At 42.5% G+C, this 57,671-nt stretch carries 57 protein-coding genes, 3 tRNA genes and 2 other annotated features (1 of these 62 running past the window's edge); of the genes, 4 read left to right on the forward strand and 56 right to left on the reverse strand.

All coding sequences use genetic code 11. The features are described 5' to 3' along the window. The 47 genes from JNG37_RS00005 to JNG37_RS00235 form a co-directional block, all read right to left on the reverse strand. A partial coding sequence (locus JNG37_RS00005; protein WP_202848227.1) for a discoidin domain-containing protein occupies nucleotides 1-6,116 on the reverse strand: 6,116 nt, incomplete at its 3' end. Nucleotides 6,117-6,357: 241 nt separating this feature from the next. Beyond that, nucleotides 6,358-6,723 carry a 50S ribosomal protein L7/L12 gene (rplL, locus tag JNG37_RS00010; protein WP_002936483.1) on the reverse strand — a complete coding sequence of 122 codons (366 nt, stop codon included), beginning with the start codon at nucleotides 6,721-6,723 and terminating at the stop codon, nucleotides 6,358-6,360. Between the two features lie 69 nt (nucleotides 6,724-6,792). Further along, a complete protein-coding gene (gene rplJ, locus JNG37_RS00015; RefSeq protein ID WP_158454841.1) occupies nucleotides 6,793-7,290 on the reverse strand; it encodes a 50S ribosomal protein L10 in 498 nt (165 codons plus the stop codon). Nucleotides 7,291-7,317: 27 nt separating this feature from the next. Further along, nucleotides 7,318-7,452 (reverse strand) — a sequence feature (ribosomal protein L10 leader region). Nucleotides 7,453-7,534: 82 nt separating this feature from the next. Next, nucleotides 7,535-8,122 carry a ribosome biogenesis GTP-binding protein YihA/YsxC gene (gene yihA / locus JNG37_RS00020; protein WP_158454839.1) on the reverse strand — a complete coding sequence of 196 codons (588 nt, stop codon included), beginning with the start codon at nucleotides 8,120-8,122 and terminating at the stop codon, nucleotides 7,535-7,537. A 46-nt stretch (nucleotides 8,123-8,168) separates the two neighbouring features. After that, a complete protein-coding gene (clpX, locus tag JNG37_RS00025) occupies nucleotides 8,169-9,389 on the reverse strand; it encodes an ATP-dependent Clp protease ATP-binding subunit ClpX (RefSeq protein WP_158454837.1) in 1,221 nt (406 codons plus the stop codon). A 196-nt stretch (nucleotides 9,390-9,585) separates the two neighbouring features. Further along, the gene (locus JNG37_RS00030; RefSeq protein ID WP_158454833.1) at nucleotides 9,586-10,098 is read right to left on the reverse strand and encodes a dihydrofolate reductase; all 513 of its coding nucleotides are present in this window, start codon (nucleotides 10,096-10,098) and stop codon (nucleotides 9,586-9,588) included. A gap of 306 nt (nucleotides 10,099-10,404) precedes the next feature. After that, nucleotides 10,405-11,244, reverse strand: coding sequence for a thymidylate synthase (locus JNG37_RS00035; protein WP_158454831.1), 840 nt, complete (start codon nucleotides 11,242-11,244; stop codon nucleotides 10,405-10,407). A gap of 52 nt (nucleotides 11,245-11,296) precedes the next feature. Next, nucleotides 11,297-11,599, reverse strand: coding sequence for a hypothetical protein (locus JNG37_RS00040; RefSeq protein WP_158454829.1), 303 nt, complete (start codon nucleotides 11,597-11,599; stop codon nucleotides 11,297-11,299). A gap of 12 nt (nucleotides 11,600-11,611) precedes the next feature. After that, nucleotides 11,612-11,890 (reverse strand): hypothetical protein, encoded by a 279-nt coding sequence (locus tag JNG37_RS00045; RefSeq protein WP_158454827.1) that lies wholly within the window; start codon nucleotides 11,888-11,890, stop codon nucleotides 11,612-11,614. Nucleotides 11,891-12,008: 118 nt separating this feature from the next. Then, nucleotides 12,009-12,968 (reverse strand): ROK family glucokinase, encoded by a 960-nt coding sequence (locus tag JNG37_RS00050; protein WP_158454825.1) that lies wholly within the window; start codon nucleotides 12,966-12,968, stop codon nucleotides 12,009-12,011. A 95-nt stretch (nucleotides 12,969-13,063) separates the two neighbouring features. Further along, a complete protein-coding gene (locus JNG37_RS00055; RefSeq protein ID WP_158454822.1) occupies nucleotides 13,064-13,399 on the reverse strand; it encodes a hypothetical protein in 336 nt (111 codons plus the stop codon). Continuing rightward, nucleotides 13,400-15,268, reverse strand: a complete 1,869-nt coding sequence (locus JNG37_RS00060; protein WP_158454820.1) for an ABC-F family ATP-binding cassette domain-containing protein — start codon at nucleotides 15,266-15,268, stop codon at nucleotides 13,400-13,402. Continuing rightward, complete coding sequence (locus JNG37_RS00065) at nucleotides 15,261-16,472, reverse strand: CCA tRNA nucleotidyltransferase (RefSeq protein WP_158454818.1); 1,212 nt, start codon at nucleotides 16,470-16,472, stop codon at nucleotides 15,261-15,263. The genes JNG37_RS00060 and JNG37_RS00065 overlap by 8 nt, the downstream gene beginning before the upstream one ends. Next, entirely contained in the window at nucleotides 16,469-17,236 is a 768-nt protein-coding gene (gene dapB / locus JNG37_RS00070) for a 4-hydroxy-tetrahydrodipicolinate reductase (RefSeq protein ID WP_158454816.1), read from the reverse strand. The genes JNG37_RS00065 and dapB overlap by 4 nt, the downstream gene beginning before the upstream one ends. Nucleotides 17,237-17,244: 8 nt before the next feature. Beyond that, complete coding sequence (locus JNG37_RS00075; RefSeq protein WP_158454814.1) at nucleotides 17,245-18,096, reverse strand: DegV family protein; 852 nt, start codon at nucleotides 18,094-18,096, stop codon at nucleotides 17,245-17,247. Nucleotides 18,097-18,099: 3 nt separating this feature from the next. Further along, nucleotides 18,100-18,474, reverse strand: coding sequence for a DUF1149 family protein (locus JNG37_RS00080; protein WP_158454812.1), 375 nt, complete (start codon nucleotides 18,472-18,474; stop codon nucleotides 18,100-18,102). Between the two features lie 94 nt (nucleotides 18,475-18,568). After that, nucleotides 18,569-20,524 carry a PTS fructose transporter subunit IIABC gene (locus tag JNG37_RS00085; RefSeq protein WP_158454810.1) on the reverse strand — a complete coding sequence of 652 codons (1,956 nt, stop codon included), beginning with the start codon at nucleotides 20,522-20,524 and terminating at the stop codon, nucleotides 18,569-18,571. Next, complete coding sequence (gene pfkB, locus JNG37_RS00090) at nucleotides 20,521-21,432, reverse strand: 1-phosphofructokinase (RefSeq protein WP_158454808.1); 912 nt, start codon at nucleotides 21,430-21,432, stop codon at nucleotides 20,521-20,523. Before pfkB ends, JNG37_RS00085 begins: the two co-directional genes overlap by 4 nt. Next, entirely contained in the window at nucleotides 21,429-22,181 is a 753-nt protein-coding gene (locus JNG37_RS00095; RefSeq protein WP_261979777.1) for a DeoR/GlpR family DNA-binding transcription regulator, read from the reverse strand. Before JNG37_RS00095 ends, pfkB begins: the two co-directional genes overlap by 4 nt. A gap of 100 nt (nucleotides 22,182-22,281) precedes the next feature. Then, the gene (locus tag JNG37_RS00100) at nucleotides 22,282-23,337 is read right to left on the reverse strand and encodes a pyridoxal phosphate-dependent aminotransferase (RefSeq protein WP_158454804.1); all 1,056 of its coding nucleotides are present in this window, start codon (nucleotides 23,335-23,337) and stop codon (nucleotides 22,282-22,284) included. 27 nt (nucleotides 23,338-23,364) lie between these two features. Next, nucleotides 23,365-24,090, reverse strand: a complete 726-nt coding sequence (gene trmD / locus JNG37_RS00105; protein WP_158454802.1) for a tRNA (guanosine(37)-N1)-methyltransferase TrmD — start codon at nucleotides 24,088-24,090, stop codon at nucleotides 23,365-23,367. Beyond that, the gene (rimM, locus tag JNG37_RS00110; RefSeq protein ID WP_158454800.1) at nucleotides 24,080-24,598 is read right to left on the reverse strand and encodes a ribosome maturation factor RimM; all 519 of its coding nucleotides are present in this window, start codon (nucleotides 24,596-24,598) and stop codon (nucleotides 24,080-24,082) included. The genes trmD and rimM overlap by 11 nt, the downstream gene beginning before the upstream one ends. A 250-nt stretch (nucleotides 24,599-24,848) precedes the next feature. Further along, on the reverse strand, nucleotides 24,849-26,618 hold the full coding sequence (locus JNG37_RS00115) for an ABC transporter ATP-binding protein (RefSeq protein ID WP_158454798.1): 1,770 nt from the start codon (nucleotides 26,616-26,618) through the stop codon (nucleotides 24,849-24,851). 9 nt (nucleotides 26,619-26,627) lie between these two features. Then, nucleotides 26,628-28,370, reverse strand: a complete 1,743-nt coding sequence (locus JNG37_RS00120) for an ABC transporter ATP-binding protein (RefSeq protein ID WP_158455334.1) — start codon at nucleotides 28,368-28,370, stop codon at nucleotides 26,628-26,630. Nucleotides 28,371-28,446: 76 nt separating this feature from the next. Then, nucleotides 28,447-28,686 carry a KH domain-containing protein gene (locus tag JNG37_RS00125; protein ID WP_158454796.1) on the reverse strand — a complete coding sequence of 80 codons (240 nt, stop codon included), beginning with the start codon at nucleotides 28,684-28,686 and terminating at the stop codon, nucleotides 28,447-28,449. A gap of 21 nt (nucleotides 28,687-28,707) precedes the next feature. Beyond that, a complete protein-coding gene (rpsP, locus tag JNG37_RS00130; protein ID WP_158454794.1) occupies nucleotides 28,708-28,980 on the reverse strand; it encodes a 30S ribosomal protein S16 in 273 nt (90 codons plus the stop codon). A gap of 125 nt (nucleotides 28,981-29,105) precedes the next feature. Then, nucleotides 29,106-29,399 carry a DUF4298 domain-containing protein gene (locus JNG37_RS00135; RefSeq protein ID WP_158454792.1) on the reverse strand — a complete coding sequence of 98 codons (294 nt, stop codon included), beginning with the start codon at nucleotides 29,397-29,399 and terminating at the stop codon, nucleotides 29,106-29,108. A gap of 8 nt (nucleotides 29,400-29,407) precedes the next feature. Then, on the reverse strand, nucleotides 29,408-30,055 hold the full coding sequence (gene pcp / locus JNG37_RS00140) for a pyroglutamyl-peptidase I (protein WP_158454790.1): 648 nt from the start codon (nucleotides 30,053-30,055) through the stop codon (nucleotides 29,408-29,410). Next, nucleotides 30,052-30,813, reverse strand: coding sequence for a class I SAM-dependent methyltransferase (locus tag JNG37_RS00145; protein ID WP_158454788.1), 762 nt, complete (start codon nucleotides 30,811-30,813; stop codon nucleotides 30,052-30,054). Before JNG37_RS00145 ends, pcp begins: the two co-directional genes overlap by 4 nt. Before the next feature lie 70 nt (nucleotides 30,814-30,883). Then, entirely contained in the window at nucleotides 30,884-31,198 is a 315-nt protein-coding gene (locus JNG37_RS00150) for a DUF2628 domain-containing protein (protein ID WP_158454786.1), read from the reverse strand. 10 nt (nucleotides 31,199-31,208) lie between these two features. Further along, nucleotides 31,209-34,388 (reverse strand): carbamoyl-phosphate synthase large subunit, encoded by a 3,180-nt coding sequence (gene carB, locus JNG37_RS00155; RefSeq protein ID WP_158454784.1) that lies wholly within the window; start codon nucleotides 34,386-34,388, stop codon nucleotides 31,209-31,211. A 348-nt stretch (nucleotides 34,389-34,736) separates the two neighbouring features. After that, the gene (locus JNG37_RS00160) at nucleotides 34,737-35,816 is read right to left on the reverse strand and encodes a carbamoyl phosphate synthase small subunit (protein ID WP_158454782.1); all 1,080 of its coding nucleotides are present in this window, start codon (nucleotides 35,814-35,816) and stop codon (nucleotides 34,737-34,739) included. Between the two features lie 48 nt (nucleotides 35,817-35,864). Further along, entirely contained in the window at nucleotides 35,865-36,791 is a 927-nt protein-coding gene (locus JNG37_RS00165; RefSeq protein ID WP_158454780.1) for an aspartate carbamoyltransferase catalytic subunit, read from the reverse strand. A gap of 28 nt (nucleotides 36,792-36,819) precedes the next feature. Further along, nucleotides 36,820-37,341, reverse strand: a complete 522-nt coding sequence (gene pyrR / locus JNG37_RS00170) for a bifunctional pyr operon transcriptional regulator/uracil phosphoribosyltransferase PyrR (RefSeq protein WP_158454778.1) — start codon at nucleotides 37,339-37,341, stop codon at nucleotides 36,820-36,822. Between the two features lie 193 nt (nucleotides 37,342-37,534). Next, nucleotides 37,535-38,179, reverse strand: a complete 645-nt coding sequence (locus JNG37_RS00175; protein WP_158454776.1) for a Pr6Pr family membrane protein — start codon at nucleotides 38,177-38,179, stop codon at nucleotides 37,535-37,537. A 48-nt stretch (nucleotides 38,180-38,227) separates the two neighbouring features. Next, nucleotides 38,228-38,566, reverse strand: a complete 339-nt coding sequence (locus tag JNG37_RS00180; RefSeq protein WP_012775074.1) for a zinc ribbon domain-containing protein YjdM — start codon at nucleotides 38,564-38,566, stop codon at nucleotides 38,228-38,230. Between the two features lie 75 nt (nucleotides 38,567-38,641). Next, entirely contained in the window at nucleotides 38,642-39,538 is an 897-nt protein-coding gene (locus JNG37_RS00185; RefSeq protein ID WP_158454774.1) for an RluA family pseudouridine synthase, read from the reverse strand. Continuing rightward, nucleotides 39,522-40,007 carry a signal peptidase II gene (lspA, locus tag JNG37_RS00190; RefSeq protein WP_238336202.1) on the reverse strand — a complete coding sequence of 162 codons (486 nt, stop codon included), beginning with the start codon at nucleotides 40,005-40,007 and terminating at the stop codon, nucleotides 39,522-39,524. The genes JNG37_RS00185 and lspA overlap by 17 nt, the downstream gene beginning before the upstream one ends. Continuing rightward, complete coding sequence (locus tag JNG37_RS00195; RefSeq protein WP_158454772.1) at nucleotides 39,982-40,893, reverse strand: LysR family transcriptional regulator; 912 nt, start codon at nucleotides 40,891-40,893, stop codon at nucleotides 39,982-39,984. The genes lspA and JNG37_RS00195 overlap by 26 nt, the downstream gene beginning before the upstream one ends. Before the next feature lie 28 nt (nucleotides 40,894-40,921). Then, nucleotides 40,922-42,502: a hypothetical protein gene (locus JNG37_RS00200; RefSeq protein ID WP_158454770.1), complete on the reverse strand. Its 1,581-nt coding sequence runs from the start codon at nucleotides 42,500-42,502 to the stop codon at nucleotides 40,922-40,924. A gap of 216 nt (nucleotides 42,503-42,718) precedes the next feature. Beyond that, nucleotides 42,719-43,174 (reverse strand): GNAT family N-acetyltransferase, encoded by a 456-nt coding sequence (locus JNG37_RS00205; protein WP_158454768.1) that lies wholly within the window; start codon nucleotides 43,172-43,174, stop codon nucleotides 42,719-42,721. A 336-nt stretch (nucleotides 43,175-43,510) separates the two neighbouring features. Continuing rightward, entirely contained in the window at nucleotides 43,511-43,804 is a 294-nt protein-coding gene (rpmA, locus tag JNG37_RS00210) for a 50S ribosomal protein L27 (RefSeq protein WP_009909754.1), read from the reverse strand. 45 nt (nucleotides 43,805-43,849) lie between these two features. Next, a complete protein-coding gene (gene rplU / locus JNG37_RS00215; protein ID WP_002941330.1) occupies nucleotides 43,850-44,164 on the reverse strand; it encodes a 50S ribosomal protein L21 in 315 nt (104 codons plus the stop codon). A 35-nt stretch (nucleotides 44,165-44,199) separates the two neighbouring features. Further along, nucleotides 44,200-44,288: a sequence feature (ribosomal protein L21 leader region), on the reverse strand. Between the two features lie 69 nt (nucleotides 44,289-44,357). Then, on the reverse strand, nucleotides 44,358-45,683 hold the full coding sequence (gene brnQ / locus JNG37_RS00220) for a branched-chain amino acid transport system II carrier protein (RefSeq protein WP_158454766.1): 1,326 nt from the start codon (nucleotides 45,681-45,683) through the stop codon (nucleotides 44,358-44,360). A 91-nt stretch (nucleotides 45,684-45,774) separates the two neighbouring features. Beyond that, a complete protein-coding gene (gene thiI / locus JNG37_RS00225; protein WP_158454764.1) occupies nucleotides 45,775-46,992 on the reverse strand; it encodes a tRNA uracil 4-sulfurtransferase ThiI in 1,218 nt (405 codons plus the stop codon). A 50-nt stretch (nucleotides 46,993-47,042) separates the two neighbouring features. Beyond that, nucleotides 47,043-47,465, reverse strand: a complete 423-nt coding sequence (locus tag JNG37_RS00230) for a hypothetical protein (protein ID WP_105115998.1) — start codon at nucleotides 47,463-47,465, stop codon at nucleotides 47,043-47,045. Nucleotides 47,466-47,470: 5 nt separating this feature from the next. After that, on the reverse strand, nucleotides 47,471-48,613 hold the full coding sequence (locus JNG37_RS00235; protein WP_158454762.1) for a cysteine desulfurase family protein: 1,143 nt from the start codon (nucleotides 48,611-48,613) through the stop codon (nucleotides 47,471-47,473). Between the two features lie 113 nt (nucleotides 48,614-48,726). Here JNG37_RS00235 and JNG37_RS00240 point away from each other — a divergent pair, with 113 nt between their 5' ends. Next, the gene (locus JNG37_RS00240; RefSeq protein ID WP_158454760.1) at nucleotides 48,727-49,176 is read left to right on the forward strand and encodes a DUF6556 family protein; all 450 of its coding nucleotides are present in this window, start codon (nucleotides 48,727-48,729) and stop codon (nucleotides 49,174-49,176) included. 57 nt (nucleotides 49,177-49,233) lie between these two features. Next, complete coding sequence (locus JNG37_RS00245; protein ID WP_158454758.1) at nucleotides 49,234-49,617, forward strand: hypothetical protein; 384 nt, start codon at nucleotides 49,234-49,236, stop codon at nucleotides 49,615-49,617. A gap of 19 nt (nucleotides 49,618-49,636) precedes the next feature. On the opposite strand, the gene JNG37_RS00250 is transcribed toward JNG37_RS00245, so the two are convergent. From JNG37_RS00250 to JNG37_RS00290, 9 genes are all read right to left on the reverse strand, one after another. After that, nucleotides 49,637-50,665, reverse strand: coding sequence for a threonine aldolase family protein (locus JNG37_RS00250; RefSeq protein ID WP_158454756.1), 1,029 nt, complete (start codon nucleotides 50,663-50,665; stop codon nucleotides 49,637-49,639). A gap of 65 nt (nucleotides 50,666-50,730) precedes the next feature. After that, nucleotides 50,731-50,802 (reverse strand) — tRNA-Arg (locus tag JNG37_RS00255). A gap of 37 nt (nucleotides 50,803-50,839) precedes the next feature. Beyond that, complete coding sequence (gene rpsA, locus JNG37_RS00260; protein WP_158454754.1) at nucleotides 50,840-52,045, reverse strand: 30S ribosomal protein S1; 1,206 nt, start codon at nucleotides 52,043-52,045, stop codon at nucleotides 50,840-50,842. Nucleotides 52,046-52,170: 125 nt separating this feature from the next. Continuing rightward, a tRNA-Gln gene (locus JNG37_RS00265) sits at nucleotides 52,171-52,242 on the reverse strand. Nucleotides 52,243-52,623: 381 nt separating this feature from the next. Further along, nucleotides 52,624-52,704: transfer RNA gene (locus tag JNG37_RS00270), tRNA-Tyr, on the reverse strand. Between the two features lie 51 nt (nucleotides 52,705-52,755). After that, a complete protein-coding gene (locus JNG37_RS00275) occupies nucleotides 52,756-52,989 on the reverse strand; it encodes a DUF2969 domain-containing protein (RefSeq protein WP_158454752.1) in 234 nt (77 codons plus the stop codon). A gap of 92 nt (nucleotides 52,990-53,081) precedes the next feature. Beyond that, a complete protein-coding gene (locus tag JNG37_RS00280) occupies nucleotides 53,082-54,464 on the reverse strand; it encodes a sugar transferase (RefSeq protein ID WP_158454750.1) in 1,383 nt (460 codons plus the stop codon). Nucleotides 54,465-54,558: 94 nt separating this feature from the next. Then, the gene (locus tag JNG37_RS00285; RefSeq protein ID WP_158454748.1) at nucleotides 54,559-55,341 is read right to left on the reverse strand and encodes a glycosyltransferase family A protein; all 783 of its coding nucleotides are present in this window, start codon (nucleotides 55,339-55,341) and stop codon (nucleotides 54,559-54,561) included. A gap of 9 nt (nucleotides 55,342-55,350) precedes the next feature. After that, nucleotides 55,351-56,121 carry a glycosyltransferase family 2 protein gene (locus JNG37_RS00290; protein WP_158454746.1) on the reverse strand — a complete coding sequence of 257 codons (771 nt, stop codon included), beginning with the start codon at nucleotides 56,119-56,121 and terminating at the stop codon, nucleotides 55,351-55,353. An 84-nt stretch (nucleotides 56,122-56,205) separates the two neighbouring features. Here JNG37_RS00290 and JNG37_RS00295 point away from each other — a divergent pair, with 84 nt between their 5' ends. Further along, nucleotides 56,206-57,105 carry a glycosyltransferase family 2 protein gene (locus JNG37_RS00295; RefSeq protein ID WP_158454744.1) on the forward strand — a complete coding sequence of 300 codons (900 nt, stop codon included), beginning with the start codon at nucleotides 56,206-56,208 and terminating at the stop codon, nucleotides 57,103-57,105. 104 nt (nucleotides 57,106-57,209) lie between these two features. Beyond that, nucleotides 57,210-57,671: the beginning of a lipopolysaccharide biosynthesis protein gene (locus JNG37_RS10025; protein ID WP_158454742.1), read on the forward strand. Its footprint extends 1,023 nt past the window's final position; the window shows 462 of its 1,485 coding nt (coding positions 1-462); the start codon lies at nucleotides 57,210-57,212; its stop codon lies beyond the right edge, outside the window.

The raw sequence follows: 57,671 nt of genomic DNA on the forward strand, positions 1-57,671 counted from the left end.
GTTTGTTTTTCAGTCAGATTTTCCAAGGCTTCTGTTTGAGCCAGGAGGGCAGCTAAGGCGCTAGTGTTCAAGGCAACAGGCTTCTCACCTGGATTTGGTACCTCTGTTGCACCACCTGTATCTGGTGCATCAGTTGATTCACTTGAACCTGGAGTCTCGGTTGCGCCACCTGTGCCTGGTGCGTCTGTTGTACCACCTGTATCTTGGCTAGCTGCTTCAAGTTCAGATAGGATGCCTCGAATTTCAGCAGTCGCTTGGTCGATTTCTTCTTGGGAATCTAAAGCCAACAATTCTGATTTTTGTCCAAGGATTTCTGACAAAGGAGCAAAGGATGCAGGCGTATAATTTTCAGCTGAAAGCGCGGCACCACTGGCAAGGACATTTTTCAGATAGGTAAAGTCTAATGGAACTTCTGCAGTAGGAACCGTCATGATAGATGGTACCAATTCAGCTACAGCTACAACTGTATTGACACTTCCCGTATTCCAATGGGCAGTCTCGCTAGCATAGAAGCGCAAGGCTTTCATTGAAGTTGGGGCAAAGGTAATTTCTTGACCAGTCAAAACAGCTGCATCCAAGTTCTTGGTATTATCTTCATTCCCATTGGTCAAAGCAAGACGCTGCCAACTTGTGCCATCGCTTGTATATTCTAAGTAGGCTTTCTTAGCATTACCAACAGCATTTGCTACTTGACGACCGTAGTATGTCACCTTATCAACGGTTTGCGCTTGATCGAAGGTCAATTCCAGATATTGCGGCGTGCGTGTATTTGGATTGCTTGGATTCGATGCCCAGTAGGTTGACAAACTACCATCCGTTGCTGAACCAGCAACGGCATTTTCACCAGCATCATGTGAAGTAGCAGTTTTATTGGTCAAAGCAGAGCGCAAATCACGATCAAATGGAACTGGTGTCAATTCCGTCGCAATTGCTACTGCCGTTTCAAAATCACGTGCCTTATTTTCTAAAATCATGCGATGGATAGTACCGTCAAAACCTTCAGTACCAATTCGAACGGCTGCATAATCCAGCTCTTCATTGATTTTCGCCTTGTCATAAGCTGTCGCATGAAGTACACCATTCACATAGATGCGAAGGCTACCGTTGGTTTGTCGGACAGCTGTAATCGTCACATCCTTGCCAGTTTCTACCAATTGATCTGGTCTGCCCTTGTCGTCTTCTTTCAGGGTTACAAATGGAGCAGATTTGACTTCCAAACCTTTGACATTGAAGACTGCTCGACCTGTTTCATCAACTGAAAGGGTCCAGTTATCTTCTTGGCTAGCCAATACTTGATTCAAACGGTTCAAATTCGCTTTGACCGTAACTGAAAACTCACCCCGACCCTTGATACCGTCATTTTCAATCGATGTCCCAAGAGATGGGCTACTGCTATTCAAAACCCGACCACCATCATAAGCACGAAGTTGGATCTGTCCAGTTGAAATATTGGCAGTTGCAGCAGCATCTTTAACGCCGGTATAGGATACTGTTACAGATTCACGATCTGATAGATTGCTTGGTAAGGTTAGAAGAACTGTTCTATAGTCGGCCTGAAGTTGAGCTTCAACTGCTTGTCCATTCACTTGGAAGCTAGCATTGTCAATAAACACACGCTCATCAAACTGTACTCGAACAGTATTTTGAGCATCTACATTTGCCTTGTAAACTTTAGCGGATTCTGTGTCTGCTGTCTTAGAAAACTCGAAGATAACCGTTTCATAACCATTGAGCGTAATTTCAAATTCTTGACCATAGTTCATCAATTCCGTTGAATTGTGGCGGCTATCACCGAGAACAATCTTACGGTGCATATTGCTCGTACCTTCTAGTACACCAACCAGACGGTCCAAGGTCACACGATAGGTTTGAGTGGTTGGGATTGGGTTACGGATTGACAAAATCCCTTTTTCTTCATCCCAAGCAGAATAACCATATACTTGACCATGCCCTGGTTTTCCACCGTGGAAACGTGCATTCTTCAAGGTTTCAAAGTTTGACTCAATCCAGTTGACAGCTTCACCGTTCACCTGCCACTTCTCTTCATCCATCATGTTGTATGAATAATAGAATTCCCAGAAACCAGTTCCACGAGTGCCTAACATATAAAGGTATGTTCTCAAATCATCTGTAGAGAAGCGAATTGGCTGACGGAAGGCGCCATTTGGACTTTCACGTTTAGCTGTATGGGCTGTGTTCCCATAAACTGGATCGTGATTATAGATATTGGCAAATGGCAACTGCCACTTCCGCAGATTTACAACCTCTTCATAGCGGTCATCACGATAGGTAATGGCTTCATTTGCATCATTACCGAAATCAAGGTTGGCATATTCCCCTCGTTTAGTATGGTCCTGATAGTCAACGTCCGCAGCGTTTTGCATCCAGATGGAGTTCACCCATTGCAAGAACCATGGTGATGGTGGAATATATGAGGTCAAGTTAATCCACATCTGATCTGGATCTGTGGCGTGTTCGCGAATCGACTCATACAGACTGATCCAACGCTCATGGGCTTCGGTCATAGAGTACATATTTCTAAAGCCGCCACCGATGTAGTTTTCAGGATCCGTATCCGAACGTGGGCTCAAGAGCAAACCATCTAGTTTCCAGTAGTTGATGTCAAATTTTTCCTCGTAACCAGTGAAGACACCACGCATCCCTTCAACATAACGGTTGTCACCAATATAGACAACGCCACCATGTTTGGAAGCCAAATTTTGTCTTACCAAGTTGTCTGCAAGGGTACCTGGTTGAGAATAACCACCCTGCGGACCAACCCAGAGACCAAAGTTTGAACCAAAACGTTGTGCTTGCTTGCTAGAATCATACAGCTTGTTCGGGAATTTTTGGTTAAAGTCCCAAAGAGTCGCCATATCCTGCCAACCATCATCCACTACAAAGGAATGGAGCGGAGCAACCCCACCATTTGTAAAGCCGCGTTCAATTTCATTGAAGGACTCTTGAATATTCTTGGCATTGATGTTGAGCATATGGTCAAACCAAGAATTGTACTGGGTACGGTAATACGTTTTTTGACCAACTTTTTCAATGTACTTATAGAAATCCTGTTGCAATACTTGATAATCATCGGAACGAGCCACACCGATGATCGTATTCCAAGTCCGATAGTAGCCATCCTCTGATTTAGCTTGCTGATCTAGTGATTTTCCAGAATAATACCGTGAAAAGACAACATTATCATCACTAATTGAGTTCCATGCTAGAGGGAAGTTTGCACCTGTATAGAAGGATTTGAGGTAAACGGGCTGTCCTAATCCAGCATAGAAACTATTGTAACCCGCCATCTCAGCAATATTGGCTTGAGGAGGAAGTTTCCAAACTTTTTCCTCTCCCTGAAGTTTATAAGACTGGAGGTCAATACTTGCAATCGGGTGATGCGCTTCTTGCCCATCGACTGGTTTTAGTTCTAAATATTTTTGAAGGAAGTGAGCATCATTGTGCAACTCAATGACATAACGAACTTGATACTCAGTTCCTTGGTAAGTAAAGTTATTAAACTCTACGATGGTTTTTTGAACACCATCAGCTGTTGATCGTGTGATGCCATTAACTTTGACGGTTAAGTTAGCAGTCGATACTTGAGCCTGAGCTTCGTGTCTTGTCAACAACTCTTGGTGCTTAGCACGAATACCAGCCCAATGCGATGTAATCTCAGCTGCAGTCTTATCTGATACATCAAACTCAGCTGCAGAAGCAAATCGTTGACCATTTTGCGAACTGATAGCTTCAAATCGAATGGCTTTTGCCTGAATAGCAGTCTCTAACTCGATAATCTGTGGTGTCTTGCTTGTAAAGGTCGCAAAGCTACCTTCTTTAGCCAGTTGGTAAGAACCATTCTCTTCAGTCTTATAATAGAGTTTATAGCCACTAACATCCCCATTTGTACCATTCTGGCGTGGCACATAGACGAAGGATTTAACTGTTTTCGCCTCAGCAAAGCCAAGATCCACTTGGTATGGGAAGGCATTGGTTGGACCAGTTCCGCCTGATCCGTTGTAGTTAGAATGCCAGATGGTATCCAATTTACCATCTAAGGCAAGTTTGGCAGGACCTTCATCAGTAGCTGTAGCTGCTTTTGCATGTGAATTCGTTGTTACGGTCCAACTATCACGATCATCTGACAAGGCGATGTATTCTGGCAAAGCTGGCGCAGCAAAGGTAATGTTAAATTCTTTGGACTCCGCCGCAAAGGTCAAGCGTTCATTATTGTTGATCTTATTTTCTAAGAACTCTGTTCGAAGACGGCCATTTTCAACCTTCAAGCTTTGTTTGATGAAGTTGTTTTCGATGACAATATCTTGATTTTCAGCAACGGCTATGTCAGCTGAACTTTCTGGCTGAGCTTGTGCTGGTGCTTCTGTATTGTCAGGAGCCGCTTCACTTGACTCAGAAGTCAATTCACCACTATTGATTAGCTCCAACAATTCTCTCAATTGTTGCTCTGCAACTGTCAAAGCTGCTTCATCACCGCCATCCTGTGCTGCTTGCGCTGCTGTAATGTATTGGAGAGCCAATTCTACAATTTCATCGTTTCCAGCTGTCTCTACCGCAAGTTCAACTTCTGCAATCAAGGCTTCTAAACCAGTTGCTTCACTTGTAGGTTCAGCTGTAGGTTGATTGCCTGTTTCTTCAGTATTTTCAGCTGTTGGTTGATTGCTTACAGGTGTCTCCTCATTGCTTGGTTGGGATGCAACTGGCGCTTCAACCGGTTGCTCAACTGTAGCTTCAGTAACCGTTACTTTAAAGGCTACTGGACGGAACTCACCAGCTGTTACCATCTTATTGCGATTGGCCGTGTTCCAATGCTCCGATTCAATAGCTTGAAGACGGACATACTGCCCTTCAATTGGTTGAATATGAATGACCTTTGTCTGAGTACCATGAACTAGACTGACGCTATGATCAGCCTCAACAGTACCATAGCCATTGTCAACAGAGACAGGTACAATTGGCGTCCAGGTTTGATTGTCAGAACTCACTTCTAATCGCAGACGACGGACATTTCCTGTCACCTGTTCATTTGGATGTTGACGTGGAGTGTATTCAATCCATGAAATCAAACCAGATTCGGCAAGCTTCGCAACCAAATATTGAGGATTGCTTGCGGTATTGTAATCACTTGCATTAGCTTCATTTGACTGCCAGTAGGTATTGGGATTGCTGTCAAAGGCTTTTCCAACAACATCCTGACCATTTTGGGAGGTTGCACTACTATTTTCCTTGTCAATGACAATCCGTACAACACTTACTTGGGCAGATTCTGAGCTTTTCTCAACCTTCAGAGCAACTGGACGAAACTCAGCTGCTGTCACCATCTTATTGCGATTGGCTTCCTGCCAATGTTCCGTTGTCAAGGCCTGCAAGCGAACATATTGACCAAGAACAGGAGTGATATTGATCAAGCTAGTTTGTGTACCATGTGTAATGGTCACAGAGTGATCCTCGCCAACTGTACCAGCATCATTTTCAACTGAAACAGGAATGATGGGCTCCCAGTTCTGATTGTCCGAGCTGACAAAAAGTTTCAACTTTTTGATATTGCCCGTTACATCGTTGGCAACATACTGACGCGGTGTATATTCCACCCAAGAAATCAAACCAGGCTCTGTTAATTTTGCCACCAAATACTGTGGATTAGCTTCTGTATTGACTTGATTTGGATTGTTTTCCGCTGATTGCCAATAGGTCGCTGGATTGCTGTCAAAGGCTTTGTTGACAGTATCTTGACCATTCTGAGAAGTTGCCGTGCTGTTGGCTTGATCAATCTGAACAAGCGACACAGAAACAGCAGTATGCTCTTGGTCTTGGTCACTGGCAACTACTTCTGCTACCGGTGTTTCGGACAATTCTTCGCCATTCACAGGATTGGTTTCTGTAGGTTGGCTTTCTGTTGCTTGATCCGATTCGGCCTGCCCTACCCCTTCTTCAGCAGATCGACTAGTTGTTTCTAGCTCTGCTGTATTGGCATGAACCTGCTGTACATTGGTCCCAAATAGTAAGCAACCGATAACAACCGAAGCCGCACCGACACTAAAACGACGAATCGAATAACGATAGCGTTTATCGAACAAATCTTTCGAATGTTTACTCATCAAAGAGGTTCCTTTCCGTATAAATCATGATTAATAAATTGCATGCGCCTTAGCTTTACCATACCCTCCTCTATATGTTTTTCTTTATGTAAGCGCTATACTTTTATTATAAACCAGAGAAAACAAAATAACAATATACTAACATTACTTATTTGAAAAAATTTTCAAGACTGTCCGAAAATTTCAAAAGAAAAAACCTACCACATTAAGTGATAGGTTTTCATTTTGCTTGGAAACTCGATTATTTAAGAGTAACTGAAGCGCCTGCTTCTTCCAATTTAGCTTTGATTTCTTCAGCTTCTGCAGTTGCAACGCCTTCTTTAACCATAGCTGGTGCGCCGTCAACAAGTTCTTTAGCTTCTTTAAGACCAAGACCAGTGATTTCGCGAACAACTTTGATAACGCCAACTTTTTTGTCGCCAGCAGATGTCAATTCAACGTCGAATGAATCTTTAGCTTCTTCAGCAGCACCACCAGCTGCAGCAACAGCTACAGGAGCAGCTGCAGTTACACCAAATTCTTCTTCGATAGCTTTTACAAGGTCGTTAAGCTCAAGGATTGTAGCTTCTTTAATTTCAGCAATAATGTTTTCAATGTTCAATGCCATTGTAATTTCCTCCAAATTTTTTATAAATAAATAATGTTTGTTTGTAGCCTCAGGCTACGGATCGACGCATTAAGCTGCGTCTTCTTTTTCTGCAACTGCTTTGACAGCGTATGCAACGTTGCGTACAGGTGCTTGAAGTACAGAAAGGAGCATAGAAAGCATTCCTTCGCGGTTTGGCAATGTAGCAAGGGCTTCAATTTCTGCTTTAGTAGAAACTTTACCTTCTACTGCACCACCTTTGATTTCAAGAGCATCTGCAGTTTTAGCAAAATCGTAGATAACTTTTGCTGGTGCTACTGCATCTTCGTTTGAGAATGCAACAGCTGATGGTCCTACGAACAATTCAACAAGTCCTTCAAGACCAGCTTTTTCAGCAGCACGGCGCAAGATTGAGTTCTTGATAACTTTGTACTCAATGTTTTCGCCACGCAAGTTACGACGAAGAACAGTATCTTGTTCAACAGTCAAACCACGCGCATCAACTACAACGATAGATGTAGCTGCTTTCATTTGCTCAGCAACAGCGTCCACTAATTCCGCTTTCTTAGCAATAATAGCTTCACTCATTTAGTTTACCTCCGTTTTTATTTTGGGCTAGGCACAAAAAAATCGCACCTAAACCTAGACACGAAAGTACAAATACGTTTATCTCAATAATCGTTTTGTGCCTCGGTAGGATGTTTATGAGTCTAGCTCCCCTACTGTCTTAGGTCAGTTTTTTCAAACCTTATTCATCTTATCATATCTTCTTCGCTATTGCAAGGATTTTCTTCAAAAAAAATAAAAGAATTTCTAAATTGATTAGAAATTCTTATAAATGATCTAAAATAGCCTCCCAAGCCGCATCATAACCATGTCGGGTTTCAGATGAAAAGACAATAAAGCGGTCCGACTTTTCAAAGTCCAGTTTCCGCTTAATGGCAGCTTCATGCTTATTCCATTTTCCTCGTGGGATTTTATCTGCTTTTGTAGCGACAATAATCACGGGAATCTCATAATATTTGAGAAATTCATACATTTGTACATCGTCTGCTGACGGATCATGGCGCATATCAACCAAGCTCACAACTGCACGCAAGTTTTCTCGACTGGTCAGATATTCCTCAATCATTTTGCCCCATTTTGCACGCTCTGTTTTTGAAACCTTGGCATAGCCATAGCCTGGGACATCGACAAAGCGGAGTTTATCATCAATATTATAAAAGTTTAGTTGCTGGGTCTTACCAGGCTTACTTGATGTCCGGGCTAGATTTTTTCGCCCCAGTAAGGTATTGATGAATGAAGATTTTCCAACATTGGATCGACCTGCCAAAGCAATTTCTGGCATATCATCTTGTGGGTATTGAGCTTTTGAGACTGCGCTGAGCAAGATCTCAGCCTTATGGGTATTGATTTCCATAGGATTCCTTTCTGAAAGAAAGTCAGTTGGAAACCAACTGACTGAATTATGCAGTTTCTAAGAGTGGCTTGTCTGTCCCGTCAACTGCTTCTTTGGTAATACGTACACGCTTGACTTCTGCTTGACTTGGTACTTCAAACATGACATCCAGCATAGTTTCTTCAATAATTGAGCGAAGACCACGCGCACCAGTTTTTCGTTCGATGGCTTTTTCGGCAATCGCTTGAAGTGCGTCTTGGTCAAATTCCAATTCCACATCATCGTAAGAAAGAAGGGTCTGATATTGTTTCACAAGGGCATTTTTAGGTTCTGTCAAAATGCGCACCAAATCTTCAGTGGTCAACTGATCGAGAGCAGCAAAGACAGGTAAGCGACCGATCAATTCTGGAATAATGCCGAATTTTTGAATATCGTCTGAGATAATGTGCTGCATGTAGGATTCTTTCTCATCGATTGCACGATTGTTTTGACCGAATCCGATAATTTTTTCACCTAAACGCTGCTTCACAATCTCTTCAATCCCATCGAAGGCACCGCCGACAATAAACAGAATGTTCTTAGTGTCAACATGAATCATTTCTTGGTTTGGATGCTTACGGCCGCCTTGTGGTGGTACACTAGCAACTGTCCCCTCGATGATTTTCAATAATGCCTGCTGAACACCTTCACCTGAGACATCACGAGTAATAGAAACATTCTCACCTTTTTTAGCAATCTTATCGATTTCATCGACATAGATAATGCCTCGCTCAGCTCTGTCAATGTTGAAATCCGCGGCTTGAAGTAATTTTAAGAGGATGTTTTCCACGTCTTCACCAACATATCCTGCTTCTGTTAAGGCTGTTGCATCCGCAATGGCAAAGGGAACATTTAAACTTTTGGCCAAGGTTTGAGCCAAGAAGGTTTTCCCTGATCCAGTTGGACCAATCATCAAAATATTGGATTTTTGTAAGTCCACATCATCTTCATCTCGGCTATCTTGGAAATTGATGCGTTTGTAATGGTTGTAGACCGCTACTGCCAAGGCACGTTTAGCACGATCTTGACCAATTACATAGTGATTCAAGATATTCAATAACTCTTGTGGTTTTGGTGTATCTGCCAAGTCAGTTAGCACTTCTTCTGCTAGTTCTTCTCGGATGATCTCTTGTGCTAATTCCACACACTCGTTACAGATAAATACATTGTTACCTGCGATAATTTTCTTTACTTCTTCTTGATTCTTCCCACAGAAAGAACAATGGATAAATTCTGTTTGTACAGCCATGATTACCTCAACATTTCATATTTCTCTTAAAACAAAAAGCCATAAAAGGCATGAATGCTGTTGACTAGATTTGTAAAAGCATTCAGCATAAATAAGGCTGCAAGCCCATACCGTCTTTTCTGCATGGCTTGCAAGGAACAGAGTACACATATTCCACACAAAAAGGCTGTAAAAAGCCCAAATAAACTCTTCTGCATTAACTCACTCTTCTCTCAAATACTCGAATTGTAAAGTCCACTGTATTGGCAGCGTCTTTTTCACGAAAAAGCGACTCTTTCTCCTCAAAAGCTGACCAATCAAAGTCTTTTGGAAAATAAACATCGCCTTCAAATTGCCCATGAATATCGGTCATTATGACCTGGTCTAAAAATGGTTCAAATGCAGAAAAAATTTGACTACCTCCAATCACATAGAGGTTTCGATCCTGCTGTTTGTACCAATCTAAAATTTCATCTACTGAGTGGAAAATCGTCACCCTATCATGTTCAAATTGATAGTCTTCATCTCTCGTCAAGACTAGGGACTGACGATTCGGAAGCGCCCGCTGACCCATACCATCAAACGTTAATCGTCCCATAACCATAGCATGTCCAGATGTTACTGCCTTAAAATGTTCAAAGTCTGCTGGCAAAGACCAAGGCAAACGCCCCTCTTTCCCAATCAAGCCCTTCTCATCCTGAGCCCAAATAGCTGAAATTTTCTTTATCATAGCCTCTCACTTTCTCGTTCTACCATTCTATCAAATTTCCAACAAAAATGCACTTGCCAAGTAGGGACAAGCGCAAAGTTTTAGTAAAATCTAAACAAGTATATCCGAAAATAATTTCTAGCAGGCACCATTACTCACGAAACAAATGTAGTGGAAATTGGAAAGAAGGGATATTGAAAGCCTCCTCATCTTAAATCACCAAGTCAAATTTAAATTGCTCAAACTGTCTGGGTGAGTGAAACAGTCTGGGAATAGACTGTTGAAGGTTGGAAATAGAAAGAACGAAGTTCTTCACTGCTAATCCAGTTAAATCGCCAAGTCAAATTTAAGTTGCGGTTTAACTGGATTGTAGTTCACCAACTCAAAATCTTCTGCCTTAATATCAAAAAAGTTTGTTCCGTCTGGGACATTGAGTACCAAACGAGGCTCTACGTCAGATGGTGTACGACGGAGCAATTCTTCAGCTTGTTCAAACTGATTGTCATAGATGTGAAGATTGTTGATGAAATAGAAAAACTTCCCAACCTTCCAGCCAAAATGTTTAGCAATCATCATCTGAAGGGCTACATACTGCATAGCGTTGATATGATGGGCTACCAACATATCATTTGACCGCTGAGTTAAAGTTGCATCCAGATAAATCTCCCTATCCACTCGCCGAACGTCAAACATGGTCTGAAAGGCACATGGCAAAAGACCTGCAGATTGGTCAAAGGCTTCATAATCCCACAAAGAAATCACATTGCGGCGATTCCATGGATTTTCCTCCAATTGCTTGAGGATTTTTGAAATGATGTCATGCTTTTTCACGATAGCCCCATAGCGTTCGCCAATGGTTCCAGTTCCCTCAACTTCCCAGTCATTCCAATACTGGACACCGTATTTTTCCTGTAAAACCGACAAATCATTTGTCTGGTCTTGGTAAATCCAGAGAATTTCTTTGATGGCGGATTTGATTGGAATCGGTCTTAATGTAGTAATAGGGAACTCACCCTTGGCCAAGTCATACTCTGCAAAGGCGCCTGTAACGTACTTGGAATTAGCGACATTTCCATCCTTGTAACGGGGGCGAGCATTTTCCGAAAAAACGCCCTCTTCCATAATCCTACGAATGTTTTCTTTAAAAATACTATCTGCTTTTGTCATGGTTTCAGTATAGCAAATTCTAGTAAAAAACTCCAGTTTTGAACTGGAGTTGTCATTTATAGAGCAAGGGGTAGAGGTTGAGCTGAAAGAGACCAGAAAGGGCAGTTACTAGGCTGAATATGATAAAATACAAGGCAACTAAGACGATACTCAACAATATCTGACGAACATTCTTCGTATAAATAGCCGTTGGTAAGCTAGCCAGACCAAAAAAGGGAATGATGAAAAAAGCTAGTTTGAAATTCACATTTACAATATCAAACCATTGACCTACTGGTAAAAATATCAAGACGATGAGAAAAGCTGCAAGGCTATACAAGACTAAATTTAGCCGTTTTAATAGTGTCGCATTCATGAGAAACTCCTTCTAGGGACCGAAGAGAAAATAGCCCAATCCAAAGAACAAAGGGAAAGAAATAATCAATAGAATACTGGTAATGCCCGTCCAAAGTTTTTTATAGTAAAGCGACAAGATGAGAATCAATGCCCCAAGCAAGGGCAAAATCATCATGGTGGATACGGAGCCCCAACTCGATGGGAAAAACCAGTCACGAATCCAGTTATCAAGGAAAAAGGCAGATAACAAAATCAACAGACCTAGTATTGTCAGATAATCCGTTACTTTTGACATATTTACTTTTTTCATGAGCTAACACTCCTTTCTCTATCTAGTTTAAAGCATCAAACTTCATTTTTCAATATATTTATATTGTAATACTGTGACAACGGAATTAAAAAAGCAGGGTTCTCCCTGCTTTTAACAATTATTTCAAGACGAGTGATGCTGCGCCCAATACACCTGCATCATTACCACGTGTTGCCAAGACAATTTGTGTGCTTTCCTTGATTTGTGGGAAGCTATTTTCAGCAAAGACCTTGCGAACACCATCCAATAAGAAGTCACCTGCTGCTGATACACCGCCCCCAAGAACGATGTAGGCAGGATTGAGGACTGCTGCAATGTTTGCACAAGCAACACCTAGGTATTCTGAGAAGTGACGGTAGACAATCAAAGCCAAATCATCGCCTTCTTTTGCCAAATCAAAGACATCCTTAGCCGTTACATCTTGACCATCGTCAATCATTTGTTTCAGTTTTGCATCGCCAGCGTATTGATCAGCATAACGACGGCTGAGGTTGACAATACCTGTCGCAGAAGCAACTGTTTCTAGACAACCTTTCTTACCACAAGTACAAGCAAATGGCTCATCAAAGTCAACTGTGATATGGCCCAATTCACCACCAGCACCTTTGACCCCACGAATCAAGTTTCCAGCAGCGATGACACCACCGCCGACACCTGTACCAAGCGTCATAAAGACAACGTTTGGATTGTTGTTTCCAGCACCAACCCATTGCTCACCGAGGGCTGCAACGTTGGCATCATTGTCGATGAAAAATGGCAAACCGAGCGCAGATTCAAACTGATCTTTAACCAATTGCAAGGTTTTCCAATTGAGGTTATAAGCACCGATAACAGTACCAGCTTCACTATCAACGACACCTGGAGACCCCATACCAACACCCAAGAAATCATCCTTTGTCAAGCCATGAGTTTCAAAGCGGTGTAGAATGCTTTCAATAATATCTGGAACAATATGACTTCCATCATCTAAAATATTTGTCTTGATAGACCATTTTTCTTGAATCTCACCATCAGTCGTAAGAATCGCCAACTTAACAGATGTACCACCCAAGTCAATACCGATAATTTTTTTAGACATAATCATCACCTCAAATGTATTTTCTTTATTATAGCACAATGCAAAGGTTTGCGTAAAGCCTTTTCATAAACTTGTACGGACAAACAAGTTTTGCCCTATCTGAATAGATAGAGCAAAAGTAAAAATTGAATATGCAAGATAAAGCGGCCGACGGAAAAGAGCATGACAGTGGTAAAATTGCTGCCTTCTTTCGTTCCATTATAGAGAAAGAGGGTGGAGATAAAGGTAAAGCCCATAGCAAATCCCACCATCTGCAAGTCGTGATAAGACTGACTATAAAAATAAAGTGTGACAGCCAGCAAGAGCATGGATAAAACCGTAAATATCAAGCGTAAAGTATTCATCTTTTTGGTCTTTAGATAGCTAAACAAAGCCGCTCCCATGGTCACAAAGAGGTAGATGACCATATATGACATGACAAGAACTTTCATCTAGCCCTCCAGTTCGCTCAGATACTCATAGCGCTCATATTTTTCCAAGAGCAGGTCGTTTTTCTCATCCAATTCCTTCTGCAAATCGGACAATTTTGTAAAATCACTGCCACAGGTTAGCATTTCTGCCTCGATTTCCGCAATCCGCTCCTCCAAGCCAGCAATATCCTCTTCGATGGTTGCCCATTCCTGCTTCTCAAAGTAGGACATCCGCTTCTTGTTCTCCCTGACCTTCTCGATTTTCTCCTTTGGTTTTTCCAAGGAAATAGCAGAGCTGGAAGCCAGAAAGGCCTTCTCATCCAGATAGTCTGTGTAGTTGCCAAAGAAGGTCTCAATACCGCTATCTTCGAAAGCCAAGATTTTATTGGCTACCTTGTCTAGGAAATAACGGTCGTGACTAACGGTAATGACTGGACCAGTAAAGCCCTGCAAGAAATGTTCCAAGACTGTCAGAGTCGCTATGTCCAAGTCGTTAGTCGGCTCATCTAGTAAGAGAACATTGGGCCGTTGCAAAAGAATCTTCAGCAAATAAAGTCGCTTCTTCTCCCCACCTGATAACTTTTCAATCAAGGTACCGTGGGTATTACGTGGGAAGAGGAATTGCTCCAAGAGTTCTGCGATAGAAACCATACCAGATGTCGTCTTAGCTTCTTCTGCCACTTCCTGCAAGAAATTGATGACCCGCTTGCTTTCATCCAATCCCTTGATGGTCTGAGAAAAATAACCGATGCGGATGGTTTCACCAATATCTACTTTACCACTGTCTGCTTGCAAATCGCCTGCAATTAGATTGAGTAAGGTAGATTTTCCTTTACCATTATCTCCGACAATTCCGATGCGGTCCTTGTTTTGAATGAGTAAGTTAAAGTCTTTTAAAATGGGCTTGTCAGGATAGGAAAAGCTGACATTTTCAAAGTTAATAACTTTTTTACCGATACGAGAGGTTTCAAAATTGATTTCCAGTTCACTATCGTCTATCTTATTGGCTAAATCGCCTTTGAGGTCATGGAAACGATTGATACGAGCCTGCTGCTTGGTAGCTCGAGCTTGAGGTTGTCTGCGCATCCAAGCCAGCTCTTGTTTGTAGAGCTGCTCTTTCTTATGGCGAAGGGTGGCATCTCGCTCGTCCTGCTCTGCCTTTAAGCGAACATAGTCCTGATAATTTCCCTGATATTCGGTTAAGCTGGCGCGGTCCAATTCAAAAATCCGTGTCGCCACATTGTCCAAGAAATAGCGATCGTGGGTAATAAAGAGAACTGACTTTTTAGTGTTTTTCAAGAAAGTCGTCAACCACTCAATGGTATCAATATCCAAATGGTTAGTCGGTTCATCCAGCAAGAGCAAGTCAGCATTGCCAAGGAGAACTTGGGCCAATTGCACTCGTCTACGTAGACCACCTGATAACTCAGCAACAGTTTTGTTGAGGTCTGTTAGACCGAGTTTCGACAAGACAGTCTTGACCTGACTTTCAATCTCCCAAGCATTGAGAGAATCCATCTCTGCCATGACTTTCTCCAGCCTTGCTTGACTGGCTTCATCGTAATGAGATAAGAGCAATTCGTATTCACGAATCAGCTGGGTTTCACGGAGGTCAGAAGAAAGAACGGTGTCTAAAACCGTCTTACTTTCATCAAAATCAGGTTCCTGGGTCAGATAGGCGATTTTATAGGTATTTTTAGTGCGAAAAGGCGACACGTCTCCGTCAAAACCGATGCGACCTGACAGAACATCCAACAAAGTCGTCTTTCCTGTACCATTGACCCCAATAATCCCGATTCGGTCGCCTTGATGGATGATGAAAGACAGATCAGCAAAGACCGTTTTATCTCCGACAGATTTAGTCAGGTGTTCAACGATAAAATCACTCATTCTCTAAAATTCCTTTCACAAATGTCATAATCGATTGCTCTTCGTTTTCCAGCTGTCCTTCCACAATCTGGAATTCCACCTCTTTGAGTAGTTCTCCTAATACTGGACCTGGTTTGAGATCAAATGCCTTCATCAGATGACCACCATTGACAACAATTTCATGCTTGTCGTGGATGATCAAGGCTTGGTCAATCTTGTCAATTGCTGCAAAATCTGTAACAAGACCTTGTGCCTGACGGAGTTCCTCTACCAAATACAAGAATTCTTTGCCATACTTGAAACAGATTTGCTTGGTAACAGGTCCTGCTTGGCGTAGCTGATAAATCTCTACCAACTTGACCACGCTGCGTTGGAAATCATTGCTGGTTTTCCATTTTTTCAGGAAGGACTTGATGTTATCAATACCTAGGCAGACAAAGAGCATGGCCCAAGCTTGTTCAGAAGTCGAAAAGCGAAATTCTTCTGTCAGGCTTGTTAGCATGGTCTCTAATTCATCACTTTTTCCAGCTAAATCAGGCAAGAAATCATAAGCCTTGGAATCAATCATAGCGCGCAAGCCTTTTCGCCAAAAATCCGCCATCAAGAGTTTATCAAACTCGATAAAACTGCGTTCTACAGAGATTTTTTCCAAGAGCGGTGCGGTTTCAACCATAGCTGTAAAGGTCGTCGGCTCAATCTCAAAGTCCAAGGTCGCCGCAAAGCGAAATCCACGCATAATTCGGAGGGCATCTTCATTGAATCGTTCCGACGGAATGCCAACAGCACGCAGAGTGCAGTTTTCTAAATCAGTCATCCCATCAAAGAGGTCAACGATTTGAGCCTCTTCATCAAGGGCAAAGGCATTGACAGTGAAGTCGCGACGTTTGAGATCTTCTTCTAAGGAACGCACAAAAGAAACCTGGCTCGGTCTGCGGAAGTCGACATACTCCTCCTCTGTCCGAAAGGTGGTAATTTCATACTCCTTTTTCCCCTCTAATACTAGCACCGTACCGTGTTCAATTCCGACATCAATAGTCCGTGAAAAGATTTGTTTCGTTTCCTGAGGGTAGCTGGATGTCGCAATATCGACATCATGAATAGGCCTACCGAGAATGGCATCACGAACGGAACCGCCAACGAAATAAGCCTCGTAACCAGCTGCTTTAATTTTCTCTAAAATCGGCAAAGCCTCCTGAAACTCAGAAGGCAGATTGTTTAATTTCATAATAAGTGTTCCAAACCATAAACGAGTTGTGAGCGTTTGACTACCTCTTTAATGCCGAGGTTGACACCGCCCATAAAGGAAATGCGATCGTAAGAATCATGACGAATAGTCAATCCTTCTCCCTGTGCCCCAAAAATCACTTCCTGATGGGCAACAAGGCCTGGCAAGCGTACTGAGTGGATACGGAAGCCATCAAATTCTGCACCGCGAGCACCAGCAATCAGTTCTTCTTCATCCGCTGCACCTTGAGTCTGTGACTGACGGACTTGGGAAATGAGTTCGGCTGTTTTGACAGCTGTTCCGCTCGGTGCGTCCTTCTTCTTGTCATGGTGTAGTTCGATGATTTCAAGATTTGGGAAATACTTGGCTGCCTGTGCTGCAAATTGCATGAGCAAGATAGCGCCAATAGCAAAGTTAGGAGCAATCAAGCCCCCCAACCCCTTCTCAGCAGACAAGACGGTTAATTCTTCAATTTCTTCAGGGGTAAATCCTGTCGTTCCAACCACAGGTGCGAAGCCATTTTCCAAGGCAAAGCGAGTGTTTTCATAGGCAAATTTTGGCGTTGTAAAATCCACCCAGACATCAGCTTCTAGGCTGGCAACTTCTTCTTTGGTCTTGAAAACAGAAACTCCGTCCACTTCTGTTTCTGTCGCAAATGGATCCACCAAGGCAGCTAGACTAAGTTCTGCGTCACCTTTGACCATCTCAACAGCCGTTGAGCCCATTTTTCCTTTAAATCCTGCGATAATTACCTTAATTGTCATGCAAACTCCTATTCAATAATGGGAGAAATACCAAAGGCCACAGCCCCTTCTCCCAAGTGCGTACCAATGACCGATCCAAATGTCGCAATCGGTAATGCACTATTCACACCGGCTTCTTCCAATTGAACTTTAAAGTTTTCAGCTTTTTCAGGCGCATTGGCATGAATGATAGCAATCTGGTATTGCCCTTCTGCTGTTTCTTCTTGGAGAATATCAATCAAGCGCTTGATCGCTTTTTTCTCCGTCCGAACTTTTTCATAAACTTCAATTTTTCCTTCGGAAGTAAAATGAAGAATGGGTTTGATGCTCAACAAATTTCCCAATAAGGCAGCACCATTTGATAGGCGGCCACCTTTTACGAGGTGATTGAGGTCATCGACCATGATGAAGGCCTTGGTTGCTTGGATTTGCTGATCTAGTTTTGATAAAATAGTCTCAAAATCCAAGCCCATTTCTGCCCATTTAAGTACATTTTCCACCATCATTCCCAAAGGAGCTGAAGTGATTTTGGTATCTGGAAAGGCAACTGTTAAACCGTCAAATTCATCTTTCAAATACTGGATATTCTGATAAAAGCCTGAAATACCTGATGACAAAAAGAGACCAATGGCATGGCTGTACCCTTGCTCTTTCAAACTTGCCAAAATCTCTTCCAATTCCAACAAACTTGGCTGGCTAGTCATTGGCAAATCTTTGGATTGGGCCATTTTCTCGTAAAATTCTTCAACCGTTAGATTCAAACCTTCAACATAGGATTCACCATCAATGGTGACGGGAATCGTAAGAACAAAAAGATTGTTCTTTTGACTTTCTGAAAAGGTCAAACTTGCTGAAGAATCCGTGATAATTGCTAATTTCATTGATTAAAACTCCAAGTTCACACCAGGTGCATCGAATGCGATTTCTGTCACATCGTATGTCATTCGTTTTAAGATATCCAAAAGTGGTTCTACCAAGGTATGTTTCTCTTCTGCTGTAAATTCTGATGGTTCTTGCACCAGGCGATCAACCAATTGCACACGTTGGCTAAATGCACCTGAAATCACATGGTGCTCCAAGACAATCATGAAACGTAGGATATTGACTAGGGTTGTGGTATTTTTCTCTTGACTTCTTTCTAGCAGTTGAAAGTCAACCTTGATTTTGGTGGTTGGGACACCGTTCTCCTTTTCCCACTCTTTATTACGGGCGTCAAAATGGTACTGATTGACAAACTCTTTATCGCGGATAATCTCCATTACTAAACTCCTTACATGAAAATATTCATCCCCATTATACCATAAATATAGAAGAAAAGAGAAAAAACCTTGTCAATTGACAAGGTTTTCAGACTTATTTAGCTTGACGAAGTGCTCCGTAAAGGACACCTGATACAACCGCACCGATCAAAACATAGGCGATGTAAAGCAATGGATTAGATGTCAAAGCGATAACGAAGATACCACCGTGAGGAGCCATCAATTGGATGCCTGACAAACCAACCAAGGCACCTGAAAGGGCAGAACCAGCGATAAAGCTTGGGATTGCACGAGCTGGGTCGGCAGCACCAAACGGAATCGCACCTTCAGTGATGAATGAAAGACCCATAACGATGTTTGTCAAACCTGAGTTACGCTCTTCTTGTGTGAATTTGTCTTTGAAAAGAAGGGTTGCAACGAATACTGCCAAAGGTGGAACCATACCGCCTGCCATAACTGCTGCCATGGCAACAGAACCACCATCTGCAACAGTTGCAGCAAGCGTACCTGTACCGAAGACATAAGCTGCTTTGTTGACTGGGCCACCCATATCGACTGCCATCATACCACCGAGGACAAGTCCGAGGAGAATAGCAGAGCTACCTTCAAGACCTGCAAGGAAGTTGTTCATCCCTGTGTTGATAGCTGCCATTGGAATGTTAACGAAGAACATCAAGAAACCAGTGATTGCTGTTCCCAACAGTGGCAAGAGCAAGATAGCATTCAAACCTTGGAGAGATTTTGGCATATTACGCAAAGCATTGCGAAGAACGAGTACTACACCACCAGCAAGGAAACCACCAACGAGGGCACCCAAGAAACCAGATGATACACCAGCAAGGGCAAGGGTTTCTTCACCACCAGCTGCGTAAGGGATTTTACCGAATGCAAGACCGCTGCTAGCAATTGAACCAGCTACGAAACCTGCAACCAAACCTGGTTTTTCAGCGATTGAGTAAGCAATGTAACCTGCAAGAAGCGGCAACATGAAACCAAAGGCTGCTCCACCAATCTTCATGAACATTGCTGCGATTTCATGGTATGAACCAAGACTACCAAGGCTGTCTTGTGGCACACCTAGAGCTCCATCGAATAGGAAGGCAAGGGCAATCAAGATACCGCCACCGATAACGAATGGCAACATTTGAGAAACACCACTCATCAAGTGTTTATAGAACGCTTTACCGAGGCTTAGTTTTTCAGAAGATTCCACTGTAGCTGCTCCTTCTGTCGCTGTATAAGCTGATGCTTTTCCGTTCAAGATGATGTTAATCAACTCTTCTGCTTGTTTGATACCAGCAGCAACTGGACGAGATACCAATGGCTTACCATTGAAACGAGGCATATCAACAGCCTTATCTGCTGCGATGATAACACCTGCCGCATTCTTGATGTCTTCAGCGGTTAGTTTGTTTCCAACACCTGAAGCACCATTGGTTTCAACCTTGATATCAACCCCCATTTCAGCAGCTTGCTTCTTAAGAGCTTCTTCTGCCATGTAAGTGTGGGCAATACCTGTTGTACAAGCTGTTACAGCAACGATAAATGGACGATCACCACTTGGTGCTGCAACTACAGTTTCAGTTGCCTTGTCTGCCGCTTCCGCAGCGTCAAAGACTGCAAGCACTTCTTCTGGACTAGATACACCACGAAGTTTATCAGCAAATCCAGGCTTCATCAAGTATTTGGACAATTCAGCAAGGGCAGCCAAGTGAGTATCGTTAGCACCTTCTGGAGCTGCAATCATGAAGAACAAGTCGGTTGGTTGACCATCAAGACTTGCGTAGTCAACTCCCTTGTTTGATTTTGCAAAGAGAACAGTCGCTTCTTTTACAGCCGTATTCTTAGCGTGTGGCATTGCGATACCGTCACCAAGACCTGTTGATGTTTGGGCCTCTCGGTTTAGGATACCTGTCTTGAAAACATCAAAATCAGTTACATAACCTTTATCAACCAAGCTAGTAATCATTTCATCGATAACAGCTTCCTTGCTTGTCGCTTGCAAATCAAGCAACATGACATCTTTTCTCAAAACGTCTTGAATTTTCATAGAGTTTCTACCTCAACTTTTTCATAAATTTCCTTAATAAATTCGATACTTGCCAAATCATCTGAAAAGGCTGTTGCCGTACCGCAAGCAACGCCCCATTTAAGGGCTTCAATTGGATCTTGTGAGCGAACGTATTCGCCAGTAAAACCTGCCACCATGGAATCTCCAGCTCCGACAGAATTTTTCACAGTTCCCTTGATTGGTTTAGCAAAGTAGGTAGCCTGTGGAGTGACCAACAAGGCTCCGTCTCCTGCCATTGAAATGATAACATTCTGAGCTCCCATATCTAAGATTTTCTTAGCATAGGTTTCAATGTCCGCAATACCATTTAACTCAACATTGAAGATTGCTTCAAGTTCATGATTATTTGGTTTAACCAAAAGCGGTTGGTAAGCAAGTGAATCCAGAAGAGTTTGTCCTTCAAAATCACAAACCACTTGGGCTCCTGCTTTTTTGGCTACTGGAATCAGTCTGTTATAGACTTCATTTCCAAGGCTAGCTGGTGCAGAACCAGCAAAGACAACTGTGTCCTGGTCAGTTAAACCAGCCAAGACCATCTCCAATTCTGTCAGTTGTTCTTCTGTCACAATTGGACCTAAACCGTTGATTTCAGTTTCTTGATCTGCCTTGATTTTCACGTTGATCCGTGTATCTTGGTCAACAGCTACAAAATCAGTTGTAATGCCTTCGCTATCCAAGCCATCCTTGATAAACTGACCTGTAAAACCGCCTAAGAAACCGGTTGCTGTGTTGGGATAGCCCAAGCGCTTTAAGACGCGACTAACGTTAATCCCTTTTCCACCAGCATATTTATCATCACTGTCCATTCGATTGACACTACCAGTTTCAACCTGCTCTAGGCGAATGATATAGTCAATCGCTGGATTCAGCGTCACTGTAAATATCATACTTCTATTGTCCTCGTTTTTTTTCTTAAACTATCTAACAAGACTGTGTCACGACTTTGGGTGATGAGACTGACTCGCTCGACTCGAGCAACTTTTACAAAGGAATATTGTCCAAACTTGGAAGAATCTACCAGAACAAAGGGTTGCTTGGCATTTTCCAAAACCGTTCGTTTAATGGTTGCCTCTTCCACGTCAGGTGTGGTGAGATAGTCCTTATCAACTCCGTTCATTCCTAGAAAGGCCTTGTCGAAGTTCAATCGTTGGATCTGCTCAACAGCTTGGGGACCAACAGAAGCATCTGTTGATTCCTTGACAAAACCACCAATGATAATCGTTTTGATGGCACGTTCCACCAATTTCACCGCATGGTGAATCGAATTGGTCACAACGGTTAAGTTTGCTTGATTCAAATAAGGTATCATCAACTCTGTCGTTGTTCCTGCATCGATAAAAATCACATCACCATCTTCAATCAAAGCCGCGGCCGCTTGTGCTAACTGCTGCTTTTCTTGAACGTTTTTGACAGATTTTACTTGAATGGATTCTTCCGTTTGTAAATTGGTCGGTGCCTCCGCACCACCGTGTACACGGCGTAGTTTTCCAGAAGCTTCTAATTCATCCAAATCCCTACGAACAGTTGATTCTGATGTACTTAGAATGTCAATTAATTCTTCTAATCGGACGAACTGTTGCTCAGCCAACCTATCTAGAATCAATTGTTTGCGTTCAGATTTTAGAATAATTTCCACCTCCTGCAATCGTTTACAAAAATCATTATACAGGAAAATCTATCAATGTCAATCATTTTCCATCAAAAACTTTCAAAAAATTTAAAAAAACTAGCGGAAATTACCCTTCCACTAGTTTTCGAATCCTATTTTTCATCATTTCCATCTCCTCAGGACGCCCCATGGACATGCGAATATAGTTGGTTAGTCGACCTTCGGTGTAATATTTGAAATTCCAGCCATTACTTGTTGCTTCCTGATACAACTGAGCTGCCCACGGTGCCGTGAAGGCAACGAAGCTCGCCTGACTTGGCAAAACCTGCACTTCTGGCAAACTTTCTAAGAAGGCCAGAAAGTCCTGTCGCAGTTCTTTGATATCTTTGATACAAGCAAGAACCTGCTCGGTATGGCCAAGAGCAACTGTTCCCATTCGAGCGGCTAAATTGGACAAGCTGTAAGGCGGAATGACCTTGTCAATCTCGTAAATCAAACGTTCATTAGCAAGGGCAAAGCCCAAGCGGACACCTGCCAAGCCGAAGGCCTTGGACAAGGTCCGCAGAACAATCAGATTGTCATAGTCATTGATTTTTTCAGCAAAGCTAGAACAAGCTGCAAACTCGATATAGGCTTCATCTATTACAACTAAGCCTGAAAAGTTGGTGATAATCTTTTCCAATTCCTGTGGGTCATGGGCCACAGAAGATGGATTATTGGGGTTAGACAGCATGATGACCTTTGCTCCAACTGTTTGGGCATGGGCTAGCACCTTCTCCGCAGACAAGCTGAGGCTGCCTTTTTCCCAATCCAAATCCACCCGCTCAAACTGACTGCCGTGCATGATGTTATAGGTCTGATACATGAAGAAGTCTGGGTTGACGGTCAAAAAGACATCGTCGCTCCTGAGGAAGGCTGTGATGATCATGTGAATGAGGAAGTCGGACCCAACGCCGACTGTAACCTGTTCTGGCTTGACCTTGACGTAGTTAGCATAGGCTGCTAGCAAATCAGCGTAGCGGTTGTCGCCATAAAAGGTCAACTCACTGGTTTCAATGCTTTTAAGGGTCTCTGCCGCCAAGAATGACCAGTCAATCAAACGGTTCTCATTGTCACCCAAGTTATAGGTGGCACGACCTGCAATCTTATAGGGCTCTGCCGTTTCAAATTCTTTTCTAAACATAGGTTACTCCTCTACAAGAAAAGACAGTTATTGACCTGTCTTTTCTGCTTTTATTTTTTCCAATAATGCTGCTTCTTCTGCTGAAAACTCATACCGCTCCAGCAAGTCTGGCCTGCGTTCCAGGGTCTTTCGCAAACTCTGCTCCAAACGCCATTTGCGGATATTTTCATGGTGGCCGCTCATGAGGACATCTGGCACGACCATGCCCCTATATTCGTAGGGACGGGTGTACTGCGGATATTCCAGCAAGCCAGATGAAAAGCTGTCGTCCGTATGGCTAGCTTCCTTGCCAATGACCTCTGGAATCAAGCGTACGGTAGCATCAATCATGGTCATGGCTGCCAATTCTCCACCTGTCAAGACGTAATCTCCAAGGGAGATTTCATCTGTCACCAAGGTCTTAATCCGCTCATCATAGCCCTCATAGTGACCACAGATAAAAATCAACTGATCTTCCCGAGCCAACTCCTCAGCGTAGCTTTGGTCAAAAGTCCGCCCAGCAGGATCTAACAAGATGACGCGGGGATTGGTCTGTTCAATCTGGTCCATGGTGTCAAAAATTGGCTGAGCTCGGAGCAACATACCCTGTCCGCCACCATATGGCTCATCATCAACATGGCGAGCCTTCTCAGCCTGTTCCCGAAAGTTGTGGTAGTTGACCTCCAGGAGCCCTTTTTCACGGGCCTTACCGACAATGGAGTGCTCCAGAGGGGCAAACATCTCTGGAAACAGGGTCAAAATATCAATTTTCATCGTCCAACCCCTCTAGCAACTCCACATCTACTCGATTATTTTCAATGTCAACATTCAGAACAACTGGGGGAATATAAGGTAAGAGCAAGTCTTTCTTACCTTTTCGCTTGACTACCCAGACATCGTTGGCACCAGGCTGCAAGATTTCCTTGACCTGTCCAATCAGGTTGTCATTTTCATAGACATCTAGCCCGATAATCTCATGGTAGTAAAATTCACCTTCGTCCAAGTCTGACAGGTTTTCTTCTGCGATTTTCAGGCTGAAGCCCTTGTACTTTTCAATGTCATTGATATGGTACATTCCCTTGAACTTGATAATATCAAAGTTCTTGGCCTTGCGATGATTGGCAATCTCCACCTCCATGACAAACTGGTCCTTATCATCAAAAAGTGCCAACTTTGCCCCTTTTTTGAAGCGTTCTTCTGTAAAGTCTGTCACAGACAGGACACGCATCTCCCCCTGCAAGCCTTGGGTATTGACAATCTTACCAACGTTAAAATAATTCATACAAACTTCCTTTTATAGTCAATGAAAATCAAAAGTAGCCTAGCTTCAACTATCTGGGAGATAGTTGAAGGTTGGAGATAAAGCGAACCTTGTTCGCATCATCAGGCCGACGATAGAACTGGAGTTCATCAAGGCAAGTTGACAACGGATAATTTTGATTTTCAAAGAGTATGGATTTCTATCTTTCCATTCTACCATGATAGAGCTGATTTCTCAAGTTGAAAAAAAGCCGTCTGAAGACGACTTTCTTTTACTTACTATTACTAAACTGGCTTTGGTAGAGGTTGTAGTAAAAACCTTTATCTGCCAGTAGGCTGTCGTGGTTGCCCTGCTCGATAATCTGTCCGTCTTTCAAGACGAGAATCTTATCGGCCTCCTGAATGGTTGAGAGGCGGTGGGCAATGACAAAGCTAGTCCGCCCTTGCATGAGACGTTTCATAGCCTTTTGAATCAAGAGTTCCAGACGGGTATCAACTGAGGAAGTCGCCTCGTCCAGAATCAAGATTGCTGGATCAGCCAAGAGGGCTCGTGCAATGGTCAAGAGCTGCTTCTGCCCTTGGGAAATATTGCTGGATTCCTGGTTCATCTCCATATTGTAGCCACCAGGCAGGGTACGGATAAAGTGGTCAACATTGGCTGCTTTTGCCGCCTCCACAATCTCCTCATCTGTCGCATCCAGACGGCCAAATCGCAGGTTTTCTTTGATGGTCCCTTCGTAGAGCCAAGCATCCTGCAAGACCATACCAAACTGGCGGCGATAAGACTGACGAGATAAGTTCCGAATATCCTTGCCGTCCACCTTGATAGAGCCTGCATTGACATCGTAGAACCGCATGAGTAAGTTAATCAAGGTAGTCTTTCCTGCACCAGTCGGTCCGACAATAGCCACCATTTCACCTGGCTGGACTTCCAAGTTGAAGTTGCGAATGAGGGGCTTGTCGGCCGCGTAGCCGAACTCAACATTTTCAAAGCTGACTTGTCCGGTCAGGGCTCGGTCTAGCTCGCTCGCATTGGCGGTGGACTCATCTAGCTCATCTAGGACAGAGAAGATGCGTTCCAGGGAGGATTTGGCAGACTGCAACTGGGGTGCCAGCTGGGTCAGGGTTTGGACGGGCTGGGTAATCTGCCAGACGTATTGAACAAAAGCCTGCATATTACCAATGGTCAACTGCCCCGCAAGGACCTTGAGGCCAGACAAGAGGGCGATGATCACGTAGGTCAGGTTGGAAAAGCCCTGGACGACTGGCATAAGCAAGCCTGATACAAAGCTAGCCTTGAAACCAACCTCCTGCAAGTCCTCGGTGATCTGGCGAAATTCCTGAGTAGACTGCTCCTCGCGTCCGTAAAGTTTGAGGACGTTGAAACCTGTCAAGTTTTCCTGCACAAAGCCGTTGAGGCGACCGAGGGCATCAGCCTGTTGCTTGAAATAGGGCTGGGACTTGCCGATGATAAACTTGGATGAGAAGTAGGTGACAGGCACCAAAATTAAGACCACCACCGCCAAGGAGGCGTTGAGATAGAAGACCATGCCCAAGGCCAAACTCAAGGTCAAAACGGCATTGACAATCTGCAAGAAACTCTGTTGCAGGGCATTGGACACCGTCTCCACATCACTGGTAAACCGCCCTAGCAGATCACCGTACTGGTGCTTGTCAAAATAGGCAACTGGAATCCGATTGATTTTAGCAGACAGGTCGTTGCGGAGCTGCTGAATAGCCGACTGCACACCCTTGGTCATGAAATAGTTGGAAAAATAGGCACCCAGTTCGTAAAACAGGGCACGGAGGGCGTAAATCGCAAGCATGGTAGCAATGTAGCTGGTATTGATGCCAGCACCGTCCACACCTTTTGCCAGGTCCAAGAGATTGGTCGTTAACTCGGTGATAATCAAGCCAAGTACAAAGGGCTCCAAGGCATTCATAACCGCACTGACAACCTTCATCAAAACCGCCAGATAAATGGAAGCCTGATAGTTTTTTAAGTAAAGCCAAATACGGCCAAATACATTCTGTTCTTTCATGACTTCCTCCTATTCTTCTGTTTCAGTCAGGGACTGGCGATTGAGCTGCGAATTAGCAATCTCACGGTAAATGTCATTGCTTTCCATGAGCTCGCTATGGGTACCACGACCGACAATCTCCCCCTCATTGAGCACGATAATCTGGTCGGCATCCATAATGGTCCCGACCCGCTGAGCCACAATCAGCACCGTCGCATTCTCTGTCACTTCCTTCAAGCGAGCCCGCAGAATCGCATCTGTCTTATAGTCCAGGGCCGAGAAGGAATCATCAAAGATATAGATATCCGGCTGCTTGACAATCGCACGGGCAATGGACAAACGCTGCTTCTGCCCGCCCGATAGGTTGCTACCGCCCTCTGCCAAGTGGGTGTCGAACTGCTCCTCCTTGCTCTCGATAAAGTCTTTGGCCTGGGCCACATCCGCCGCCTCATGCAACTCCGCCAAACTCGCGTCTAGCTTCCCGTACTTGAGGTTTTCCGCGATTGTTCCGGTAAATAGCAGAGCTTTCTGCGGAATAAAGCCTATCTTGCTGCGAAGTGCCTTTAGATTGTAACGTCTGACATCCACACCGTCCACCAAGATTCGACCCAACGTCACATCGTAGAAACGCGGAATCAGATTGACCAAGGAAGACTTACCTGAACCCGTTGATCCGATAAAGGCAATGGTTTCACCCGGCTTAGCCTTGAAGGAAATATTGTGCAAAACAGGCGACTCGGTTTCACCAGGATAGGCAAAGGTCACATTGTCAAACTCCAAGTAGCCACGCGTTTCTGTTTCGCTAATCCCGTCTTCATTTTTTGAAATAGAGATAGGCATATCCAAGACTTCCTGAATCCGCTGGCTCGAAACCGCCATACGAGGATACATGGTGAAGAGATTGGCAAAGAGCAAGAATGAAAAGAGGGCATGGAAACTATACTCGATAAAGGCCACCAAGTCCCCAATCTGCAAACTTCCCTCCGCCAAAGGAGGAAGGGCAAACCAGACAATGGCCACAATCATAGCAATGATAATCTGTACGAACAGCGGCTCGGTCAAACCTGTCAGGTTAAACAAACGTTTGGAAGTCTGGGTGTAGTCCTGATTGACCTCCTCAAACCGCTCCTCCTGAAAATCCTCACGAGCAAAGGCACGAATAACCCGCAAGCCCATAAGATTTTCACGCACATACTGGTTAATGGTATCCAAGCGTTTTTGCTGCTGTTCAGACAAGGGACGGGTCTTGATAGCTACATAGACAATAACCCAGACCAAGAAAGGCATCGCTACTGCCACCGTCCAAGCCAAACCAGGACTGGTCAACAGGGTCATGATGACAGAGGCGATCATCATCAAGGGCGTAATAATCCCCAACTTCAAAACCTGCTCTGCAAACTGCATTAGAACAAAGGCATCGTTGGTCATCCGCGTCACCAAAGATGAAACCCCAATCTGCTCATACTCGTGGTGCGAATAATCCTGAATCTTCTCATAGAGGTCATTCCGAATATCCTTGACAATGTTGGTGGTCAGCTGCCCCGCTGCATAGGCCAAAACAACCCGACCAAATATTCCCAAGACGACTATCAAAAGCATCATCAAGGCCCAGTAATAAAGCTCTTCTTGATTTTGTTGAGTGATTCCCTGATCAATCATACGAGCCAAGAAAGTCGGTAGTCCCAAGTTGACAACTACAAACAAAAGAGCTCCCAATAAATCTAAAACTAACCACTTGGGATACTTTTTCAAATAGGACCAAATTAACTGCATCATTTCTCCCTTCAAAAGAAGAGGGGGCTTATCTAGCCCCCAAGCAAAAGTAAAAACCACCCAAGGGTGGAATTACTTATTTCTCATCAATAACGAGACGAACTTTTTTATCACTTGTTGGAACAGAATAAACGATTGTTCTGATTGCCGAAATTGTGCGACCTTTCTTACCAATCACACGGCCAATATCAGACTGATCCAAGTCTAAATGATATTCCAAAAATTCAGGTGTGTCTTCAATTTTAATCGTCAGACTTTCAGGCTGTGAAATCAAGGGTTTCACAATTGAGATAATCAGATTTTCAATCATGTCCATAAGTGTTCTCGCTTACTATTCTTATTTAGAGAATTTTTGATCGTGGAATTTAGCCAATACGCCAGCTTTTGAAAGAAGGGCACGAACTGTGTCAGATGGTTGTGCACCTTTTGCCAACCACTCAAGAACACGCTCTTCTTTAAGAGTTACTGAGTTTTCAGCCAAAAGTGGGTTGTAAGTACCAACTGTTTCGATGAAACGACCATCGCGTGGTGCGCGTGAATCTGCAACGTTAATACGGTAGAAAGGTTTCTTTTTAGAACCCATACGAGTCAAACGGATTTTTACTGCCATTTTTTATTATCTCTTTTCTTTTAATTTTTATTGTTCGGTGAAATAGCTGAGCTATTTAGCACATGTTCTATTATAACACACATTTTGAGTCTGTCAAGAAAAAAACTTGACATCCTTTTATTTTTTTAACGACTCCATTCCTTGCCGATTTCTGCAAGACTTTTCCCAACTTCCTGACGCTCCAGTAAAAAATTGTAAAACCCATCTTGACTCAATATTCCACAAGGAAATGGCAGGCTTTCCTGACGATCTGCCCATTCCATATCAGATAGAAATTGTGGCGACTGATAATAAGCTAATAATTCTTGAAAAATGAGCTGACTAGTTTCTAGTTGATCCAGCAAGGATTCCACTTGTCGCATTAGAGCTTCTTGTTGCTGAAAGGCAGTCTCCATCTCTTGAATTCGTTTTTCTCTCATCTCACACCTCAATGCGTCTTTCCATCTTGCATAAGGATATCCTGGCCATCTCCAACCTGAACAAGTGCTTCTATGGCTGCTTCTAAGCCACGGACAATATCCGCCAGACTCATCGATGGAAGACCTGGCTTATCAACTACCTGTTGCGGCAAGAAAGGAATATGAAGAAAGCCCGCCTTACTATTTGGAAACCGATTCTCAGCCAGATAAAGGGCCTGATACATGAGATGATTGCAGACAAAAGTCCCTGCCGAATTTGACACCGAAGCAGGTAGTCCAACCTGACGAATAGCCTGAACCATTGCTTTTATGGGTAAGGTTGAAAAATAGGCTGCTGGACCATCTGGACGAATACTTGCATCAATCGGAGCCTGCCCCTGATTATCTGGAATTCGTGCATCGTCTAAATTGATAGCAACGCGCTCCGGAGTCAGATCAGACCGCCCTCCTGCTTGGCCGATACACAAGACGACATCCGGTTGGCTACTTCCCCACTTCTCTTCCAATTGTTGGGCAGACAAGTGAAAAACAGTCGAAACAAACAGGGTTTCTATGTCTGCACCCGAGATATTTTTCGGTAATAAACGGACAGCTTCTTGTGCTGGATTGATGGACTCTCCGCCAAAAGGATCAAAGGCTGTTACAAGTATTTTCATTTTTCTTTCTCCAAGATGATTTCTCCAAAGTGAAATTTTTGATTAGGGCGTACATGACGAATGAACCCAAAGTCCTCAAAAGCTCTATCTCTGAAATGCGCCTTTAAAATAATCTTCTCACGCGCCACTCGCTTGGCTTCATTAACTAATTGGTGAGAAAGTGGACTCGGATTCGCTAGTTTCTCCAATCCAGACAAATTGTGCGATTCCTTGATTTCCTCCGAGAACATGGGGTCAAAATAGATGATATCAACACTCTTTGCTGCTGCGTTTTGTAGAAAACTCAGACTATCTGTACAGATGGTCTCAATCGATCGCATGGCTTGATCAACTGCAGCATGACCTGTTTGGTAGTTTTTTAAACCCTCCTGCACCAAAAAATGAGTCCAAAAAGAGCTTTCTAATCCAACAACTTGATGTCCAGCGCTGGCAAGAACCAAACTATCTGTTCCCAATCCTAAGGTTGCATCCAAAACCTTCTTCGGCTGACTTCCGACCATTTCCAAAAATGGATCACGCTCAGCTTTCATCCGCAACATGGCAGTATCTGGGTGGAAAAAGAGTTTTCCCCCTTCTTTTTGCTCAAAAACCAATCGATCCTTATAAACCACCAAAACCGCATCAGCCTGCTTGAGTAAGACCTTCACGGCTTGCTTCCGCCGCTCACAGTAAACAATCCCTAAATCTTCAGCTAGCCGTTTGGCCTTCTGAACCAAGTGCCCATCCATTCCCAAACTTGTTGTTACGATTACTTTCATATTAAATATTATAACAGAAAAAGCGTGACTTCTTACGAAGTCACACTTAAATCTCTTTGTGAATTAAGACTTAGGATTGTAGAAATTGGCGAATGGCTTCCTGATCAGCTTCACTAACCGGACGCCATCCTTTTGCCAAGGCTTCCTTGATATAGATTCGATTGTAGAGATAGCCCCACAAAATCCCAAAGCCAGTATTGATAAAAGGAATATCAAAGCGACGATCAATTAACAAGGCAAAAAAGAATGCTACCAAAATAATCGCAAACCATTTTAAATCACCTCGAATCAGCGGTACAAAAAACTTGAAGAAAAAGGTTGTCCATGAAAAACCAGCCTTCACTTCCTTTACATTCCCAAACTCATCCACTAAATGAACCTTCATTTTTTATCTCCTAAATTGCTCGCGTCGAAAAACTACGACTTTCTAGTACAGCCAACATGGCCGCTGCTGTATCTAAGGCTGTAAAAAGCGGAATCCCTGCTTCGATAGCAGATGCACGAATAACCTCTCCATCCTCGTCTGCCACACGCTTTTTGCCTACTGTATTGACAATGGCTTGCACCTTGCCTTTACGGACCAGCTGAGGAATCGACTCTCTTTGGTCTCCACTGATTTTCCCAACAGGCAGACAGTCTAAGCCCTTAGCTTGGAAGGCAGTTGCCGTACCGCTTGTAGCCGCAATAATAAAGCCAATTTCACGGTATCTTTCCGCTAGACGGAAGGCCTCCTCCTTGTCCTCATCCGCAACTGTAAAGACGATAGTGCCAAAATCTTCCAAATGCAGGTAACTTGCTTCAAAGGCCTTATAGAGAGCCTTCTCCAAGGTCATATCTGACCCCATTACCTCACCGGTTGACTTCATCTCTGGTCCTAACAAACTGTCAACTTTAGCCAATTTTGTAAATGAAAATACTGGTGCTTTAACGTGCACTTGGTTGCTCTCAGGATAAAGACCGTCTTGGTAACCCAGTTCCGAAAGGCTTTGTCCCAAAATCAATTTGGTTGCAACCTGAGCCATTGGAATGTCTGTGACTTTGGATAAGAATGGCACCGTACGACTAGCACGAGGATTAACTTCGATCACATAAACCGTCTCATCTTTGATAACAAACTGGATATTCATCATACCGATACAGTTGAGACCGATTGCCAAGCGTTTGGTGTAGTCTGCAATGGTCGCCTGCACCTCTTTAGATAAGGTTTGTGGCGGATAAACTGCCATCGAGTCACCTGAGTGAACCCCAGCTCGCTCGATATGCTCCATAATACCCGGAATCAAGACATCCTTACCATCTGAAATAGCATCCACTTCACACTCACGACCGACGATGTAAGAATCCACCAAAACTGGGTGCTCTGGCGAAGCCTTGACCGCCGTTCTCATATAAGAACGTAGGTCCTCTTCATTTTCGACAATTTCCATAGCACGACCGCCCAAAACATAAGAGGGACGAACAAGTACCGGGAAACCAATTTTGCGGGCCGCTTCTAGTGCTTCCTCTTCGTTGGTTGCGGTTTGGCCTGGTGGCTGTGGAATCCCAAGGTCTTTCAGGGCTTTTTCAAATAAATCCCTGTCTTCAGCTCTATCCAAATCCGCTACTTGCGTACCCAATATTGGAATACCTGCTTTGGCCAATGGCTCTGCCAAATTGATGGCTGTCTGGCCACCGAACTGAACGATAACCCCTTTGGGTTTCTCAAGGTCAATCACATTCAAAACATCTTCCAAGGTCAATGGCTCGAAGTAAAGCTTGTCCGAAACCGAAAAGTCAGTTGACACTGTTTCAGGGTTTGAGTTCATTATGATAGCTTCGTAGCCAGCTGCCTGAATGGCCTTGACAGAATGCACTGTCGCATAGTCAAACTCCACCCCCTGTCCGATACGGATTGGACCAGAACCCAGCACCAAAACAGATTCTTTTTCCGAGCGGATGGACTCATTTTCCCACTCATAAGTTGAATAGAAATAAGGTGTAGCACTTTCAAATTCGGCTGCACAAGTGTCCACCATCTTGTAAACAGGGACAATTTTGTGCTCTGTCCGCAGTTGACGAATGTAGGATTCTGTCCGTCCCCAGAGTTCCGCAATCTTGCGGTCTGCAAAACCGTATTTCTTGGCTTTTTTCAATAAGTCGATATTATCGTGATTGATTGCCAATTCCTGTTCAATTTCTAAGATATGGAGCAGTTTATCAAGGAAGAAAAGTTCAATCTTCGTCAACTGAGCCAGTTCTTCTACTGTATAGCCACGTCGAAGGGCTTCTGAAAGATAGAATAAACGATCATCCTGTGCCTTAACAATCTTTTCAACCAATTGGTCATCTGTCACTTGGCTGAGTTCAGACATTTCATTGTGGTAGACACCGATTTCCAAAGAACGGCAGGCCTTGAGCAGACTTTCTTCGATATTACGACCAATAGCCATGACCTCACCAGTTGCCTTCATCTGCGTTCCAAGGCGGCGCTCCCCTTTTTCAAACTTATCAAATGGGAAACGTGGAATTTTTGCCACAACGTAGTCAAGAGCAGGCTCAAACATGGCATAGGTTGTCCCTGTGACAGGGTTCACCATTTCATCCAAGGTCAAGCCAACCGCAATTTTTGCCGCCAATTTGGCAATAGGATAACCTGTCGCTTTGGATGCCAAGGCAGACGAACGGGACACACGTGGGTTTACTTCAATGACATAGTATTTGAAACTATGTGGATCCAGTGCCAACTGCACATTGCACCCGCCTTCGATTTTCAAGGCACGGATGATGCTGAGACTGGCATCACGCAGCATCTGGTTTTCAATATCAGAGAGCGTCTGCGTTGGGGCAAATACGATAGAATCTCCTGTATGAATTCCCACAGGGTCAAAGTTTTCCATGTTACATACGACCAAGGCATTGTCAGCCGCATCCCGCATCACTTCGTATTCAATTTCTTTGAAACCGGCAATGGAACGTTCAATCAAACACTGGGTCACCGGTGACAATTTCAGACCATTTTCTGCAATTTCACGCAATTCTTCTTCATTGGCACACATACCACCACCAGTACCACCCAGCGTGAAGGCTGGTCGAACAATGACAGGATAGCCAATTTCAGCAGCAAATTCCAAAGCCTCTTCAACTGTCGTCACAATCTTTGACTCAGGAATAGGCTGATTGAGGTCTTCCATGAGTTGTTTGAAGAGGTCGCGATCCTCTGCCTGATCGATTGCAGATAGTTTAGTTCCCAACAGCTCAACCCCAAGCTCATCTAAAATTCCAGCCTTAGACAATTCCATGGCCATATTGAGACCAGTCTGACCACCAAGTGTTGGCAAGAGAGCGTCTGGACGCTCCTTCCGTAAAATCCGTGTGACAAATTCAAGCGTAATCGGCTCAATATAAACCTTGTCTGCAATTTCCTTGTCTGTCATGATGGTCGCAGGGTTTGAATTGACCAAGACAACACTATAGCCTTCTTCCTTCAAAGCCAAACAAGCCTGAGTCCCAGCATAATCAAACTCCGCAGCCTGACCGATAATAATCGGACCAGACCCAATCACCATAATTTTCTTAATATCCGTACGTTTTGGCATAATTTTAAGATATTAAGGGCGTTAAGCGGACACAGTCAAAATAGGAGTTTGACCAAGAACGCTTGCGTTCGAGGAAAAACTATCTTTTTGACCCAGTCCGTAGCCCGGATTCAATTACAAAATCCGAGCAACAGAACACCCCTTCTCCTTTCTATTTTCTATCTCTCCGGATAGAATTAAATAATAGTCCGACGCAGTAAGGTTTAGCTCGATATTAGATAAACCTTACTGCTAGTGTCAGAGTTAGCAAAGGTCACTAGAACTTTGGCTAGAAGGACAAAATACTCTAACAGATTAGCCGATTTTGTCTTCCCATCCCTCACTCTAATCCTTCCAATTTTAGCAGAATCATCTCTGCGATTGAAAGGCATCAATCAAGTCCATAAATTCATCGAAAAGATAACTTGCGTCGTGTGGACCAGGCGCTGCATCTGGGTGGAATTGGACCGAGAAGGCAGGATGATGGCGGTGACGTACTCCTTCAACGGATTTGTCATTGATTTCCTCATGGGTTATCATAAGGCATTCCGGCAAGTCTTCTCTCGATACTGCAAATCCATGGTTTTGACTGGTAAAATCTACTCGACCAGTTGCAATTTCTCTGACAGCATGGTTAAAACCACGGTGACCAAATTTCATCTTGTAGGTCTTGGCGCCATTGGCCTTGGCAAACAACTGATGTCCCATACAAATTCCAAAGATTGGAATCTGACCTTGTACAGTCCGAATCATTTCCAAAACATCTGCGACATCATCTGGATCTCCTGGGCCATTGGACAGCATCACTCCATCTGGCGCTAGGTCTAGGATTTCTTGGGCACTGGTGTCGTAAGGGACAACTGTTACATTACAGTTGCGCTTTGCCAACTCGCGCAAAATTGAATGCTTCAATCCAAAATCCACCAAGACAATATTCTTACCCGTTCCTGGAGCTGGATAGGCTGTTTTCGTAGAAACCTGTGCAATGTTATTGGTCGGCAAGACTGTCGCACGTAGCTGATCTGATAAGTGTTCGACAGAATCCCCAACATCCGCCATCGTCGCTTTCATGGTCCCATGTTTTCGAATAATCTTTGTCAGAGCCCGCGTATCAATTCCTGAAATACCAGGGATTTTTTTGGCTTTTAAAAATTCATCCAAAGTGAGCTGATTGCGCCAGTTGCTTGCCCGTCTTGCCCACTCGCTCACGACTACACCCTTACAAGTCGGACGAATTGATTCATAATCATCACGGTTTATCCCATAATTTCCAACCAAGGGATAGGTAAAGGTCAAAATTTGCCCATTATAGGACTGATCTGTAATAGATTCTTGGTAACCCGTCATCCCAGTGTTAAAGACAATTTCACCAGTCACGCTAATGTTAGCTCCGAAGGCTTGCCCTTCAAAGATTGTCCCATCTTCCAAAATTAAAAGTCTTTTTCCCATTGTTTCCTCTTTCGTGGACCCTCTCTGGAGTCTCTTAACGTTTCAATCCTATGCCCGATCGGCTAGAACTGCTTCTAAAATGGCCATTCGGACATACACCCCGTTTTCCATCTGAGCTGTAATCCGAGATTTTTCAGCTTCCACAAGCTGGTCTGCAATCTCAACCCCACGGTTGACAGGAGCAGGATGCATAATGATAGCCTCTGGTTTCAGTAGCTTATAGCGGTTTTCTGTCAATCCAAAGGTCTGATGATAGGCTTCTTTTGAAAAACTTGTTGCTCCATCATGGCGTTCATGTTGGACACGCAAGAGCATGAGAACATCCAGCTCCTCAATCACCTGGTCTAAGTCCACAAACCTCCCATACACATCAAATGCAGGATCATACCATTCCTTTGGCCCCGAGAAGAATAGCTGAGCGCCTAGGCGGTGTAGGATATCCATGTTGGAACGAGCTACTCTCGAATGACGTAAGTCGCCAGCAATCAAAACCTTCAAACCTGTAAAGGAGCCAAATTCTTCATAGATTGTCATCAAATCCAGCAAGGATTGACTGGGATGCTGGCCAGAACCATCTCCACCATTTACAATCGCAGGTTTAATGGTCGGACTATCGATCAACTCTCGATAATAATCAACTGCTGGATGGCGAATAACACAAACATCCACGCCCAGAGCTGACATAGTTAAAATTGTGTCATATAAAGTCTCACCCTTATTTACCGAACTTGTGCTGGCGTTAAAATCAATCCGTTCCATTCCTAGCTTAATTTCTGCCATTTCAAACGACTTGTGCGTGCGCGTGGAGTCTTCGAAAAAGAGATTGGCTGCTACAAGATGTGAAACAGCATTTGGCTGAGCCTGCCCACTCTTAAAAGCTAGGCCTCTCTGAATAAGTCCCATCACCTCTTCAGTTGTCAACACTTCCATTGACACCACATGTGGCAATTTCACCTGTCCATTGTCAACCGTCATCAGGAATCCCCAAACTTTCTAGCCAAGACTAGGCGTTTTCAACTAGCAAGACCGCATCTTGCTCATCAATTTCAGCCATTTGTACAATAATTTCCTCCGAACGGCTGGTTGGAATATTTTTCCCAACATAATCTGCGCGAATAGGTAATTCACGGTGACCACGGTCAACGAGTACAGCCAAGCTGACACGGGCAGGACGACCAAGAGAAACCACGTTGTCAATCGCAGCACGGATTGTGCGGCCAGTATATAGCACGTCATCAACCAAGATAATATCTCGGTCATTAACATCCGTTGTAATAAGCGTTGTATCTTCCTCCACCTTCACATCATCTCGGAATGGTTTGGTATCCAGTTCAGCCAGGGGAACATCGATTCCTTCCAACTGCTTCAATCGTTCTTGAATCCGACGAGCAATGTAGACACCTCTGGTTTTGATCCCAGCTAGTACGATAGTGTCCAAATTCTTGTTGCGCTCGATGATCTCGTAGGTTATTCGGGTAATTGCCCGTTTCATGGTCATGTCATCGACAATCACTTTTGTTTTCATTCCTTACTCCTTTTCATGAAAAAAAGTCTCCTTTTCGGAGACTTCAGAAAATACAGGTAGAACTAGCCACCTTCTTTACTTGATTCTCCTTGACTGCCTCACGGGACAGATATTAAAGGATTGATTAAGCAAAGTATAGCATAAATTGTGCCAGAAGACAAGATTTTCCATTTTTTCTGAAAATCGTTCGTCTTTAGGCAATTGGCTGGTTAGCCCCTACTCGTTTGGCGCGCCAGCTTTTGACAAAAAACAAGAAAAATCCTACTAGAAGATAAGCAACAAAGATTGTACCTGCATAGGTCAAAACATAAGTCCAACCATACTTTGGCACGTTTAGGAAGAAATAAGCAAAGGGACTGTCCTTGGCATCTGGGATGGGAATCTTGATAAAAAAGCCATTGATCAAACCAAAAACCATATAAAACAAGGGCAGAGCGGTCCACCAAATCGGATCAAACCACTTGTACTGCCGCTGACGGTCCACCAGCAATGTGTCCAACAAGAAATAGAGAGGAACGATGTAATGGCAGAGCAAATTTTCCAGTCGCCAAAAATCATCTGCCAAAGGTGCCAACATAAAATGATAGACCACACAGGTAATCAAAATGGACATAGTCACCGCTGCCTTAATCCGTAGAAACTTGCTAGTCTGCAAGTCCGATCCCTTGGTCATGGCATAAACCATATAGACCGCAAACACAGAAACCAGCAAGTTGGATTGCACCGTGTAGTACATGAGCATGCCAATACCATATTTAATGATTTCTAGAGCAGTTCCCGTAATCGCTAAAACAGCCAGTAAACACCTGCTATAAAATAAAAAACTTTGATTCTTCATACTATCCTTTCAAAAACGACAAAAGACTGGATTGACCAGTCCTTTTTATTAGATTTTCTTAACGAATTCTGACTTCAACTTCATGGCACCAAAACCATCGATTTTACAGTCGATATTGTGATCACCTTCGACGATACGAATACCTTTAACACGCGTACCTTGCTTAAGATCCTTTGGTGCGCCCTTGACTTTCAAGTCCTTAATCAGAGTTACCGTGTCACCATCCGCCAAACGATTACCATTGGCATCAATTGCAACAGGTCCACTTTCTTCCTCAGCTACATCTGCCGGGTTCCACTCATAAGCACACTCAGGGCAAACCAAGAGGGCACCGTCTTCATAAACATATTCAGAATTACACTTTGGGCAATTTGGCAAAGTTTCCATTTTCACAATCTCCTTCTATTTTTCTTTACTAGTCTAGCAGATTTTTGGCAAATGGGCAAGATGAACAGGTTTTCATCAATCATTTGTCTTACGTAGTTTTTCAAGTGTTTCCTTAAAAATAGCTGGCGCTTCTGCCGTAAACTCGACTAACTCTCCCGTTCTTGGGTGAGTGAATCCAAGTGTCTGTGCATGGAGAAATTGGCCATGACCTTTAAGTGTTTTCCTTGGGCCATAAGCTTCATCACCTGCAACTGGATGTCCAATATAGGCCATGTGAACACGAATCTGGTGTGTTCGACCAGTTTCCAAGGTCAATTCAACCAAGCTGTAATCTCCAAACCGCTCCAAGACTTGGAAACGAGTGACCGCTTCTTTCCCTTTAGCAGTTACCGCCTGCTTCTTACGGTCTTTTTCCGAACGACCAATCGGCGCCTCAATCATTCCACGATCATTTGGTAGATTACCGTGTACAATGGCCAGATACTTACGGAGGGATTTTTTCTCTTTTAATTCAGCTGCAAGTTTTGTATGTGCTTCATCATTTTTGGCAATCATGAGCAAGCCAGAAGTATCCTTGTCAATCCGATGGACAATGCCTGGTCGCAAAACACCATTGATGCCTGACAAGTCTTTCACATGGTATAAGAGGGCATTGACCAAGGTTCCTGATGTGTGGCCTGCAGATGGGTGAACCACCATACCTTGAGGTTTATTAACCACAGCAACATCCGTATCTTGATAGACAATTTCTAAAGGGATATCTTCAGCTACATAGTCGATTTCTTCCACTTCTGGCACCTGATAGGAAATCACATCTCCAACCTGCACACAATACTTAGCTTTCTTGGCTTGGCCATTGACCAAAACCAGACCAGCCTTAATTTGTTCATTGGCAACTGAACGAGACAAATCTGTCAAATCCGCCAAGGCCTTGTCCAAACGAACACCGCCAATCTCAACTCTTACTTCCATTATTCTCTTCTTTCATGATACAAATTAACAGCAAGCCCACCCCAACAGTCAGGCAAACATCTGCCAGGTTGAACACGGGAAAATTGATAAAATCTAGGTGGAACATATCCACTACATAACCCAAGCGCAAGCGATCAATAAAGTTTCCCAAACCACCTGCTATAATCAAGGATAGACTAAACAAGGTAAACAAACTGCCACGGATTGATTTCGCCAAATACCAAGCCAATCCTGCCATTACAACTAGCGTTACAATCGTAAAAAACCATTGCTGGTTTTGCAGGATTGACCAGGCCGCACCATAGTTGCGCAAGTAAGCCAAGCTCATAAACCCAGGAATAAAATCCACAACCGTATCGAGCTCAATAGTGGTTACTGTCCAAGCCTTAATCCACTGATCAAAGCCAATCAAACCTGCAACCAACACGAGAATCCCTAGCACTCTAGCTAGTATGTTTTTGTTTTGCAAAATAATCCTCCATCAACACCAAGAAATCCTTAGCACACTGACTAAGATCATGGTTTTCTCTCTTCACATAAACCATTCGGTTATCCACTCCGTGTTCCAAAGGAACAACAACGATACCATTCACACTCTCACTATCCAAAAATCCTGAACCAGTTGCATAGGCATCTGTCCGTTCCAAGATTCCGTTTAAGGTAGCACGATCTGTCACATCAAATACAACAGGTGAATCCGAAGTGTCAATAAAATTTTCTGAATAGTAGAGATAGGCTTCTTTTTCCTGAGTAAACCGAACCGTCGGCAAGCCCTTTAAGTCTTCCAATTGGACTACTTCTTTTTGGGCTAAGGGATGCCCTTCTCTTAGATAGACATGGGTCTGAAAATCAATCAAATCAAAAACTTCCAGCTGCAACTTTTCCAATTTTTGCATAATACCTTTGGTATTGCGAGTGTTGAGGTAGATAATCCCCAGTTCACTATACCCCTGAGCCACTTCATCCAAAATCTGAACAGTGGTTGATTCAAAAATCCGAAAATGAGGGTATTGCGGATGTGTTTTTGAAAATTCTGTCATCAAAGGAGGAAGAAAATCATAGTGCTGACTGGAAATGGAAAAGCTCTTCTCTTTTTCTTCAACCTGCAAGTAATAATTTTCAAACTTATCAAATCCCTTGACCAAGTTCTGAGCCTGCTCATAAAACTCCATCCCTCGCTTGGTTAAAACTGTACCAGCACTAGTCCGACTAAAAATCTGAAACCCAAGTTCCTTCTCTAAATCCCGAATAGAAATGGACAAACTCGGTTGGGAGACATAAAGCTTTTCAGCCGCCTCACGAAAAGTCCCGCTGTTGGCAATCGCCACCACATAGCGCAATTGTTGAATATTCATCGACTCGTCCTTTCTTCATTCCATTTTACTATCTTTCTATTATACCAAAAATTTGACTAATCCGTTTACGAATTCTTCTCATGACCTTTTTTAACTTATGGATTTTATCAATAAAGGCATGATCTTTCATAAATGCAATTGTCAAAATGATAAAAGTAAGCGTAATAAAGGAATAAATGACATAGTCAATAAATGTAAACGAATTTCCTCCCCCTTTATCTCCACCAAATTTATCGCCAACAAAATCAACCACCGATAAGACTGTGAAGACTAACAAGAGGTAGTTCATATTCTCTTCTTCCAAGAATTGTTCCTGGGTAATAATGGACTGAGTTGTTTCGTGAATAGCATTTAATTGATTATCCAAGACTTCGCTATATTCAGGGACATAGAGATTTATCTGCAGCATATGGTACAACTCCACCGCTTGTTCTTGCGCACTAATTTCTGGTAGCATATACTGACTCTTGAAAGAAACATAATTCTTTTGAAGACAAACTAACTTCTCACGGTCCATTCTCTCGCATTCCCCTGCTAGACGGGAAAAATACAGAATTCCCAATCGCTGACTCAAGACTATCAAGGAAATTTCAAGATAGTGAGCCTGAAAGTAATCCAACAAATAAAAGATTGGATCTCCAGACCACAAAAAGAGAAAAGAGTGTTGGCTAGCCAAATATAAACCGCCTGTATCTGACCAGCAAGGATACATTGATTTGTTCAGTAATTTCTGTAATAAGGTTCTATTTTGGCAGCTGGCTTCACTTTGATCCACATAAGCAAGTGAGTATAACTGTTTTAAATCAGCATCTCTTAACCACTTCATATTTGCTGTTCTTCGAATCGCTCGCTTTAAGGACGGATGGCAGATATACGAATGTACAAACATACGGTCATCGATAATTGTATCAATGTAAGGATAGCCCCCTTCCATATCGTCAACCTTTTCAGGAAAAATCCTCTCTTCTTTCATTCTAAAAAATGATCCTAATAGGTCGGTTATCGCATCCATCACATGGTAGGACCTACTGTATGCTTTCCTGTGAGGCAACTTTTGCGAAGCTTCTTTAGAAAGAAATTCTAAATTATTTGGAACATCCGACTCAGACTGCAACTGCACAAAATATGGACTAAATATTCGTCTACCAAACTGATTAATCCGTTTAATATCTTGTAAATCCGAATACTGCCAGTTAGAACAAGAAATAATAAGAAAGCCTGCATTGATTGTTGCCATCATACGAACCATAACATAGTCCACCTGTAAATCATAGTAGCTTAGTTCATCTTGTTCAACCGAAATACGATAGATTTTTTCCCCTTTTCCAATTTTTAAACTGTAGTTTCTGACGAATTGCTTGTCCAAATAGGCAATCCTGCGCACCTCCTGATTAAAATACCGTTCATAGGCATAGGCAATGGCCCCATCAATTATTTTCGGTGCTTGAAAGTGATGAACCGATTGACAAAAGGGTAAATCACTTGCATTTGAAGATAGTTCTTTCCAATCTGTGTAGGATATATTTTGAATAATTTGATCTAAGGCTTTGTCCTCCATATTAGCAACAGTAAAGGGCAAAATATAGGTGTGGCAACTAAAGGGAAACATGCAAACCTCCTTGTTCTTTTATGCTTAACTCTATCATAAAAAACATATATATAGATTGCAAGTCTCATTTTACTGTTTACTATAAGAAAAAGTTATAGAATTATAAGCTAGAGACATAGGGTTTGGTTTCCATTCTTAAAACTGTCGGCCCTATACATTTCGAAAGATAACCACTTGAGATAAAAAAACACCAGCAAAATTGCTAGTGGTAAGTGACTATAACTTTTTAATCATGATGAGACAGGGATTCCATTCATCCCATAAGTTTGGAAAAACTTCTAACTTAGCAAATCCACAAGAATGATAAAAAGCAATCGTCTTATCGTATGTTTCATAATGCCCTTGGTCAACCGTTTTTACTTGTAGATAGGCATAAGATTTTCTCGCCTCTCCTTCTAATGCTTGCATCAACGCTTGTCCCAGGCCATTTCGATGATGAGATTTTTTAACACCCATACAGTGAACTTCCCCACAATCGTCAGAGGTGCTCGTTAAGGTTACGAATCCTACTGGCTCATCTTTGTCAAATGCCGCCCATAATGGCAGCAAACTCCCATCTTGAATATATTCTTTAGTGCTTTCAGGTAAGCCAAACCACTCAGGTAAATCTGCCAATACCGTTTTTATAATCTCAGCTTTTTCAACTGAATCCCTTATTGCTATAATCTTCATTATTTTCTCCTTTCGGAGGTTATATTGCCTTAACTTCCTTACTCTTGATTCCTTGTTTTTTGAAATATCTTACTATTACTTTCATTCTATTGTATGGTTATACTACCATCTATTGCTCTTGTCAGTCAACCTATATTCACATGTTCATTTTCAACTGATAACTTTTATAGTTACCAGTACCTGATCATTTCACATCCAATCCTTTGTAAATGAAAAATGGCTCCAATAACAAAAAACAGGCTTTCCGAAATCTCGGAAAGCCTATTCCTTGCTATTTCTAGCTCAACTCTCTCTTTTATTTCAAAGAGAGTTGCTAAAAAGGTTCCCCGAACCTTTTTACTTTGCGATTGGGTAAACAGATACTTGTTTCTTATCGCGACCTTTACGTTCGAAGCGTACAACGCCTTCTACTTTAGCGTAAAGAGTGTCATCTCCACCACGACCTACGTTAGCTCCTGGGTAGATTTTTGTACCACGTTGGCGGTAAAGAATTGAACCACCTGATACAGTTTGGCCGTCAGCAGCTTTCGCACCAAGGCGTTTCGCTTGTGAGTCACGACCGTTTGACGTTGAACCTCCACCTTTTTTGTGGGCCATAAATTGCAAGTTAGCAAGATTCAAGTTTAACATATGTTATTCCTCCGAATTTCTGTAATGATTGCTTCAAGCTACGCCTTAAGCGTTGATAGCGTTGATAACAACTTTTGTGTAAGGTTGACGGTGACCTTGTTTGCGGTGGCTACCTTTTTTAGGTTTGTACTTGAAGGTAACAACTTTTTTCTGTTTACCTTGTTTTTCAACAGTACCAACAACAGTAGCGCCTGCTACAAGTGGAGTACCCACAACAGTTTTCTCACCACCAACAAGAACTACTTCTTCGAAAGTAACTTCTTGACCTGCTTCAACGTTCAATTTTTCAACGTAGATAGCTTGACCGACTTCAACTTTAACTTGTTTGCCGCCAGTTTTAATGATTGCATATGTGCTCATTATGCACCTCCTATGATTTTTGGGCCTTGCCCGAATTTGATGTGAAGACTCGCCTAGTACCGTGGGACGAACCACTTACTCTACTCTCATCGAAAGAACGGCATTCGTGCGGTTGCACAGGAAATGTGCATAGTCAACCCTTGTAATATATCAAAAAACACTCGCTTTTGCAAGTGTTTTGTATCATTTTTTCTTACATTTCAAAAACTTCGCTCTCCTGCTTGTTTGGTAAGAACAGAGAAAGGACGATTCCGATAAGGGCTGGCAATAACCATGCTAATGATTGACCCGCCAATGGCAAAGCTGAAATAACTTTTGAAACAGCTGTCCAACCAAATTGACCAGCCAAAACTTCTACCAATGACAAAGCTGTCACTACTCCCACAGTTAATTGCATACCGTAGGTCGAAAGCGGTACAAATTTGTTCACAATGGTAATCAAGACAATACAGATGGTAATCGGATAGAGAACCAAAAGAACTGGAACTGAGAAAGTGATGATATTGTTCAAACCGAGGTTAGCAATCCCAAAACCAATCAAAGTAAAAATTGTCGCATACACTTTGTAGCTAAAACGTGGAAAACGCTCGGCGAAAAATTCACCTGAAGAAACAATCAAACCAGCCGTCGTCGTGAAACAAGTCACGATAACCATAACAGCCAAGAAAATCTGCGCGCTTGGACCAAAGATAGCTTGTGTTGCTTGCGAAAGAATATAAACACCCTTATTGGTATCCGAAGCCAAAACATCAGCAGGCACTGGGAAATGATTTCCAAGGAAAGCCAAACCAACATATAGTGCTGAAAAAGCCAAGGCTACAACAAAACCAACAGACCAGATGGTTGAGACATACTCCTTCTTGCTGGAGAAACCAAGTTGTTTTAAGGTATTCACTGCTACAACACTAAAGGCAATAGAGGCAAGGGCATCAAGGGTATTGTATCCTTCAATAAATCCTGTACCAAAAGCCTGACCCGCAGAATAAGCCTCAGAAGCTGGTAGTGGACTGGTTGATCCGTATTTCGCAATACCAAGCACAACCAAAATCACAATCAAAATGGCAAAAACAGGGGTTAAAATACGTCCGATACTGTTTAAGATTTGAGACGGATTGAGGGCAATCAGATAAGCTGCCACAAAGTAAAGAGCTGTAAAGCCAAACAACCAGAGACCCAGATTCGCATCGCCCAACAATGGCGCAATACCAATTTCAAAGGACGTTGTTGCTGTACGCGGAATGGCAAAGAAAGGACCAATCGCCAAATACAAGGCAACAAGATAGACCGTTGCAAAGGCTGGAGAAATCTTACGAGAAATCTCATGTACATAACCTTTTGGGTTTAAGGTACCGACAATCAAGGCAATGACGGCAATTCCGACACCCGATACGACAAACCCTAAAATAGCTGGCCAGAAATTTTCACCCGATAAGACCCCCAAAGCCGGTGGAAAAATCAAGTTTCCGGCACCAAAAAACATACCAAACAGGAGTAAACCTGTTAGAGCTCCTTTTTTCATAAATCCTCCTATAATAACTATTACGAGTCTTCATTTTACCATACAAATCTAACTTTAGGAAGAAAAATCTCCGCAATGCGGAGATAGATTCTTACAGTAAATCAGCAATCAAACTATCTACTTCATCCTGTATTTCTTCTTTTGGCGTAATTTCTGTTACGATAATTCCTGCCACAGCTCGTTCCACCAAGCCCTCTACATCCATACGGGCTTCGTACTGCTCGACATTTTTGATTTTAGGGTTTGTTTTTGGACGGTCAGGGGCAAAGATGGTACAGCAATCCTCAAATGGTTGAATAGAAATATCAAAGGTGTCAATCTCTTGAGCAATATCAATGATTTCCAACTTGTCCATGGTAACGACTGGACGGATAACAGGTGTATTGGTCACCGCATTGATAGCCTGCATGGATTCCAAAGTCTGACTTGCCACTTGTCCTAGACTTTCACCGTTGATAATGACCATAGCACCACGCTCTTCCCGTACTCGGTCTGTAATCCGCATCATGAAGCGACGTGTCAAGGTCATCAAATAAGCTTCAGGTGCTTTTTCTTTGATTTCTTCCTGAATTTCTGTAAACGGCACTTCGATAAAGGTGATATTACCACCAAAGGCAGTCAATTTACGAGTCAAATCATGGGCTTTTTTAAGCGCACCTGGGCTAGTATAAGGCGGACTTGCAAAGTGCAGGGCTTCGATTTCAACCCCACGTTTCAGTGCTAAATAGCCCGCAACAGGCGAATCAATACCACCTGATAGCATCAGCGTACCCTTGCCAGATGTACCAACTGGAAGACCGCCCGCTCCCTTGATTTCTTCATAGGAAATATAAGCAGCATCAGGACGAATTTCCACCCGCAGAGTAATATCTGGTGACTTCATTTGCACTTGCACATTTGGAATAGCTGTAAAAACCGCATCTCCAAGGACTTGGTTCAGGTCACGGCTGTCCAGTTCAAAACTGTGGTCACTACGACGTGCCGCAATCTTGAAAGTCATCCCTTCCTTGTAAATAGACTGCATAATCTCCACAACCGCCTCTTTCAAGGCTGGAACAGACTTTTCAATCTTATAAGACGGTGCGAAATTTTGGATCCCAAAAATCTTCTTCAAAGAAGCTGAAACTTCCTGATAATCTGCCCCATTCAAATAGACATGACCACGGTCACGGTCAAAATAAACCGTCACTTCTGGGTAAACAGAAAGGACATGCTTGATATTATTGCGGAGTTTGTTGACAAACCGCATCTTGTTTTTCCCTTTAGTTGACAATTCGCCATAGCGAATCATAATTTCTGAATAGTTCAAAATATTTCCCTCTTTCCTATCATCTAGTATAAACGGCCTAACAGCCTCTCTTATAAACCATACTCCTTTAATGCATCTTTCCAGAGTACCTCACGATTTATATCAATTAATTTTTTGACTAGTGGATACAGTTTATCGTTATTGATTGGATGTTCTGAAATAAGATGCACAAACATAAGGGAATCTGTAAAACTCAATGTTTTTTGTTCTCCATCTGCTACTCTACAGCAACCATACCCATCAAACGAGATACGAACCAGATAAATCTCTCCAAATCGATTTTTACAAAAATCAAGAAAGACTCTAGCATCAAGATAATTCAAATAGTAGTCTGCTACTCGACTAGTTCCAGTTCCCTTATCTGAAAATCCTAAAAATCGACGAAACCCTAATTCCGAATCATCATACAGATAAGTATTTTCACTTTTCACAAAATCCAAGACCTCTCGATTCAAGTCTTTCCAAGATTTCACAGTTCTTACCTTACTTTCTGTGTATTTTGATAAATTTGTTTGAAAATCGTCAGGAATTGTTCGATTTGCCCCATATCGTTGTCATCATCCAAGCTGATACGGACGGCAGTTTGAGCCAACTTCTGCGGAACACCCATAGCAATCAGTGTTCCAGCTGGTTTTCCAGCCTTGGACGAGCAGGCTGAGGTTGTCGAAATGTAAATCTGGTGTTCTTCAAAGGCATGGACAATGACCTCGCCTCGGATGTTCTTAATCCCAAACGTCACAATGCTTGGCACAAAGTCCTCTAGCCCAGAAAAGACTGTCACATCGGCATATTTGCCCAATTCATCCACCAAGATTTGCTTCATAGCTGCCAGTCGCTTCTGGCTATCTACCGCCTTGTCCAAGGTCAAGCGTAGCGCCTTAGCCGTTGCTGCAATACCAGCCACATTTTCCGTAGTTGAGCGTTTGTCGCTTTCCTGTCCTCCTCCTGTCAATAGCGGAGCGATTTTCTTACCAGCTTTGACATAGACGAAACCTACTCCTCTGACAGAGTGGAATTTGTGACCTGAAAAACTGGCAAAATCAACTCGGTCTGTCAGATACCCTTCCGTTGGCACCTTGCCGATAGCCTGAACAGCATCCACATGGAAGGAAATGGTTGGCTTATCAGCTAACAGTTGAGATATTTCCTGAATGGGCTGAATAGCACCAATTTCATTGTTGACGGCCATGATAGAAACCAGTGTGGTATCTGGACGAATCAAGCTTTCTAAGGCTGAAACATCCACAAAACCTTGGGCATTGACCGGAGCCAAATCCACCTCAAAACCTTGCGTTTTGAGCCAAAGTGCTGACTCTTTTACCGCTGGATGCTCAATAGCTGACACGATGATGTGCTTGCCCAGATGTGCCTTTTCAAATGCCACTCCCTTGATGACCCAGTTGTCACCTTCCGTACCACCTGAGGTGAAAAAGATTTCTTTGCTATCCTGGCCAAGCAATTCTGCGATTTGCTTGCGAGATGCTTCCAAAATACGGGTTGCCTGACTGCCGAGACTATGGAGGCTAGAGGGATTTCCCCAGATTTTTGTCGCCACTTCCGTATAGGTCTTGAGAACTTCTGGATAGACCGGAGTCGTGGCTGCATTGTCAAAATAAATCATTTTTTCATTCCTTTGCTTGCAATAGTCCTATTTTATCATGTTTCACATCTTGTTTCCACTCTTTAAGATATTTTTAACTCTGACAACCTATACTGAAAAAAGGAGGATTGACCATGAAGGAAACCTACTCTCGTAAACACGATGTTGAACTAAAAAGAATGACTAAAACTGCAAGACATCACTTGTCGACCTTTCAGAAAATCATTGCAACCATCGCATCCATGCTAGGCATTATCACTGCAACTATTACCATCTATACCTTTACAGCCAGCACAAATAGTCAGGCGCAAACAAATACAAGCTCTACAACTCTTATCATTTACAAAGAATCCGAAACAATGACTGCTAATGTGACTGACCAATCTAGTTCTTCTAGTGACGGAACCACTACTCTCCCATCCTCCACTAGCTCTACCTCTTCACAAAGCACTACTAGCTCCGCCGATACAGCCTCATTAACCATCCCTTCTTCGAGCGATACAGCAACCAGTTCCGACCCTAGTCAACTTATTAGTGAAACGTCAACAGAGTCTGAATCAACTGGTTCGACTTCCGATCAGTAGCATAAAAAACTTGATAGGCGATTTTGGATTTGATATACTAAATCCAGGAGGTGCTGTATGAAATACTTTATCCTTAGAATACCTATTTTAGTTTGGTTATTGCTGTTTTCATTTATTGAAATCTTCCTGTTAGCATCATTGTTACCAGCACCGTTTAACACTAATTCACTTCTTCCAATAGTTATCTTAGCCAGCTGTGCCGTAAGAGTTTCCAATGAAGTCAAAGAGAGAGATGGACAATACACGCCATTCAAACATCTATGGTGGGCGGTACTTGCTTGGATTATCTTGGGTATCCTTTTCGGATTGACTGTCCAGGCACCCCTTTCAAAACACCTTGTCTTCATCATCAAAGCAATTTTAGGTGGAATAGGCTATCGCCTAATTGAACACTATGCAGTCTATCGTTATCATTATCTACAGACGAAAAAGAAAGGTTAGCCCTTTCTTTTTTTACTTTCTATAATCTATTTCTCAACGCTTCCATATCTTCCTGGCTAGTTGACCAGCTGGTCGCAAAACGAATGACGGTGTGATCTTGGTCGTATTTTTCCCAGAAACCATAAGCAATACCAGCCTCTGATAATCGTTTTAATTCATCGTTTTTTACGATGACAAATTGCTGATTGGTTGGCGATTTGAGATAGAAGGGATAACCTTTTTCTTGCAAAATCTCCTTGAGCTGCTCTGCCATTGTGATCGCATGACGGCCTATTTCCAGATACAAGTCATCTGAAAATAGACGGTCAAACTGCACACCATTCAAACGCCCCTTAGCTAACAAGGCTCCATGTTGCTTGACGATACTGGTGAAATGCTTGGGTTGATTGTTTTTAGTAAAGACCAAGGCCTCTCCCATCAAGGCCCCCATCTTGGTACCTCCAATGTAAAAAACATCTGTCAGCTCTGCTATTGCCTGCAAATCAAGATCTGACTCTGGAGATGCCAAACCATAGCCCAGACGAGCTCCATCTAAGAAAAGAGGAATTTGGTAGTGGCGACAAACCTGTGCTATGGCGGTCAGTTCCGCTTTTGAATAAAGCGTACCGTACTCAGTCGGATGAGAGAGATAAACCATGCCAGGATGAACCATGTGTTCATGATTGGCATCTGCATAAAAATCTGCCAAGTGCTGTTCGATGTCCGCTGCAAAAATCTTTCCATGTTGATGTGGAATAGTCAAGACCTTGTGGCCCGAAAACTCAATTGCCCCTGCTTCATGGGTAGAAATATGTCCCGTGTCCGCAGCAATCACACCCTCATAGGAAGCCAGCATAGAATTAATCGCAATTTGATTGGTTTGGGTTCCGCCCGATAAGAAAGTGATTTGAGCATGAGGACACTTGATTACACGTCGAATCTTCTCAATAGCTGATTGAGTATAAGGATCCGTTCCATAGCCTGACACCCCTTCTTGGTTTGTTTCCACCAAAGCCTGCAATAGCGCTGGGTGAACACCTTTGTTATAGTCATTTTCAAAATGTAGCATGGTTGGCCTCCAACACCAAAAGAATATAGAAAAAGCCTGCACACCAGGCTTCTTCTACTATTTAGTCCACCCTGAGGGAATCGAACCCCCATCTCAAGAACCGGAATCTTACGTGATATCCATTACACTAAGGGTGGAAAGGAAAAACTTGCACGAGGCAAGTTTTTAAGTGAATTACAATTCAATGTCGCCGAAAAGGTCAGCCATTGAGAATCCAGATTGAGTTTCTGGCAATTCGTAATCACGTTTTTCTTCACGTTTTTGACGACGTGGACGTGGAGCACGTTTTTCTGCTTTTTCTTCGCCTTCAACTGCTGCTGGACGCTCTTCCAAAGCTTTGATAGAAAGTGATACACGCTCATCAGCTGCGTTCACTTCAAGAACTTTAACAGTTACTTCTTGACCAACTGACAAAGCATCTTTGGGATTTTCAACACGTTTGTGTGAAATTTGTGAAATGTGTACCAAACCATCGATACCTGGCAATACTTCAACAAAAGCACCGAAGTCAGTCAAACGTTTTACTTTACCTTCGATCACATCGCCAGCTGCCAATTTTTGCTCAACGCCGTCCCATGGGCCAGGCTGTGTAGCTTTCAATGACAATGATACGCGTCCTTCTTCTTCATCGATAGCAAGAACTTTAACTTCAACTTCTTCACCAACTGTTACAGCTGATTTAGGAGATACGTTACGCTCATGTGACAATTCAGTCAAGTGAACCAAACCATCCACACCACCAAGATCGATGAAAGCACCGAAGCTAGTGATACGTGCAACTGTACCAGTTACAACTTCACCAACTGACAATTTACCAAATACTTCTGCACGTGCAGCTGCCGCAGTTTCTTCAACTACATCACGACGTGACAAGATGAAGCGGTTTTCAGCTGGATCAACTTCTTTGATTTTAGCATCAAATTCTTGACCAACAAAACGCTCAGTGTTACGAGTGAAACGGCTGTCAATCATTGAAGCTGGGATGAAACCACGAAGACCTTCAAATTCAACAGCAAGACCGCCTTTAACCGCACGAGTTACTTTAACTGGTACGACTTCACCTTCACGGCCAACCAATTTGTCCCAAGCCTTGCGTGCTTCAAGACGTTTCTTAGAAACAAGGTAAGTTACTGTATCAGTATCTTTACCTACTACTTGACGAAGCACCAACAATTCAAGTGTTTCACCAACTTTAACGAGTTCGTTGATATCAGCATCACGGTCGTTAGTCAACTCACGAAGAGTCAATACGCCCTCAACACCAGTACCTGAGATAGCTACGTTTGCTTGAGTTGCATCAACTGTCAACACTTCAGCAGTTACCACATCACCAGGTGCTACTTCATTCACACTGTTCAACAAATCTTCAAATTCGTTCATTATAAAAAAACCTCCGACAATCAGGCCTCTCGACCCAACATAAAATATATTTTATTTAAGGCACACGCAAGGACAAACAACAATATGACATCTTTGACGAACTAGAGTTTCCTCTAGTACCTTGACTGGGGTAGCTGGATTCGAACCAACGAATGAGGGAGTCAAAGTCCCTTGCCTTACCGCTTGGCGATACCCCAAAAAGAGATACATTTCATTTATTTACTAATCACAAGAAATTGAACTCGAGATTAATTTCTTAGGAAGATAGATAGCCTTCCTTGAGTGTACACACTCAGCGTCAGTTTCCTAATTTTCTACAGAGATTTCTGGTAAACCAGAGCATCTCTCGTATCTTAAATGAACTCGGTCTAAACGCTGCGTAAAAAAGATAAGTTGCCTAGCAAATCAGAATTTGCTGTCAACTTCCTATTTTTACTGTGCGTTTGACGCTCTTAGTATCTTAGTTGAACACGGACTAAAATCCTAGTGAAAAAGATAAACTTCTTTGTGTGTTTAGCACACAACGTCAGTTTCCTATTTTCATACGGATTTCTTAACGTCCTTTGTATCCTGTTCAATGGAAAGAGAGGGATTCGAACCCCCGAACCCGAAGGAGCGGATTTACAGTCCGCCGCGTTTAGCCTCTTCGCTATCTTTCCTTTGCACCAACAGCCTTTATTCTACCATAAAAAAGCAACGATTACAAGGGCTTAGTTGCTTAAATTATAATTTTCGATGACATTTCCGACTGCTTTTTCCAATTTTTTATAAAAACTTTCCGTATTTCCGTTTTTTACCACTGCAAATTGGTTTACTTCCAGTTCTGCAATCTCACCAATCACCTTTTTTCCGATTGTTAGTTGATAACCAGGAAACATTTGTCCGTTTACTGATACCTTGCTATCTTCGATTTGGATTTCAATTTTCTTATCTTTTTTAGCCATAATTCCCTCCTATTTTGTCAAACCACTCCTCCCATTTTACAAAAAAAGGCAACAGCTTGCAAGCCCAAGCTGTTGCGAACGAGAAATTGTTCTTATTTCAAAATTTGAATTTCACCATTTACACCATTTTTAGGTATGTTACCACTCCCATCACTCTGGCCTTGTGAACTCATTTTATCGAATACAATCAGAATAGTTTTCAAAAATAATTTGATATCAAGTAACAAGGTATATCTTTTTACATAGAGTAAATCAAACTTTAACTTACTCTCAAAATCTGAAGTGTATTTCCCATATACTTGGGCATAACCTGTAATTCCAGCCCGGACATTATGACGCAATGAGTAAAAGGGATTGATTTCTGTAAATTCTTTGACAAAATTTGGTCTTTCTGGCCTTGGTCCTACCAGCGACATTTCTCCTTTTAAAACGTTAATCAGCTGCGGAATTTCATCAATCCGAGTTGCACGGATAAATTTCCCAACCTTGGTTATCCGACTATCGTTTTTCTGAGCTAAAACCGGACCTGTTTTTGCTTCGGCATCTGAGACCATTGAGCGAAATTTTAGAATCCAAAAGACTTTGTTCCCCAAAGTAACCCGTTCTTGACGATAAAAGGCTGGTCCCTTACTCTCTAGCTTAATTGCAATCACAGTTGCTAACAAGACAGGTGACAAGAGTAACAGCATGCATAGTGAAACAAGAATATCCATTATTCGCTTCACAGCATATTGTTCCCGTGTGAGATAATAAGGTGAAACCTGAATAATGCTTTCATCTGATATATTGAGCAAATGGGCATTTAATGAAATTGAATTCTCAATTGTTGATGCCAGATAGATGGTTTTATCCTTGCGAATCAAGTAATTATACAATTCTTGGGAGACTCCAGCATCCATTACTCCTGCAATGTAGATAACATCGATTTCTTCAATGATATTTTTCAAATTATTAAAATAATTCCCAATCACTAGATGTGTTATCTGATGAAGAGGTTGGACAGAATAGTCAAAATTATCCAAGGCCGAAAAAACAGCCTTGGGTCTTCCGATAATCAAGACCCTTTTCGGTGAAGCAATTTTGGTAAAATAGGCAAAAATCCCAAGATGGATGACCAGAGCGATGCTGGTACCAATGATAAAGTAGTAAATAATAAAATCTAAATCGAAAAAGAAATGATCAATATAGATAGTACATATAATGCATAAAATAAATGAAAATAGTAACTGTACAATGAATGTATTAAAAATAATATTGGATCGTGTTTGATTATAGTAAATATTGGTATCAAAAATATTATTAATAAAAACGTATGTCACAATTAACCATGGTATAACTGGTAAAAATTCCTCCATTCCATGAGTCGACAAGCTCAAGGTATGTTCAGGATTTAAAGCAATGTAGACACCAACAAGCATCAGCATTGCTTCTATAATAAATATTATATTGGACCAGAAGCTATTTTTTTCAATCATAGTCCCCCCTTTTTTCAACTACTAACTGAAAATAATACAGTGTATATAGGTCTAGCATAGACAGCCCAAATTTTACGGTAAATGCATGGGCCTCTTACCTAGAGAAGTTTCTTGCTCCCTGTAGCATATAGTATATGTTCTTAAACAGTGATATTTCTGGTAGCATCATTTTTCGTTTTCGAATGGCAAATTGAAGAATCAACAGCCAGTACCATCTCCTTGTCATTCTTTTGTAAATAGCTCCCCGTTTCTGGCAATTTTCCGGTGTGTTGGAACGGTCCCAATGGGATTCCCTGTCCCTTAGGCTGGCTATCTTTTCTGGATAACTGTATAGTTTTAACCCCTTGCCAAGGGCATCAAACAGTAAAATGGTTTCTTCTCCTGAACCATATTGGGCCCCGATCCCAAAACGTTCATCAAAAGATAAACCAACTTGTGTAAAGCTTGATTTTTTAAAAGAAATCTGAACAGATGATACACGCATGGCATCTAAGTAGGAAAGCCTTCCGTTTGAAAGCCTGGGTCTACTTATGGCATGGTTTTCAAAATCAACATAAAAAATAATAATATCGGCATCAGGGAATTCTTTATAGGCACGTGAGACGATTTCTTGGTAATTGTCTACAAAGACCAAATCATCATCGGCAACTTGGCAAATTGCATCATTCTCCGCATAAGACAGGGCCTCATTTCGACTAACACTTAAGCCTAGACCTTGACTGTAAACAATCTTAGCTTTCTCCCTTTGCTCAAGGACCGTTTCCTTTCTTTCAGCTCGTGTTTGATGAATTACAATTGAATCAACTGTAGAAAGATTCATTTCATCAATAAGCTGATCGACATTTTCATGATCCAATGTCGCAACAAGTACAACCATGAGTTCTCCTTATACTCTTCTCTTTATCGCATGAAAGGCGTAACCCAAAAAAGGTAAAACGGTCTGCCCAAACGTCAAACCTTCAACATTTCGAAAGAGGTTCCAAGTTCGCTTGATAGCTGCAAATTTATTTGCAGATAGTGACGCGGGCGTTCTTCTATACAACGAGAGCACTTCATCGATGCTATAAGCATGTCCTGTCACTTTTAAAATTTTCCACCAGGTTGCAGTATCTTGCCCTTTTCTGACATTAGGCATTTCAATTTGTGATTTGGTCAATTGCTCCAAATCCAGCATAACAGTTGAAGTCCAAATGGTATGATTTCTCAAAGCCTCTTGATAGGAAATTTTACTGGGAACATGAACAGGCGATTTGATTGGTCGGCCATTTTCATCTGCAAATTGGTAGGAGGAAAATGTAAATGCATGCCCCTGTTGTAACATAAAATCCACTTGCTTGGCCAATTTATTGGGCAACCAAAGGTCATCAGCATCTAAAAAACTTATAAAACGCCCACGCGCAGCTGCCACTCCTGCATTTCTTGCTACTGCAACACCTGCATTAACCTTATTTTGCAAAAAACGAATGCGACTGTCAGTTTCTATCATTGCCTGTACAAGTAAAACAGAATCGTCACTTGATCGATCATCCACTACAATCACTTCGAAAGCCGGATAGGTTTGAGCAAGAACAGAATGTAACGTTTCTTGAATAAATTTCTCTGCATTGTACATGGGGATAATCACACTGACAAGCGGTATATCTTTTATTTGGGTCATTCTAAATCCTTCATAGAGTATTATTTGAAAAATAGACAAGTATGTAGTAAGATAAAGTTCAAATACAAACAGAAAGAAGATTCCATGAATCCATTAATTTCCGTAGTAATTCCAAACTACAACAGGGGACATCTGATTGAGCAGGTTATCAACAGTATCCAGCGGCAAACTTATTCTCCAATTGAAATCATTATTGTCGATGATTGCTCGACAGATCATTCGATTGACACCATTCAAAATTTGCAAAAGAACTTCGATAGTATCCAACTCATTACATTGAAAAAAAACAGTGGAGCCAACACCTGTCGCAATATCGGCGTTAGCCATTCAAAAGGTGAATACATTGCCTTTCTCGATTCCGACGACTTCTTTCTTCCTACAAAACTTGAAAAACAGATAAAAATCTTGCAAAATCAAGAAGACATTGGTTTTGTAGTGACTGGTTTTGGATCCAAAGTCATTCATATTCTCCCTGAGGGAATCATACCCCTACAAGAAACCATTAAACAAAATAACTTGGGTGGTTTTTCAACTTTGTTGGTTCGAAAAACACTTTTCCTTCAAGTTGGAGGCCTAGATCAGGAACTGTTGAGCTGTCAAGACTGGGACCTTTACCTGAAATTACTTCAAGTAAGTAAGGGTTACAAAATCGCCGAAGACCTTGTTATCTATGAAGTCCAGGAAGACAGTATCTCAAAAAATCCAAACAAGGTCATTCAAGGCTATACAATTGTCTCACAAAGGGCAAAGATACTAAATGACAAACTAAAATTGATCCCATCTAAAGAACTGACAGCGTTTCAAGAATACTATCTTGCCATGCGTTATTTCAAGTTAGGTGATTTCAAACAAACTCGACTTCACCTTAAGCAATCTATTGCCATCAAGCCTAGACCAGTCCCAATTTTATATTGGGTGATTTCACTTTTTGGACATTCAGCTCTCGCAACTTTACTTTCTGTAAAAAATACTGTCGCAAAATAGAAAATCATTACTAATTATCACTACTTATTCAATTCATTGTATCAAAATTCCTAACCTATATCAAAGATATTGAAGCCAAACTTCCTATTTGAAAGAAGAACCTAGTGAATACAAAATCTCTTAAACTAAATGGCTTTATTTCCTTACTAAATAAAGTCATTTCTATTGTTTGTAGCCTTATTTTACCAAGACTCTTTATCACTGCCTATGGGTCTGAGGTCAATGGACTCATGTCTAGTATCTCTCAGTATTTGACCCTGATTAGTCTCTTAGATTTAGGAATGGGCGCTGTCATTCAAGCTAGTATGTACAAACCATTATTGTATAAAGACACCGCGCTCCTCTCGACTATCTATTATAAATCGCAGGTGTTTTTTAACAGAATAGGCTTTGCCCTTTTAATCTATATTGCCTGCCTTTGTCTTTTTTTACCTGCCAACCTTTCTGGGAAATTCACACAAAGTCAAATTGTCGGTTTGATTTTGGTTCTTTCTCTCTCTCACCTATTACAATTTTTCCTAGGGATTACCAGTCAAATTATCCTTGGATCGGATCAAAAAGCTTAT

Source organism: Streptococcus suis, from assembly GCF_016775005.1.
GTDB lineage: Bacteria > Bacillota > Bacilli > Lactobacillales > Streptococcaceae > Streptococcus > Streptococcus suivaginalis.

Bases quoted from the DNA above. Each gene is read 5' to 3' on its own strand.
- rplL (WP_002936483.1), bottom strand. From the start codon at position 6,723: ATGGCATTGAACATTGAAAACATTATTGCTGAAATTAAAGAAGCTACA.
- rplJ (WP_158454841.1), bottom strand. From the start codon at position 7,290: ATGAGTGAAGCTATTATTGCTAAGAAAGCGGAATTAGTGGACGCTGTT.
- yihA (WP_158454839.1), bottom strand. From the start codon at position 8,122: ATGGAAATCAATACCCATAAGGCTGAGATCTTGCTCAGCGCAGTCTCA.
- clpX (WP_158454837.1), bottom strand. From the start codon at position 9,389: ATGGCTGTACAAACAGAATTTATCCATTGTTCTTTCTGTGGGAAGAAT.
- JNG37_RS00030 (WP_158454833.1), bottom strand. From the start codon at position 10,098: ATGATAAAGAAAATTTCAGCTATTTGGGCTCAGGATGAGAAGGGCTTG.
- JNG37_RS00035 (WP_158454831.1), bottom strand. From the start codon at position 11,244: ATGACAAAAGCAGATAGTATTTTTAAAGAAAACATTCGTAGGATTATG.
- JNG37_RS00040 (WP_158454829.1), bottom strand. From the start codon at position 11,599: ATGAATGCGACACTATTAAAACGGCTAAATTTAGTCTTGTATAGCCTT.
- JNG37_RS00045 (WP_158454827.1), bottom strand. From the start codon at position 11,890: ATGAAAAAAGTAAATATGTCAAAAGTAACGGATTATCTGACAATACTA.
- JNG37_RS00050 (WP_158454825.1), bottom strand. From the start codon at position 12,968: ATGTCTAAAAAAATTATCGGTATTGACTTGGGTGGTACATCTGTTAAG.
- JNG37_RS00055 (WP_158454822.1), bottom strand. From the start codon at position 13,399: ATGAAAGTTCTTGTCATGTCATATATGGTCATCTACCTCTTTGTGACC.
- JNG37_RS00060 (WP_158454820.1), bottom strand. From the start codon at position 15,268: ATGAGTGATTTTATCGTTGAACACCTGACTAAATCTGTCGGAGATAAA.
- JNG37_RS00065 (WP_158454818.1), bottom strand. From the start codon at position 16,472: ATGAAATTAAACAATCTGCCTTCTGAGTTTCAGGAGGCTTTGCCGATT.
- dapB (WP_158454816.1), bottom strand. From the start codon at position 17,236: ATGACAATTAAGGTAATTATCGCAGGATTTAAAGGAAAAATGGGCTCA.
- JNG37_RS00075 (WP_158454814.1), bottom strand. From the start codon at position 18,096: ATGAAATTAGCAATTATCACGGATTCTTCAGCAAGTTTGACCTTTTCA.
- JNG37_RS00080 (WP_158454812.1), bottom strand. From the start codon at position 18,474: ATGGAGATTATCCGCGATAAAGAGTTTGTCAATCAGTACCATTTTGAC.
- JNG37_RS00085 (WP_158454810.1), bottom strand. From the start codon at position 20,524: ATGAAAATTCAAGACGTTTTGAGAAAAGATGTCATGTTGCTTGATTTG.
- pfkB (WP_158454808.1), bottom strand. From the start codon at position 21,432: ATGATATTTACAGTGACGCTGAATCCAGCGATTGACTATATCATTCGC.
- JNG37_RS00100 (WP_158454804.1), bottom strand. From the start codon at position 23,337: ATGTTTAGAAAAGAATTTGAAACGGCAGAGCCCTATAAGATTGCAGGT.
- trmD (WP_158454802.1), bottom strand. From the start codon at position 24,090: ATGAAAATTGATATTTTGACCCTGTTTCCAGAGATGTTTGCCCCTCTG.
- rimM (WP_158454800.1), bottom strand. From the start codon at position 24,598: ATGAATTATTTTAACGTTGGTAAGATTGTCAATACCCAAGGCTTGCAG.
- JNG37_RS00115 (WP_158454798.1), bottom strand. From the start codon at position 26,618: ATGAAAGAACAGAATGTATTTGGCCGTATTTGGCTTTACTTAAAAAAC.
- JNG37_RS00120 (WP_158455334.1), bottom strand. From the start codon at position 28,370: ATGCAGTTAATTTGGTCCTATTTGAAAAAGTATCCCAAGTGGTTAGTT.
- JNG37_RS00125 (WP_158454796.1), bottom strand. From the start codon at position 28,686: ATGGACATGATTGAAAATCTGATTATCTCAATTGTGAAACCCTTGATT.
- rpsP (WP_158454794.1), bottom strand. From the start codon at position 28,980: ATGGCAGTAAAAATCCGTTTGACTCGTATGGGTTCTAAAAAGAAACCT.
- JNG37_RS00135 (WP_158454792.1), bottom strand. From the start codon at position 29,399: ATGAGAGAAAAACGAATTCAAGAGATGGAGACTGCCTTTCAGCAACAA.
- pcp (WP_158454790.1), bottom strand. From the start codon at position 30,055: ATGAAAATACTTGTAACAGCCTTTGATCCTTTTGGCGGAGAGTCCATC.
- JNG37_RS00145 (WP_158454788.1), bottom strand. From the start codon at position 30,813: ATGAAAGTAATCGTAACAACAAGTTTGGGAATGGATGGGCACTTGGTT.
- JNG37_RS00150 (WP_158454786.1), bottom strand. From the start codon at position 31,198: ATGAAGGTTCATTTAGTGGATGAGTTTGGGAATGTAAAGGAAGTGAAG.
- carB (WP_158454784.1), bottom strand. From the start codon at position 34,388: ATGCCAAAACGTACGGATATTAAGAAAATTATGGTGATTGGGTCTGGT.
- JNG37_RS00160 (WP_158454782.1), bottom strand. From the start codon at position 35,816: ATGGGAAAAAGACTTTTAATTTTGGAAGATGGGACAATCTTTGAAGGG.
- JNG37_RS00165 (WP_158454780.1), bottom strand. From the start codon at position 36,791: ATGACGGTTGACAATGGACAGGTGAAATTGCCACATGTGGTGTCAATG.
- pyrR (WP_158454778.1), bottom strand. From the start codon at position 37,341: ATGAAAACAAAAGTGATTGTCGATGACATGACCATGAAACGGGCAATT.
- JNG37_RS00175 (WP_158454776.1), bottom strand. From the start codon at position 38,179: ATGAAGAATCAAAGTTTTTTATTTTATAGCAGGTGTTTACTGGCTGTT.
- JNG37_RS00180 (WP_012775074.1), bottom strand. From the start codon at position 38,566: ATGGAAACTTTGCCAAATTGCCCAAAGTGTAATTCTGAATATGTTTAT.
- JNG37_RS00185 (WP_158454774.1), bottom strand. From the start codon at position 39,538: ATGGAAGTAAGAGTTGAGATTGGCGGTGTTCGTTTGGACAAGGCCTTG.
- JNG37_RS00195 (WP_158454772.1), bottom strand. From the start codon at position 40,893: ATGAATATTCAACAATTGCGCTATGTGGTGGCGATTGCCAACAGCGGG.
- JNG37_RS00200 (WP_158454770.1), bottom strand. From the start codon at position 42,502: ATGTTTCCCTTTAGTTGCCACACCTATATTTTGCCCTTTACTGTTGCT.
- JNG37_RS00205 (WP_158454768.1), bottom strand. From the start codon at position 43,174: ATGAAGATTATAGCAATAAGGGATTCAGTTGAAAAAGCTGAGATTATA.
- rpmA (WP_009909754.1), bottom strand. From the start codon at position 43,804: ATGTTAAACTTGAATCTTGCTAACTTGCAATTTATGGCCCACAAAAAA.
- rplU (WP_002941330.1), bottom strand. From the start codon at position 44,164: ATGAGCACATATGCAATCATTAAAACTGGCGGCAAACAAGTTAAAGTT.
- brnQ (WP_158454766.1), bottom strand. From the start codon at position 45,683: ATGAAAAAAGGAGCTCTAACAGGTTTACTCCTGTTTGGTATGTTTTTT.
- JNG37_RS00235 (WP_158454762.1), bottom strand. From the start codon at position 48,613: ATGATTTATTTTGACAATGCAGCCACGACTCCGGTCTATCCAGAAGTT.
- JNG37_RS00240 (WP_158454760.1), top strand. From the start codon at position 48,727: ATGAAGGAAACCTACTCTCGTAAACACGATGTTGAACTAAAAAGAATG.
- JNG37_RS00245 (WP_158454758.1), top strand. From the start codon at position 49,234: ATGAAATACTTTATCCTTAGAATACCTATTTTAGTTTGGTTATTGCTG.
- JNG37_RS00250 (WP_158454756.1), bottom strand. From the start codon at position 50,665: ATGCTACATTTTGAAAATGACTATAACAAAGGTGTTCACCCAGCGCTA.
- rpsA (WP_158454754.1), bottom strand. From the start codon at position 52,045: ATGAACGAATTTGAAGATTTGTTGAACAGTGTGAATGAAGTAGCACCT.
- JNG37_RS00275 (WP_158454752.1), bottom strand. From the start codon at position 52,989: ATGGCTAAAAAAGATAAGAAAATTGAAATCCAAATCGAAGATAGCAAG.
- JNG37_RS00280 (WP_158454750.1), bottom strand. From the start codon at position 54,464: ATGATTGAAAAAAATAGCTTCTGGTCCAATATAATATTTATTATAGAA.
- JNG37_RS00285 (WP_158454748.1), bottom strand. From the start codon at position 55,341: ATGGTTGTACTTGTTGCGACATTGGATCATGAAAATGTCGATCAGCTT.
- JNG37_RS00290 (WP_158454746.1), bottom strand. From the start codon at position 56,121: ATGACCCAAATAAAAGATATACCGCTTGTCAGTGTGATTATCCCCATG.
- JNG37_RS00295 (WP_158454744.1), top strand. From the start codon at position 56,206: ATGAATCCATTAATTTCCGTAGTAATTCCAAACTACAACAGGGGACAT.